This window comes from Curtobacterium sp. 1310, from assembly GCF_017834105.1.
In the GTDB taxonomy this organism is placed as follows: domain Bacteria; phylum Actinomycetota; class Actinomycetes; order Actinomycetales; family Microbacteriaceae; genus Curtobacterium.
Map to the genome: position 1 here is coordinate 113,268 of NZ_JAFICY010000007.1, position 56,757 is coordinate 170,024.

The following is a 56,757-nucleotide window of genomic DNA, read 5'->3' on the forward strand; positions in this document are numbered from 1 at the left end:
GCCAGGTCGTCGAGCGTCGCCCGCTCCTGCGACGCCAACGGGTTCCGCCGGGCGACGAAGACGTGCGGCTGCGCGACGAAGAGCGGTGTGAACACGACCCCGGCATCCCGCATCAGCTTGCCGAGGACCTGCCGGTTGAAGTCGTTGCGGTAGAGGATGCCGAGCTCGCTCCGCAGCGTCCGGACGTCCTCGATGATGTCCCACGTGCGGGTCTCGCGCAGCGAGAACTCGTACTGGTCGGCGTCGGCGCCCTCGACCATCCGCACGAAGGCCTCGACCGCGAACGAGTAGTGCTGGGCCGACACCCCGAGCAGCCGGCGCGACGCCTGGCGCCCGACGTACCGCTGCTCGAGCAACGACACCTGCTCGACGACCTGGCGGGCGTACCCGAGGAACTCGACGCCGTCGACGGTGAGCACGACCCCACGTGCGGACCGGGTGAAGAGCGGCCGGCCGATGCGAGCCTCCAGGTCCTTCATCGCAGCCGACATGGTCGGCTGCGAGACGTAGAGCAGGTCTGCGGCCGCGCTGATCGATCCTTCGGAGGCAACCTCGATGAAGTACCGCAGCTGCTGCAGGGTGATGTCGTTCGCAACGCGAGCCATAGGAACAGGCTATGCGACCGCATAGCGTCTCGGTATTACCTGATGACCCGCGCCTCCCGTCATGATCGGAGGACCCTTCCCACAGTGCCCGCGGGCGCTCGACGACCGGACTGCGGACCATGGCGAACGACATCACCTTCAGCATCAGCAGGACACGCTTCGACGAGGACTACTCGCCGGCCGAGAGCTCGCGCTTGACGACGAACTTCGCGAACCTGGCCCGCGGGGAGCACCGGCAGCAGAACCTCCGCGACGCGCTCGCGCTCATCGACGGGCGCTGCAACGACCTGGCCGGTGACCCGGACGCGGATCGCTACCGCGTCGAGCTCGACATCGTGTCGGTGACGATGCAGTTCGAGGACGGCGGACAGGTCGAGCGCTTCCCCTTGATCGAGGTGCTCGACGTCACGATCGTCGACCAGCACTCCGGCGAGCGCCACCAGGGCATCGTCGGCAACAACTTCTCGTCGTACCTCCGGGACCACGACTTCGCCGTCCGCCTGCCGTCGGCTCCCTCGCTCCCCGCGGACTTCGGGCTGCTGCACGGACAGCTCTTCCAGCACTTCCTGCGGTCGGACGCGTTCCGGTCGGAGTTCGACGCGGAGCCCGTCGTCTGCATCAGCGTCTCGACGAGCCAGACCTACCGGCAGACCGGGTTCGTCCACCCGGTCCTCGGTGCGGAGTACGCGCACGAGCACTCGTCGCTCACCGACGACTACTTCGGTCGCATGGGCATGCAGGTCCGGTACTGCATGCCGCCGGGGTCCAAGGCGCCGCTCGCCTTCTACTCGCGCGGCGACGTCCGCACCGACTACTCGAACCTCCAGTTGATCGGCACCATCGCCACCATGGAGACGTTCCAGAAGATCTACCGGCCGGAGATCTACAACGCGAACGAGGTCGCGCCGAGCACCTTCCGCCCGACACTCGAGCACGACGACTGGACGTCGACCGGCATCGCCTACGACCGCGAGGAACGCAGCCGCCTCGGCGTCACGCAGGGCCGGTGGACCGAGGAGCACCTCGTCACACCGCACCGCGACTTCCTCGACCGCTGGCTCGCTGAGCAGACCGCACACGCCGACCAGGCTCTTCCCGCCGCCCCCGCTGCCCTCACCCACTGACCGACTGGACCCCCACGCGCATGAGCACGCTCCTCCCCACCGCGATCGTCGGCAGCCTGCCGAAGCCCTCCTGGCTCGCCGAGCCCGAGCGACTCTGGTCCCCCTGGCTCCTGGACGGTGATGCCCTCGTCGAGGGCAAGCAGGACGCCCTCCGCTCCGCCGTCCACGAGCAGGAGCGCAACGGGATCGACATCGTCAGCGACGGCGAGCAGACCCGCCAGCACTTCGTCACGACGTTCATCGAGCACCTCGACGGCATCGACCAGGAGCGCAAGGAGACCGTGCGCATCCGCGACCGCTACGACGCCGCCGTGCCCACGGTCGTCGGCGCGGTGAGCCGCCCAGAGCCGGTGTTCGTCGAGGACGCGAGGTTCCTCCGCGCCCAGACCGACCGCCCGATCAAGTGGGCGCTCCCCGGCCCGATGACCATGATCGACACGCTCTCCGACCAGCACTACAAGAGCCGCGAGAAGTTGGCGTGGGAGTTCGCGACGATCCTCAACCAGGAGGCACTCGAGCTCCAGGAGGCCGGCGTCGACGTCATCCAGTTCGACGAGCCCGCGTTCACCGTCTTCCACGACGAGGTGCAGGACTGGGGCGTCGCCGCACTCGAGCGCGCCGCCGAGGGCCTGCGCGCCGAGACCGTCGTGCACATCTGCTACGGCTACGGCATCGAGGCGAACAACCGGTGGAAGGAGACCCTCGGCGCCGAGTGGCGGCAGTACGAGCAGTCCTTCCCGCTGCTGCAGCAGTCCTCGATCGACATCGTCTCCCTCGAGTGCATCCACTCCCACGTCCCGCTCGAACTCGTCGAGCTCATCCGCGGCAAGAAGATCATGCTCGGCGCGATCGACGTCGCCACCGAGCAGGTCGAGACGCCCGAGGAGGTCGCCGCGGTCCTCCGCCGCGCCCTCGACCACGTCGACGCCGACAAGCTCATCCCGAGCACGAACTGCGGCATGGCGCCGCTGGCGCGCGGGGCGGCCCTGCAGAAGCTCGGTGCGCTGTCCGCGGGTGCGGACATCGTCCGAGCCGAGCTCGCGAGCGTCGCGGTGCCGACAGCGCGGTAGCGGCGCGGCTCCAGACCGGTCTGGAGGCACGGCTCGGTCCCTCGACGAACGTGACGATCGACTGCTTCGCCTGCTCAGGGCTCTTCCCGCAGCGCTCGGGCCCGCCGCGCGACCACTGACACAAGCAGGTCAGGCTGGGAGCGTTGACTACGCCCATGATCACCAAGAGCACGATCCACGAGGTCGAGAACGCGCCCGTCAAGGACCGCGACGGCGCATCCGTCGGCAAGGTCGCGCAGGTGTTCCCCTCCGCCGAGGACGGCAGCGCCGCGTTCGTCAGCGTCGCGACCGGACTCCTCGGGGGTCACACCGTGCTCGTCCCGGTCGAGGACGCCACGTTCGACGGCACCGACCTGCACGTCGGCTACTCGAAGAGCGCGATCAAGGATGCACCCTCCCCGGGAGCCGGGAACACCGTGACCGACACCCAGGTGAATGCCGTCCGCAAGCACTTCGGGCTGTCCCCGGCGGGCAAGGCGACCGGCGACATGGGCGACCCGTACGAGAACCTCGACCAGGCCGGCACCGGTCCTGCGGGCGCTGACGACACCGAGGGCGCGGGAGCGACGCCGCCGGCATGAGCGGCACCAGGACGAGCGACGACCGCGACGTCTTCGCATCGGAGGTGCGTGGCACCTTCTTCCGCGCGGTGGATCCACGCTTCCGCGCATCCGTCATCGCAGGGTCACGGTCCGCAGGTCGGTACTCACCACCTGACGAGCCCACGCTGTACCTCAGCTCGTCCGTCGCGGGCGTGGAGGCAGCGCTCGTGGCGCATCCGGACACGCGCGCCACGGAGCCGGTGATCGTCGAGGTGGACGTGGTGGCGCCCCGGATCGTCGACCTTCGCGACGCGACCGCTCGTGCTGCGGCCGGGGTCGACCTCGAGGACGCGACCGCGCCGTGGCAGCAGGTCGTGGCCGACGGAGGCGTCCCGGCCTCGTGGCAGGTCCGAGACCGCCTGGTGGCACTCGGCGCCGACGGCCTCATCGACCCGTCGCGGAAGCGCCCGGGCCTCTGGCACCTCGTGTTGTTCCGCTGGAACACCGATGGTGCGCCGCAGGTCCACGTCCGGACAGGGACCGGCTGAGATCGTTGCCGGGTTCGACGACACGCAGGTGACACTGATACTTCGCCGTTCTCCGCCGGGGGCGCTAGCGTCGTCGGCATGGACAGTGCGGTGGTGTTCCCGATGGCCCTCGAGGTCGGGGCGGCGGCTCTGGTCACTTGGCTGACGTGGCGGGCTGCCAACGGATCCCTGCCACGGAACAGGCTCGCCGGCGTCCGGACGTCGGTCACGATGTCCAGCGAGGCGGCCTGGCGGATCGGCCATCGTGCAGCGCTGCGCCCGACGATCATCTCTGGCCTCCTCGTGACGGCGTGGTGCGCGATCAGCATCGGAGTTCCAGCACTCCGCACTCCTGCCGCCGTCCTCGTCGCCGCTGGTCTCCTCGTCGGCGGAGCGCTCCTGTCCGTCCCGGCCGCCCACCGCGCCGTACGCCGGTACCGTGAAGACGACCCGGGCGCCACCGTCGTGCAGGTCGCGGAGGCCGCCCCCCGTCGCGAACGGGACGGACACTGACGGCGCCGGTACGGTCAGACGATGCTGTGCACGTGGGTGTCCCATCCCGAGGTGACCGTCGACGCAACCGTCCGGATCCAGGACTGGGGCCTGTCGCAGGTCGGACGCGCCCGCGCCGCACGCATCGCGACGCTGTTCCCCCAGCCCCTCCGCATCGTCAGCAGCAGCGAGCGGAAGGCCCTGGACACCGCCGAGATCATCGCCGGACAGTCGGACTCGGAGTTCGAGATTGACGAGGACCTCGGCGAGATGGACCGCAGCGCGACCGGCTACCTCGACCCGAGCGAGTTCGAACCGACCGTCGACGCGTTCTTCGCCGAACCGCAGCGGTCCGTCCGTGGTTGGGAACGCGCGATCGACGCCCAGAGCCGTGTCGAGCGCGCGGTCCGACGCATCGCGGCCCAGACGCCCGAGCGGAGCATCGCGTTCGTCGCTCACGGCGGGGTCGGGGCGCTCCTGCTGGCGAGCCTCCGACGCGAGCCCATCAGCCGCGCCCTCGACCAGCCCGCGATGGGCAGCTCCTTCGCCTTCGACCCGCAGGACTGGACGGCGCTGTCGTCGTGGGAGCGCATCGGCTGAAACGGGAGGTGAGGGCAGGTCCGGCGGCGGCAGATCAGGTCGAGAGCAGTACGCTGCCGTCAGGGGAACGCGAGGGGGAACCGTGACCACTGATCTTCGAGAACGTTCGACGGCCGGGCAGCTCGAGTGGCCCGCGGCGACCTGGCCGAGGCTGCCGTAGATGGACGACCAGGACACGCGCGCGGGCCTCCGGTACGGCTCGTGGCCGGAGTCGGAGGTCGACGACCAGCGCACCATCGCCCAGGTCAACAGCAGCCGGAAGGCCTTCCGCACCACGGCCAGGACCGGCTTCATCATCGCGCCGGCGATGTTCCTCCTCCCGCTCGTCTACCCGCTGCTCGGCCTCGGGTGGCACTTCCTGCCGATCATCTGCATGACGGCGGCGTGGGCCGTGCTCGTCTCCGCGTGCTCGTTCGCCGCGATGACCACCACGGAGCCAGCAGGTCACCCCTGGGTGCACCAGGTGTGGGCGGTACCCGCGGCCGTCCTCGCGATGTTCCCCGGCGGCATCGCCGCCTTCGCGCTGTACGGGTCGGTCGTCGCAACGGTCTACCAGGCAACGAAGTGACGGGCGGGCGCCGCTGCACCCGCAGGACCCGCGCCTCCCGGCCCGGACCGGAGGCGCGCGAGCGCCGCTGCTCGTCGGACCGCGGCCCGTGTCGCGGCGGCCGTCGTGTTCGCCACGCAGCGCACCGGCCATCGAACCCCGCAGGCAGCGGCACCGACGGGGAGCGGGACCAGCCGATGTCCCCGGGCTGCTCCGTGCCGTCGTTGCCAGGCGTCCTGCTGAGGGCCTCCGGCGGAACGTCTCCGGCCGGGTCGCGTGTGGTGTCCGTCCTCGGATCGGCCGCGAGGTCCGTGCCGTGGGAGGGGCCCGGTCGACGACACCGTTCCTGACCATCGGCCTGCCGATCCGACGATCCGCACCGTTCTGCGTCGAGCAGGCGCATACTGCAGGGACCGGAGATCATGTTCGCGTCGTCGACGCTCGCCTTGTGGCTCTCCCACTCAGACAGGGGCCTCGCATGGCCACGTCCCGTATCCTCCGCCGCACCGCGTTCGCCCTGACCGGCATCGGCCTCGCCGCTTCGATGGCGATGATGTCGACCTCTGCGGCATCGGCCGCGACCGTGATCGACGGCCCGGTGAACCTCGGCACCGCGTCGACCTACGGTGTCCTCGGCGCGAGCGCCGTGACGAACACAGGCCCGTCAGTCGTCAACGGCGACCTGGGACTCTCTCCCGGCACCTCGATCACCGGCTTCGGCGGTGCGCCGAACGGAACCGTCAACGGCACCACGCACCAGACCGACGCCGCAGCCGCGCAGGCGCAGCGGGACACCACGACGGCGTACGACGTCGCTGCGTCACTGTCCCCGACGCAGACCGGCCTCACCGAGCTGAACGGCCTCTCCCTCTCACCCGGGGTGTACTCCGGCGGGGCGCTCCAGCTCGCGGACAACGGTGCGTTGACCCTCGCCGGCAGCGCGGACTCGGTGTGGGTGTTCCAGGCCGCATCGACGCTGACCATCGGATCCGCCAGCCGGATCACGATCACCGGTGGTGCGAGTTCGTGCAACGTGTTCTGGCAGGTCGGCAGCTCCGCCACCATCGGCACCGGTGCCCAGTTCCAGGGGACCGTGCTGGCGCAGCAGTCCGTGACCGCCACCACCGGCGCCACCGTCGTGGGACGCCTGCTCGCCCGCACCGGCGCTGTGACCCTCGACACGAACACCATCACTGCCTCGACCGGCTGCCCCGCCCCGGGGACTCCGACCGAGACGACCGCACCGGTCATCACCTCCGACGCACCCGCCGCCGCGACCGCCGGGACGCCGTACTCGTACACGGTGACCGCGACGGGTACGCCCACCCCGACCTACACGGCGACCGGACTGCCCGCCGGCCTGACGATCAACGGCACCAGCGGCGTCGTCTCCGGCACGCCGACCGCACCCGGCACGTCCACGGTGACGATCACCGCGTCGAACGGCACGCCGCCCGCTGACGTGCAGACCGTGACGATCACCGTGCGACCGGCTGCTTCGTCGACTCCCACGCCCACTGCGTCGCCGACCGCCCCCGCCAGCACCCCCGCTGGGACCCCGACAGGCGGAGCAACTACGGGCGGGAACACCCCGACCGCTCCCACCGGCACCCCCTCAGGGAGCCCGACCGGCGGAGCGGCACCGGGCGGGAACACCCCGACCGGTGAACTGGCCTTCACCGGGAGCGACCCGGCGCTGCCCCTCGGCATCGCCGGAGTGCTCCTGGCAGCCGGCACGGCGATCACGCTGATCGTCCGGCACCGTCGTCGCACGAGCCGCATCTGACACGCAGCCGCCCCGGACCGCCACCGGTGTGGTGGCCAGGTCCGCGGAACGGCCGCGGACCCTCCTGCCGCACCGGCGACGAGGTCGTCGACGTCGAGCGGACCGCCGGCATCTCCCCTCCCTGACAGGAAGCACCACCATGAAGACCGTCATCGTCCTCCTCACCCTCTGGCTGATCCTCGCCGTCGTCGGCTTCGCGCTGAAGGGCCTGCTCTGGCTCGCGATCATCGGCATCGTCCTGTTCGTCGGAACCGTGGTCTTCGGGGCGATCCGCCGCTCCGGGAACACGGCCCAGCGCACCGACTGATCGGGACGGACCAGTGCAGGATCCCCCACGGCAGCGAACCGCAGCCGTCGTCATCAACCCGGTCAAGACCGACCCCGCACGGCTGCGCACCCTCGTGGACGCCGAAGCGTCCCGCAACGGGTGGGCACCCACCCGATGGTTCGAGACCGCTGCGGACGACGACGGTCGCGCAGCCGCACGCGAAGCAGCCGAGTCGAAGCCGGACGTCGTCCTCGTCGCCGGCGGCGACGGGACCCTCCGTGTCGTCGCCGAGGAGCTCCGCGGCACCGGTGTCCCGGTCGCGCTCCTACCCAGCGGTACCGGGAACCTGTTCGCCCGCAACCTCGGTCTCACCCGCAACGATGTCGACAGTGCCGTCCACGACGCCTTCACCGGCGCCGACCGGCCGATCGACGTCGGGCTCGCCGAACTGACCGACGTCGATGGATCAACGACCACCCACGCGTTCCTCGTCATGGCCGGTGTCGGACTCGACGCGAGCATGGCGGCGGACACGAACGCGTGGGTCAAGAAGCGGTTCGGTTGGGTCGCGTACTCGGACCCGATCGCCAGGTCCATCGTCGGGAACCGTCAGATCCCCGTCCGCTACGACATCGACGGCGCCCCGACCAGGACGATGCACGCACACACCATCATCGTCGGCAACTGCGGCACCCTCACCGCCGGCGTGCTCCTCCTGCCGCGCGCCGAGCCCGACGACGGCATCCTCGACGCCGTCGCGTTCCGACCGAACGGCTGGTTCGGCTGGACGAAGATCGGCTCCACCCTCACGCTCAACCGCTTCTTCTCGCGCACCGGGTTCGGTCGGCTCCTCGCTCGGTTGCTGCCGCGTTCCCGGGTGCTCCCGACCACCCGAGCGCGACGACTCCGCCTCGCGTTCGACGAACCGGAACAGGTACAACTCGACGGGGACCCGTTCGGTCGGGTGGTCGCCGTGACGTTGAGCACCCACCCTCACGGGTTGACGCTCCGCGCCTGACCGGCACTCGTCCGCGGTGGTCACGCGCCGACCGTGCGAACGTCGTGCTCACACCACCACGGGGCAGTGCTCTCGGCCCTCCCCCGACATCCCTCGCCCAGCGGACGCGTCGAGGGTCCATGATGTGGCTGTGGCCACACACCCGCTCTGGCGGCCGTTCACCGCGGACGGCAACGCAGCCCGTCAATCGCAGCGCGTCGCGTTCCGACAGGTCGACCCTGGCAGCCTCCAGGACCACGACCCGCGTTGGATCGATGCGTTCGCGCGCGTACGGGACCTCGTCGCAGGTGCGCTCGGCGCCGATCACACCATCGCGCACGTCGGCTCGACTGCCGTTCCCGGGATGATCGCCAAGCCGGTCATCGACGCCGACCTGCTCGTGCCCGACCTCAGTGATGAACGCACCTGGCTCCCGGAGCTCGAGGCCGTCGGGTTCCGTCTGGTCTTCCGCGACGTGATCGCCGGTGACCCGCACCGGCAGCTCACCCTCGGCGATCCCAACACCAACCTGCACGTGTGGCAGCCGGGGGCAGCGGAGCCGCAACGGCATCGCCTGTTCGTGGAGTGGTTGCGATCCCACCCCGAGGACCGGCAGGTGTACGCGGACGCGAAGGCAGCGGCCGTGAACGCCGGCAACGGCCTGCGCTACAACGACGCGAAGGCCGCTGTCGTCCACGAGATCTACGAACGAGCCTTCGCATCGGATCCGCACCACGCCCACGACGCTCAGCCGCGGCCATGACCACCCGCAGCCGTCCGTCGCCCGTGTCGCGGTAGGTTTGGCCGATCGGCAAGCACTTGCCAACATGGCAAGTCTGTGCCAGGCTGGAACCCGAGAGGGGAACACCATGGACAACCAGAACAGCATCAGCCCGGCAGAGGCGCGGACGCTCCTCGACACCGCCGATCGCCTCAGTCGACGAGCGCACGAGTCCACCCGGTGGCCGTACGTGACGTTCATCCTCGCGCTCGGCATGGTGACCTCGTTCGGGACCCTCGGGATGGGTCTGACGACCGGCTCGGCCTTCGGCCTCACCTACGTCGGCACACTCGCCGCCTTCTTCGCGTTGATCGTGTTCTTCGCGGTGTCCATCCGCGGGCGAGCGGCCTTCGCGCGGAGCCGTCGATGGACGATCTACATCGCGAGCTGGTTCGTCACCTACGGGGCTGCGATCGCCGTCGTCGCCTGGGCGCACGGATCCGTCCTGTGGTCCGGGATCACTTCCGGAGCGATCCTGGCGGTCACGATGGCCTGCGCGTCGTACGAGGCACGACGATGACGTCGACGAACCAGGCACCGGTCCATCCCCGTCACCGGCTCGACGGACACTTGCTGAACCCGGTCCGCTTCTCGATCATGGCCGCACTCGACCGTGCCACCACGCTGGGGTTCCGCGAGGTCCGCGACGCCGTCGAGGTCACCGACTCGGCGCTGAGCAAGCAGGTCGCGCTCCTCGAGACGGCGGGGTACGTCGCCGTCGGGAAGGCCTTCACGGGGAAGACCCCCCGGACGTCGCTCACCGTCACACGCGAGGGTCGGACGGCGTGGCGTGCGCACCTCGCAGCGCTCCAGGAGATCGCCGACCCGTCCTGATCCCTGCGGTCGTCGCTCGCGCGGCACGGGACGAACTTCCTGGAGCGGCCGTCCGCTCCGCTACTGTCGGTGCGGACGACGGGGAGGCCAGAGTGCACCGAGAAGCGGTCGACACGTTGGGGAACGACGGGGTGTACTTCGACCCACTGTGGCGGATCGAGGTGCGCCTCACGGCGACCGAACAGCGTCTCCTCCGCACCTGGCCGGTGCGGCGTCTCGCCTTCATCGCCCACGCAGGAGCCGCGTCGATCACGACGGTGCAGACGTACTCTCGCCTCAAGCACTCGCTCGGGGTACTCGACGGACCGGCTGTGCGTCTCGTGCAGCACGGTCGGGAGCCGACACGAGCCACGGGCCCCCACCGGTAGGGCGTCCCGCAGATCCGCGCCGCCCAGACTCCCCGATCGTCGTCGCGGTCCCCGTCAGGACAGTCACCGGACGGGCTGCGGAGGAGGCTTCCGGTCAATCCGACGATGAACGGACGAAGAGGTAGTCGGGACGTGGCACATCGAGTGATCCGCTGTAGAAACCGAGTGCTCCGTTGGTCGGGTAGCCCTGGCGCACGAAGTGGTCATCGAAGTAGAACCGGATGCCGGGCGAGTCACCGTCGGCCACCGTCCATCGTCCGGAGAAGCTCGCCGAGTCCTCGCCGTTCGCACAACCCGGAGGGCTCGTCGCAGCGTTGCCGGTTCGGCACGCGAGGTCGATCGGGATGTTGCGCGCTGTGTACGTCCGGTCCGCCGACACGGTGAACTCCGTCACTCGGTCGCCGTCCGCACTCTCGAGCACCCAGGTGCCGGTGTAGTCCTCCGGCTCGGGCTGTGCCATGACGGTGCAACCGGTCAACAACAGCGTCAGCACCGCGATCGACGTCGCGATGCCCTCCGAGTGTCTCGTCACCACTTCACCTTCTCCTTCCACGTGAACCGCTCCGTCACCCGCGAGAACGGCCCGTGGTCTCCAGCGGCCCGGTTCAACGCGTCGTAGTCGAGCCCGGGGATCCGCAGGGCCGAGCCGAGCGTGGTCTCGTTCGTTGCCGTGTACTCGACCACGGCGGTCCCGTCGTCGCCCTTCGACACGACCCTCGCATCCACGTCGTACGTCCCGAGGGCAAGGAGAGTCCGGTCCCGTTCGGACGCCACCGGCCAGGTGACGACTGTGCGGATGTCTCGCAGGAGGTTCTGGTTCGTCAACGACGCGGGTCCCGCCTGGTAGCCGTACCCGGTCGCGACGCCTGTCTCCTTCAAGTCGTCGAGGATGTCCCTGCGCTGGTCACCCGGCAGCTCGTTCTTCACGACCTGCGTCATCTTGCTGTCCGATCCGTAGAGCAATGTCCGGGGTGACGTGCCAGTCGCCCACCCGAACAGCATCTCGCCCTGCCCACTCGTCAGGACGGTCCCGGCGTAGAAGTCCGCCGCCATGCCGACGGGGATGCCGACCATCGGGAGCGGACTGAGCGCGCCGAGGACGACGCCGGGACCTGGCCTGCGTGGGTCGAGGAGTGACATGCCGAGCAGCCATGACAATGCGTGTGAGGCGTGCAGGTCCCCGTCCATGGAGAAGGCACCGTTGTTCGACAAGTGGTACGAGATCCCGAGCAAGCCCTGCCGGCCAGCTGCGTACGCCGCGAGTTCAGCGTCCGTGATCGGTCGGAGTCCGGTCGGGTCGGTCTGGTTGACCGGATCGTTACCAGCGAAGGCGTACGGGTTGTCGGCCCAGGCCGCACCTGCCACCGGGGGCAGGGGATCTGGGGACAGGAACGACCGTGCCGACGGGTCGTACGCTCGCGCTCCGCTCAGTTCGAGCCCAGCGACCATGACGGTGCCGGTCTGGCTGACCTCGATGCCGTCGGGGAGGCTCGGTGACGTCGCGACGTCGGCCGAGGACCACGGGTCGTGCATCTGCGCAGAGCGCGCCTGGCGCCAGCCTGAAGTCGACCAGATCCCGTCGACACCGAGCATCCCCGGTACGGAGACGATCGGAACCTCACCGATCGACAGCAGGGTGGGCACGGGGGCCGTCGGGTCCCAGCAGAGCGTCGTTCCGTCGACCTCGGCGAGTTCACCGAGAGCGTTCACCCACAGGTCGAAGCGCTTCACGCCTGCCCCGTCTTCACGCACGACGGCGCGGAGCTGACCGAGCTCGTCCCACTCGTACGTCGTGGTGCCGTCGTCGGTTGCGGCGAGGACACGCCTGCCCGAGCCGTCGTACTCGAACCGGACGACCGCGGTCCCATCGCCGCGGCGTTCGGCCCGCAGGAGCGCTCCGGCAGGATCGTGCAGGTACGAGGTGTTCCCGGACGCGCTTCGCTCCTCGAGCATCCGGCCGGACCGGTCGTAGGTCCAGGTCGACGCAGTCGTCCCGGTCGCGGCCACCAACTGCGACGCCTCGTCGTACTCGTACGTCACGGTCTTGCCGTCCGGATCGCGCACGGACGTGACACGCCCTCGGCTGTCGCGCTCGAGCGTGGTCGCCCGCCCGCCTGACGTGTGGCCGACGACGAAGCCATCGCGGTACTGCCACGACTGACCCACGGCCCCGGCGACGACCTCGGTCAGTCGGCCGTCACCGTCGTGTCGGAACGAGGCGTCGGGGAAGCCGGGTCGCCTGATCCCGGTCAGGATGCCCGCACGACCGCGGTCGTACTCGGTCCTGACTCCGTCTGGCGTGGTCATCGCGCGCTGATTGCCAGCGGCGTCGTACTCCCATCGGGTCGTCGTGCTCCGCCCGGCACGACTCGTCGTGCGCCGGACCAACTCCTGCCGGGCGCCGTACTCCAGCCGGTGCACGGTCTGCTCACCGTCGGGGTGGGTCATGTCGGTGATCGTGACCGATCGGCCGGACTCGTTCCGCGCGACTGCCGCAACGAGTCGGCCGTCCTGACGAACCTCGGCCAGCCGCCCAGCTGGGTCGTGTCCCCAGGTGGTCGTGTGGCCATCGGGATCCCTGCGGGCTGTCGGCCGGCCGGCCGCATCCCGCGTCCACGCCACGGCGCGGCTCATCGAGTCGGTCGTGGATGAGACGTCACCGCACCCGGTCCAGGTGGTCAGCGTGCGCCCGCCAGAGGGGCTGATCTCCTGTGTCACCCGTCCGAGGACGTCTCGGTGGAAGGTCGTGGAGTGCCCGAGCGCGTCGTCGACCGCGACCGCCTGCCCGGCAAGGTCCCGGGTGATCGTCCGTCGACCGTTGGTCGGGTCGTCGACAGTGACCAGGCGTCCGGCAGGGTCGTGACCGTACCGCGTCGTCCCGACGCCGGGCACTCGTTCCGCAACCAGCCGTGAACAGGCGTCGTACTCGAACGTCGTGACGGCGCCCGAGGGCTCGATGCGTTCCACGATCCGCGAGTCCGCATCGTACCGGAGCATCGTCCGGCCACCATCTGAGTCGGTCCACGCCGAGAGCCGGCCGCAGACGTCGTACTCGATGGTCGCACGGTCACCGAGCGGCGAGGCCCCGGCGACGACGCGGCCCGCGAGGTCGAGGTCCAAGAACGGTACTGACGCACGACGGTCTGTCTGCTCGACGACGGAGCGGACACCGGTGGGATCGATCCGGGCCGTGGGGCGCCCGATGGCGTCGTACTCCCGGAGCCATCGCCCACCTTCCGGATCCGTGACCTCCTGCAGTCGCGAGAGCCCATCGTGGAGCATCGTCCAGCGGGTACCGTCTGGCTGGAGGAGTTCGTGCACGTTCCCCAGACGGTCGTACTGGATGTCGCTCGCCCGTCCGAGCGGATCCGTGGCGCGCGTGAGGCTTCCACTCGCCCCGTACTCGTAGGTCGTCTGCCCACCAACCGGATCGACGACCGAAGTGACACGACCACCAGCGTCGCGTTCGAGCTTCCACACGGACCCATCCGGGGCCTCACATGACGTCACGCGGCCCGCAGGATCACGCTCGAAGCGCGTTCGGTGTCCCATGGGTGTGGTGGTCGTGACGACGTGACCAGCGTCGTCCCGCGTGTACCGAGTCGTCGCGCCCAGCGCGTCCCTGACGGCAACGAGATCACCCGAACGGTCGTAGTCGTACGTCAGCACGACACCTGCCGGGTCCTCGACGCGGACGAGCAGGTCGTCCACCCATGCCAACGTGAAGCGGGCACCCTGTTCGTCGACGACGTGCGAGGGCGACGTCGCAGAAGAGTCGGCGTACTCGTACGAAACCCTTCGCCCATGGCGCTCGACGCGGTGCACGCGGTCGTGATCGTCGTGGGCCACGAGCGTGTCGGTCCCGTCCTCGGCCAGGGTCCGAGTGAGGCGTCCACGGTCGTCGTACGTGTGGACCGTGACTGACCCGTCACGCGCGGTCGAGGCAACCAGGTTCCCGTGCTCGTCGTGGCTCAACGATTGTCGTCGACCATCTGAGTCGGTGATCGAGACCACACGACCGTGCCGATCGGACGTCCATGTGTTCGAGCGCGTGCCGTCCTCGTCGGCGACGGACGTGACTCGTCCGGGGAGGTACGCGAACCGGATCGTGCGCCCCTGCGGCGTCGTCTGCAGGACCACCCGACCGTGCTCGTCGTAGGTGTTCGCACACTCGACGACGCCGTCCGCAGCGGTCACCCGCTCGATCCGACCGTCGACGTCCCACGAGTACGTCCGTGTTCCGCCGGGACCCGTCACCGTTCTGAGTGCACCGTCGTCGGCGTACTCGTACGTGACCGTCCGGCCGTCGGACGAGCGCGCCGAACGGACCAGCCCGTCGAGGTGCAGGAGGTCGATGAACCGTCCGCGTCGGTGCTGGAGCCGCACGAGCCTCTCGTCGCCGTCCCGCACGGCTCTGGTGGTCGCCGCGGTCCCGGTACCGGTCGCGATCCACAGCCCGCTGGTCGTGAACGACCACCAGGAGCCGGCATTGTCGCGGACGACGAGGAGTACCTCACGGTCGGCCGTCGAACCCGCCGAAGGGTCGGGTTCTGGTGCCAGCCACAAGTTCTCTCCGACGGCACGGACCGCTGTGTCGCCCCGGGTCGGGAACGTGCTCCGTCGTCCGTCGTCGTGGACCAACTCGACGTGGTCGGCGAGGACTTCGAGGCGCTGGTCGAGGACCGAGGACCAGCCGCGACCGAAGGACCCACCGACGACGTCGAACGAGTTGTACATCCGCGTGAGCTCGAAGCCCTCAGCGCCTCCGGCGAAGGAGAGGTCACGCTCCAGCTCGACGAAGTTGCCGGTCGCCGTGTTCACGGGGTCGGCTGCGAAGCCACTGGTGGGGACCGCGCCGAGCAACGAGGGCTTGCCGAAGGCGAGGTCGGTCCGCGTCCTGCCCACCCCTGCCGCCAGGAGCGCGGCCAGGAGCGAACTGTCGTTCAGCGAGACGACATCGCCGCTCGCCCCGGCTGCCTCGAAGGCGGCTGCGACCGTGTTCGCCCAGTCCACGTCGCCTTCGTTCGCGGCCGACCAGGCCCGGAAGCCCGCGAGGAGCGGCGACAGGTCGACGCGGCCGAAGTCGCACCGCTGGGTGAAGCCCGCCAGGGCAGCCGCTATCCGCCCCGGCAGCGCCTGCACGCTGCCGTTGAGGGAGCTGGTTCCGGAGGCGAACGATCGGAGATGGTCCGGTCGCGCAGACGAGACACTGCCCCCGGTACCCGGACCGGCGCCCGGCGGCGGCGTGCTCCTCGTGCGCGCCTTGTAGCTCGTACTCGGGAAGGCCGGAACGTCGACCCTGCCACTGCTCGGCGGGGGTTCCTCACCGAAGATCTGGTCCCAGGTGCTGTCGACGATGTCGGTCCGGCGAGCCATCACGCGATCCCGCCAGGCACGGGCCTCGCGACGACGGGTGTTCTCGGCGCGCGCGGCATCGCTCAGCGCACGGATGCCGCTCGCGACCTCGCCGAGCTTCGTGGTGAGCTCGCGCGCATCCTCCTGGGCGATCTCCGCGTTCGACCGGAACGTCTCTGCGAAACCGCCTGCGAAGTCGGTGCCGGCCAGCACGACGAGCGCCGCGCGCGACGGAGACTGAAGCTCCACCGTTGTCTTCGCCAGGTCGCACTGCCGTGCGAGGTCGTCGGCCGCGGCGAAGTCGTACGTCAGGTCCGGCAGCGCGTACGCGGTCAGGTCTGTCGGTCCAGTCACCGTTGTGTCCCCCCGTGGAATCCGGTGTTGTCTCAGTCGAACCTAACGCAGGCTTGTCGCCCGTGCCGCTGATCCTCGAGGGAACCGGCCCGATGAATCGGACCACCTGACTGCGGTGCTCGTACCGTGGCGAGGACCGGCTTCATCGTCGGGACGGTGATGGTCCCCCTCCCGCTCGCCAACGCCCTGCTCGACCGCGGGTGGGACTCCCTGCCGATCATCGCTATGACGGCCGCGTGGGCCGTGCTGGTGTCCGCGTCCTCGTTCGCGGCGGCGGCCACGAAGCCGGGTGGCCATCCCTGAGTGCACCAGCTGTGGCCCGTCCCCGTCGCGGTCATCGCGATGGTTCCCGGCGTCGCGATCACACTCCTGCTGGACGGGTGGCTCGCGTCGACGGCCCAGCACGCGACCAGGCGACGGGCGGATGCGGTCGCGCCTGCGGGATGCGCGCCTCCAGACCCGGACTGGAGGCGCGGTGGCGGTCCGTCCCGCCGCTCGCGTCGTCGCGCGTCACTCTGGTACCGGGCGACGATCAGTCCCAGGGACCGTCCGCGGTTCCGAGGTGCTCTGCACCCAGCGGTGTGATCGGCAGTGCCGCGAGGCTCGCGATCCCCACCTGCAGGAGCGCCGCTCGTGAGGTCCCGACGCGTCCGATCGTCCCCATCCCCTCGGTGACCGCGCAGAAGTAGGTGCCGAGCGCCTCGGCGTCGGCGTCGGCCTCGACCTCGCCGGCTGCCTGCGCGTCCACGATGCAGGCCGTGTAGCCAGCGCGGATGGTGTCGAAGGCCTCGGTCACGGTGGCGGCCACCTCGGGTCCCGAGCCGACAGCTCCACCACCGCGCGGAGCAGCAGTGACGGCGGACCCTGCGCCGCCCCGTGCTCGACCGCAGCGGAGACCAGCTGCGTCCGGATCCGCGCGATGGGGTGCTCGGCGCTCCGCAGGACGGATTGCACAATCTCGACGGCGTCGGCGGTGTCGCTGAGGAACGCGCGCATGAAGAGTTCCTTCTTGCCGCCGACTGTGTTGTACAGGCTCTGCCGACCGAGCCCCGTCGCTGCGAGTAGGTCGTCGAGCGACGTGCCGTCGAACCCGGACTCCGCGAACCTGCGCCGGGCGCGCTCGACCACGTCGGCCTCGTCGAACTTGCGCGGCCGGGGCATGCGGACTCCTCGGAAGTCGTTCTTGACCGACCAGTAAAGCACGGCGTGCCGTTCTGGACCAAGCAGTCAACAACAGGTCCAGGAGATCGTCATGACAGGGACACTGCAGGGCGAGACCGCACTCGTCACGGGCGGGACGTCGGGCATCGGACTCGCGGTCGTACGCCGCTTCGTCGCCGAAGGAGCCCACATCTTCGTCACCGGGCGGCGACGGGAGGCGCTCGACGCCGTGCGGGACGAGTTCGGCGACGCGGTCACGCCGATCCGGGCGGACGCTGCCCAGCCGACTGACATCGCGACGGTCTTCGCCGGCACTCCTAGCCCCGCTGATCACCGGTACGAGAATGTCCTCACGCATCGGCGCGACTCGAAGCGCGCCCGGCGGTGTCTTAGCCCTCCTTTTGGGCCTGGTGTCTCGCGACCCTCTCGCGGTTGCCGCAGCCGGTTGCAGTGCGCGGCTAGCGGTTGTGCTGCGGCGAAGCGTCCAGGTACACCCAGTCGCAGGCGTCGTGACTGCACTGGCGCGCACGGCCAAGATCCGAGGTCAGCAGCTCGTGTGCCTCAAGGGCGGCTGGTCGAGCCGCTTTCCCCCGAAGGACGATACACCGGCCTGAGAACTGAACGCCGTCGCTAATGATAAGTTGCAGAAAGCTGACTGAGAGGCATGAACATTCATCGGACACCGGCCTTCCGAACCCATTCGGCACTCAAACATCGAAGCCACCCCAGCGACGTCAGTGCCGTCAACTAAGATGAGTGGCGTGCCGAACACTCCGCCCGACTCACAGACCACCGCAAACTGGCTAGGCGCGCTGAACTTCGTGCAGCAACCAGGAACAGCCAAGTGGGTCAAAACGTACCCGGGTGGCTTTGCAATCACGGTCAATACAGCTGGCCCGGGCACCATCGACTACGGGGTAATTACGATCGGCCGCGCCACGACCACGAACCTCCTGTCCCAGGAGAATTTGGTTGTTCTTGAATGTGTGGACTTACTCATCGGCCAAATCGGCTACCCAGCGGATGCGCTTTCATTGGAGAAAGCGTTCCACCTGGGGCGTGGCGACGGCGGCTACCTTGACATTCTCGTACACAGGGGCGAGAAGGCCTACCTGATGGTCGAGGTCAAAACAGCCGGCGATGAGTACGATTCCGAATTGCGCAAGCTCAAAACGCGGCCCCAGAGCCAGTTGATGAGCTATCTACATCAGGACCGAGACGCCGAACAGGCTCTACTCTATTCCTCGCGGCTTATCGAATTGCCATCGGGCGCGTGCCGAATTGAGCGGACATATGCAGGTTTTCCAACAAGGGAGCTTATTGGAACAAACCTGCGTGCACTTTTCGGTTCATGGGACAAACAGACGTACACCTCAGGCCTGGAAGAAAGCTCCCCTTACTCATTGAGGGAAACCCGTATTAAAGTGGCAGACCTGCGCGACATGGAGCAACAAGATGGGTCACGCCTCTTCAACCAATTTGAGGAGATACTTCGTCGCCACGCAGTTTCAGACAAACCCAACGCATTCAACAAGCTCTTCAACCTTTTCATCTGCAAGGTCGCCGATGAATCGAAAAGGATACCGAGCCAAGACGTGGACTTCCAATGGATGTCCACTGAGACGGAAGCAACCGTCCTTGAACGCCTGAGTCAACTCTATGCGAAGGGAATGCGTCAGTACCTCAGCATTGAGGTCGACGATGGAACCGAGGCTCGACTCGAAGCCTCGCTTCAGTCATTGCCAGCTGACAAGCAACAGGCAATACGCGAGTTGTTCATCAGGTCGCGGCAGTTTCGTAACAACGAGTTTGCCTTTGTGGACGTATTTGACTCGCAATCATATCTCCAAAACGCTGAGATCGTCAGGGAGATCGTTCGATTGTTACAGAAGTTTCGACTCAGGTACTCCGAGAAGCACGGATTTCTTGGCTTGTTCTTTGAGAAGCTTTTGAATACCAGCATGAAGCAGGAGTCAGGACAATTCTTCACCCCACCGCCGATTGCTCAATTTATCAACGAATCACTGCCAATTGAGCGCATGATCGAGTCGAAGATTGCGGCGGGAGACACGAATTTCCTACCATATGCGATTGATTACGCCGCGGGTAGTGGACATTTTCTTACCGAGTATATGGCCCGCACAGACCGAGTCCTCAAGAATATACCCGATGAGAAGCTTCAGACCGAGGACCAGCTAGCGAAGCGAGGCGCATGGAATCGCTTCCAGTGGGCTGGCGAGTTCGTTTACGGTATCGAGCTCGATTATCGCCTGGCCAAAGCCGCAAAGGTCTCAACGTTCTTAAATGGAGATGGTCAAGCTCACATCATTCGCGGGAACGGCCTTGGACATTTCGAGACCGACCTCAACTATCGTGCCGACCGAGGTATACTCACAAGACAGGAGCAACGCGCATCGCTCTATCACCGAGATCTTGCCCGTTTTGATATCGTTATAGGTAACCCACCGTTCTCGGTAAGCGACTTCCTGACCGGCGTCGAAGCCGCTGAGGAGTCATTCGAACTTGCCTCGGGGCTCTCCGATCGCAGTGACAAGATCGAAGCACTTTTCGTCGAACGCACCAAACATCTTCTGAAAGATGGCGGGGTCGCCGGAATCATTCTACCGTCAAGTTTCCTCTCCAACTCAGGCGTTGAAGCTAGAGCGAGACGCCTCCTTATCGAACACTTCGAAGTTTTAGCGATTGTATCTTTGGGTGGATCGGTATTTATAGCAACGTCTACACCAACGTCTATTCTGTTCCTACGTCGCCGATCTAATGCCACAGTTGCGAACTTAAAGAGTGCAATCAGTGCGTTCATGTCGAGCGGTACTGACACAGTGATCATGGGGATCGCGGACGGGGCGAGTTCTTACGCGATCGACGTACACGGGCTAACTCTTGAACAGTACGTCGGCGCACTGAAAGACCCTATGAATAAGACTCAGCAGTTTGTTGAGGATCTCGAATGGGAGTTCACACATAGAAGCGGCCGCACGACCTCGCCCCGGGTCGAAGATCCTGCTGGTCGAACCATATACAGTGCGGCCTTTGTGAGTACTCTCCGAGCATCCGAGGCACAGCGCATGGAGGCCTATTTCCTGACTCGGCAAGCTCATGCTTTGCACGTGCAAGCACCAAGCGGCACAAGGGACGAGAGGAAATTTTTGGGTTATAAGTTTTCTGATCGCAAGCAGCACGAGGGTATCGCATTCCTCTCCCCAAACGGCCGCATCGAGACACCCCTATTCGATCCGGAAGACTCGGACAACGCCACGAAACTGAGCACCTTAATCAAGGCTCGTTTCGAGGACAAACACCACCCAATCCCGGCCACTCTCTCACAATATGCCCAAGATGTTGCTTGTTCAGACTTGGTGGGCATATCGGATCCCCTTTTCACGTGGTCCTTGAGCGGGCGCCCGTCGACCGATCGGCCTTTCAAAACGAGTGCCACTAGGATGGGCGCAGTTGCGACAATCGCTATCGGGGGCACTCCGAGCCGTGAGCGTCCTGACTACTTCGGCGGCGATCTGCCTTGGGTTGCAATCCGCGACATGAACGGCGGCACAGTTGAGGTGACCGAAGAGACGCTTAGCGAGATCGGAGTTCAGAGTTCCAATGCAAAGCTAGTTAAAGCCGGAACGCTCCTCCTATCTTTCAAGTTGACGATCGGGCGCACAGCAATCGCCGGACGCGACCTGTACACGAACGAGGCAATTGCCGCGGTGTCGCCTCGAGAGCAGCCCAACCCAAGTACGCCTTGGGTTGATACTGCTTTCCTGCACGAGCTTTTCCGCTTTTTCGCGGGCGAGATCTTAGCCCATGGAGACCTGGGCAGTAAAAAAATCGGCAAAAGTCTCAACATGGCCTATCTGCGCCGAGTACGGATTCCTCTGCTTCCGGAAGCCGACAGAGTTCGATTTGTCAAAGTGGCTCGGAGCGATACTGAAAGTCTCGCTGCACGTAAATTGTCTCTCGCGAAGTTCCTGTGGGAGTGAAATCGCTGTCAGCAACGAGCGCGGTCCTCCCTCAACGACTAGGTGAGGTAACGACAGTTGGATGGATCAAAGCCGCTATCGACGGGTAGTGCGCCTTGGTTCGCCCAAGGAACAAAAGTCCCGGTCCTCGTCCTCCGTCACGACGGCCTTGCCGATGACGTACGACGAGCCCGACCCCGAGAAGAAGTCGTGGTTCTCGTCCGCGTTCGGCGACAGCGCCGACAGGATCGCCGGGTTCACGTCCGTCGTCTCCTTGGGGAACATCGGCTCGTAGCCCAGGTTCATCAGCGCCTTGTTTGCGTTGTAGTGCAGGAACTTCTTGACGTCCTCGGTCAGCCCGACACCGTCGTAGAGGTCCTGCGTGTACTGCACCTCGTTCTCGTAGAGCTCGAAGAGCAAGTTGAACGTGTAGTCCTTGATCTCCTGCTTGCGCTCCTCGGAGGCGCCCTCAAGGCCCTTCTGGAACTTGTACCCGACGTAGTACCCGTGCACGGCCTCGTCGCGGATGATCAGGCGGATCAGGTCGGCGGTGTTGGTGAGCTTCGCCCGGCTGGACCAGTACATCGGCAGGTAGAAGCCGGAGTAGAACAGGAACGACTCGAGCAGCGTCGAGGCGACCTTGCGCTTCAGGGGGTCGTCACCGGTGTAGTAGTCGAGGACGATCTGGGCCTTCTTCTGCAGGTTCGGGTTCTCCGTGGACCAGCGGAAGGCGTCGTCGATCTCGGGCGTCGAGGCGAGCGTCGAGAAGATCGACGAGTAGCTCTTCGCGTGCACCGACTCCATGAACGCGACGTTCATACCAACGTCCGTGGGACCAGCCTCACTGTGCTGGGAGCGGTGCCGTTGCTGCGCAAGAGCTCGGACGGCGTCGTTACCGGTTCGGACGTGGGTCCAATAGCTCGGTCTTCACTAGGCGTGAAAGGCCGCGATAGCGGCCCTCGCGCGCATGTAGGTGGCCGACTCCGCACCGCTCGCCCGATGTCCGGATCAATACGATCGTCTTGGGTTCAACGGAAACTTTAGGGCTCCTGGGCTTCACTCCGAGGTAGCCTGCGGCGCCTCTGGAGCAGATGGCTAGTGGGCAGCCGTTCGGTCGGCTCCTCTGCTCTGAGAAGGTCGCCGCCACGGTGCGCTTCCTCGTATCCGACGAGCGCCCGAGGATGACGGGCAGTCGGATCCTTCGTCGACCGCGCTACCAGCTTCGGATGGCTTTGGCGACTCGTCCACTATCACACTACGGCTCCCCGAAGTTGGGTGAAGCCGGGTGGCGGCGAGCGGCTTGCTGACCGGCGCGAGCTGGCGGGCAGTGCAAGCAAAGGGCGCGCTTACACTGCCTGAGCTTTCCGCTACTTCTTGCGCCTCCCCGCTTACGAGAGCGCGCTCGCGGCCGCACTCCAAGCAGCCCTGCTGTAGCGCTCGTCGGTCATGATTCGTCTGGCGGTCGACGCCACGTTCGCACTGCTTTCCTTGCGGTTAGGCACGACGGAACCCCTCCGCATGGGGATGATGGGTACCCGCAGGTGAGCCGGACGAGCTTCCGGCTCACCCGCAGGTCTGGTGACATCAGCCCTTGGTCGGGCGGATGCGGATCGTGTAGCGAGTCGTCACACGGACAATGCGCTTAGGCACAATGTCTCCTCTCCCGACCCCACTGACCCTCTCCCCGACACGCCGGTCACGTTGACCCAGCGCACCGTCGCTCGTACGCTGGTGAAGTTCTCGCCAAGAACAGTCACCTTCGGGTGAGGGCCTTGCGGCCGCAGATTCTCTGCGGTTGCGGGGCCGTTTTTTATGCGGAAGGTACTTCAGCCTCGGCGAGACCGGTTGCCGTCCGCGGTGTTCAGTTGTGAAGCGGCGGGCGGACCTAGAAGTCCCAGTCCTCGTCCTCCGTCACGACGGCCTTGCCGATGACGTACGACGAGCCGGACCCCGAGAAGAAGTCGTGGTTCTCGTCCGCGTTGGGCGACAGCGCCGACAGGATCGCCGGGTTGACGTCCGTCGTCTCCTTGGGGAACATCGGCTCGTAGCCCAGGTTCATCAGCGCCTTGTTGGCGTTGTAGTGCAGGAACTTCTTGACGTCCTCGGTCAGCCCGACACCGTCGTAGAGGTCCTGCGTGTACTGCACCTCGTTCTCGTAGAGCTCGAAGAGCAGGTTGAACGTGTAGTCCTTGATCTCCTGCTTGCGCTCCTCGGAAGCGCCCTCGAGGCCCTTCTGGAACTTGTACCCGATGTAGTACCCGTGCACGGCCTCGTCGCGGATGATCAGGCGGATCAGGTCGGCGGTGTTGGTGAGCTTCGCCCGGCTGGACCAGTACATCGGCAGGTAGAAGCCGGAGTAGAACAGGAACGACTCGAGCAGCGTCGAGGCGACCTTGCGCTTCAGGGGGTCGTCACCCGTGTAGTAGTCGAGGACGATCTGGGCCTTCTTCTGCAGGTTCGGGTTCTCCGTGGACCAGCGGAAGGCGTCGTCGATCTCGGGCGTCGAGGCGAGCGTCGAGAAGATCGACGAGTAGCTCTTCGCGTGCACCGACTCCATGAACGCGATGTTCGTGTAGACGGCCTCTTCGTGCGGGGTGATCGCGTCGGGGATCAGGCTGATCGCGCCGACGGTGCCCTGGATCGTGTCGAGCAGCGTCAGGCCGGTGAAGACCCGCATGGTGAGCTGCTGCTCCTCCGGCGTGAGCGTGTTCCACGACTGCACGTCGTTCGACAGCGGCACCTTCTCGGGCAGCCAGAAGTTGTTGACCAGCCGGTTCCAGACCTCGACGTCCTTGTCGTCCTGGATGCGGTTCCAGTTGATGGCACTGACCGCGCTGATCAGCGGGATGGACTTGCCCGTGGCGTGGACCGGGTCGGTGAGGGTCATGGCTTTCTTCCGGGTGGTGGTGGACAGGACGATCGGACGGACTGGAGGCGCAGGGCGGGGCCCGCCCCGCGCCTCCAGGAAGAGAGCAGCAGCTCTACAGCATGCAGCTGACGCAGCCCTCGACCTCGGTGCCCTCGAGGGCGAGCTGGCGCAGACGGATGTAGTAGATCGTCTTGATGCCCTTGCGCCATGCGTAGATCTGGGCCTTGTTGATGTCGCGCGTGGTGGCGGTGTCCTTGAAGAACAGCGTCAGCGACAGGCCCTGGTCGACGTGCTGGGTGGCAGCCGCGTAGGTGTCGATGATCTTCTCGGCACCGATCTCGTACGCGTCCTGGTAGTAGTCCAGGTTGTCGTTCGTCATGAACGGCGCCGGGTAGTAGACGCGACCGAGCTTGCCTTCCTTGCGGATCTCGATCTTCGACGCGATCGGGTGGATCGACGACGTCGAGTGGTTGATGTACGAGATCGACCCGGTCGGCGGGACGGCCTGCAGGTTCTGGTTGTAGATGCCGTGCTCCTGGATGGACGCCTTCAGCGCCTTCCAGTCGTCCTGCGTCGGGATCGTGATGTTCGCGTCGTCGAACAGCGAGGCGACGCGCTGGGTCGCCGGCGTCCAGGCCTGGTCGGTGTACTTGTCGAAGAACTCGCCCGACGCGTACTTCGAGTCGCGGAAGCCGTCGAACGTCTCCCCCGTCTCGATCGCGATGTTGTTCGAGGCGCGCAGGGCGTGGAACAGCACCGTGTAGAAGTAGATGTTCGTGAAGTCGATGCCCTCTTCGGAGCCGTAGAACACGCGCTCACGAGCGAGGTAGCCGTGCAGGTTCATCTGGCCGAGGCCGATGGCGTGCGACTTGTCGTTGCCGTCCTCGACGGAGCGGACCGACGAGATGTGCGACATCTGCGAGACCGAGGTCAGGCCGCGGATCGCGGTCTCGATGGTCTTGCCGAAGTCCGGCGAGTCCATCGTCAGCGCGATGTTCAGCGAGCCGAGGTTGCAGGAGATGTCCTTGCCGATCTCCTTGTAGGACAGGTCCTCGTTGAAGGTCGTCGGGGTGTTGACCTGCAGGATCTCCGAGCACAGGTTGGACATGTTGATCCGACCCTTGATCGGGTTGGCCTTGTTCACCGTGTCCTCGAACACGATGTACGGGTAGCCCGACTCGAACTGGATCTCGGCGATGGTCGTGAAGAAGTCACGCGCCTTGATCTTCGTCTTCTTGATGCGCGAGTCGTCGACCATCGCGCGGTAGTTCTCGGAGATCGGGACGTCGCCGAAGGGCATCCCGTAGACCTTCTCGACGTCGTACGGCGAGAACAGGTACATGTCCTCGTTGTTCTTCGCGAGCTCGAACGTGATGTCCGGCACGACGACACCGAGCGAGAGCGTCTTGATGCGGATCTTCTCGTCCGCGTTCTCGCGCTTGGTGTCGAGGAACTTCATGATGTCGGGGTGGTGCGCCGACAGGTAGACGGCACCGGCACCCTGACGCGCGCCGAGCTGGTTCGCGTACGAGAAGGAGTCTTCCAGCAGCTTCATCACGGGGATGATGCCCGACGACTGGTTCTCGATCTGCTTGATCGGGGCGCCGGCCTCGCGGATGTTGGAGAGGAGCAGGGCCACGCCACCGCCGCGCTTCGAGAGCTGCAGCGACGAGTTGATCCCGCGCGAGATCGACTCCATGTTGTCCTCGATGCGGAGGAGGAAGCAGGAGACGAGCTCGCCGCGCTGGGCCTTCGCGGTGTTGAGGAACGTCGGGGTCGCGGGCTGGAAGCGGCCGGCGATGATCTCCTCGACGAGGTCGATCGCGAGCTGCTCGTTGCCCTGCGCCAGGCCGAGGGCGGTCATCACGACGCGGTCCTCGAAACGCTCGAGGTAGCGCTTGCCGTCGAACGTCTTGAGCGTGTAGCTCGTGTAGTACTTGAACGCACCGAGGAACGTCTGGAACCGGAACTTCTTCGAGTACGCCAGGTCGTTGAGCTGCTGGATGAAGTCGAGCGAGTACTGCTCGATCGTCGCGGCTTCGTAGTACTCGTTCTCGACCAGGTAGTCGAGCCGCTCCTTCAGGTTGTGGAAGAAGACGGTGTTCTGGTTGACGTGCTGCAGGAAGAACTGCTTGGCGGCCTCACGATCCTTGTCGAACTGGATGTTCCCGTCCGCGTCGTAGAGGTTGAGCATCGCGTTGAGGGAGTGGTAGTCCATCCCCGTCTGCGGCGACGTCAGATCGACGTCTGCAACTGCTGCGTCCAAAATGCATCCAATCCTGAGTTGACCGCCTGCACGTCGTCAGGCGTTCCGAAGAGTTCGAAGCGGTACAAGAGCGGGACGCCGCACTTCTCGGCGATGACGTCCCCGGCGAGGCCGTAGGCCGCGCCGAAGTTCGTGTTCCCTCCGACGATCACACCGCGGATGAGCGAGCGGTTGCGTTCGTCGTTGAGGAACTTGATGACCTGCTTGGGGACCGCGCCCTGGCCGTTGCCGCCACCGTAGGTGGGCAGCACGAGCACGTACGGCTCGTCCGCGTGGAGGAACGGGTCGCTCGGGAGGAGCGGGATGCGGTCCGCGTCACGGCCGAGCTTCTCGACGAAGCGGGCCGTGTAGCCGGACACGCTCGAGAAGTAGACGAGGCGACTCATGTGCGCGCTCCTTGTGAGAGGTGCGGACAGCAGATCAGGGGTGGCCCGTCGGAGGTGCTGCGCGCCTCCGGGCCGGCGGAGCTGCGGGCCCCGGTGACGGGACCCGCACGGCTCACGCGAGTTCGGCGCTGAGCGTCGCGATCTTGTCGGGACGGAAGCCCGACCAGTGGTCGTCGTCGGTCACGACGACGGGGGCCTGCATGTAGCCGAGGCTCTTGACGTGCTCGAGCGCTGCTTCGTCGGCGGAGACGTCGAGCACCTCGTACTGGATGCCCTTGTTGTCGAGCGCGCGGTACGTCGCGGTGCACTGGACGCAGGACGGCTTGGTGTAGACGGTGACGGCCATGATCTCCCCTGGTTCTTGCTGGTGTCGTGCTTGCTGTGGAGGTGGTGCTGATGCCACGTGTGCAGGTGGTGCAGGTAGCTGCGCAGACGTGTCCGGGAAGGGGCCGCTGCGATGTCTCCACACTACATCTAGTGGCTGACTGCCGCACCGACCACTAGAGGAAGTGTTACAGCCGTGTAGTTCTCCACAAGCCCTTCCACAGTGTGCACAGCTCGGGGAGGCCCGCGGTTCCGCCAGTCTGCGGCCGACCACCGACACTTCCCCACACTCGTGGAGAGCCTCGATCCACAGGTGTGGAATCGACGCGTCGGCGTGTCGCGGCAGCCCGTGCCGAGCACCGTGGGCACCCGGTCTGTCCACAGCACCCCCGGACGGGTGACGGCACGTTCCGTCCGGTCGGTACGCTCGTCCCGTGAGCGCCTACGGACCCCTGCTGAAGACCCCCGGAGTCGGTCGCGTCATCGCAGCACAGCTCACCGCGCGCTTCCCGTTCGGCATGCTCTCGCTCGCCTACCTGCTGCACGTCGAGCACGTGTTCCACTCCTACGGCGCCGCGGGGCTCGTCCTCGCGACGACGAGCATCGGCCAGGCGATCGCCGGCCCGCTCACGAGCCGGTGGATGGGCAGCTGGGGCATGCGGCCGGTGCTGGTCCTGACGAGCGCCGTCGCCCTGGCGAGCATGGTCGTGATCGCGTTCGTCACGATGCCGCTCTGGGGGTACGTCGTCGTCGGGTTCCTCGGCGGTCTGGCGGTCCCGCCCGTGCAGCCCGCGGTGCGCACCATCTACCCGAAGATGGTGACCTCGTCGCAGCTCACCCCGCTGTTCTCGCTCGACGCCAGTGCGCAGGAGCTCATCTGGGTCGCCGGCCCGGTCATCACCACGTTCGTCGCGACGCAGGTCGGCACGGTGCAGGCGATCGTCGTCGCCATGGTGTTCCTGGTCGTGGGCGGCGTGTGGTTCATCGCCTCCCCCGAGCTCGGTCGCGTCCGCATCCCCCGGTCGAAGCGCGCGTTCGGTGTCGTGCTGAAGCGGCCGTCGGTGATCGTCGCGACGCTGACCGGCCTGCTGCTCATCGGCGCGTGCTCGGCGGTCGAGGCGAGCGTCACCAGCGTCTTCGGAGAGGGCAGTCCGAACGCCGGCATCGTCCTCGCGGTGTTCGCGGTCGGGTCGCTCGCCGGCGGCCTCGCGCTCGGACACCGACCGATCTCGAAGAACACGCTCTGGGCGCGCATGTCGATCGTCTTCGTCGGGCTCGCGCTCGCGGTCGGCGGCACCGACTTCTGGTGGCTCTGCCTGGCCCTCGTCATCGCCGGTGCCGGCATCGCACCGGCACTCGCGGTCATGTTCGGCTCGGTGTCCGCGACGGTCAAGTTCTCCGACACGGCCGAGGCCTACGGCTGGATGGGCACCGGCCAGCTCATCGGTGCCGCCGGCGGGTCCGCCGTCGCGGGCTTCCTCATCGACGCGAACGGCCCGACCGGCGGCATGACCGTCGGAGCGGTGATGGCGGCGGCGGGGGTCGTCCTGCCGCTCGTGACGAAGCGGTGGTTGCCCGACCTGCGCGGCCGCGACGCGAGCCCCCTCCCCGACACCGAGCCGGTCACGCTGCCGAGCTGACGGCCGGGAGGCACGACGTACCCCCGCCCCGATGGGCAGGATGGGTGCATGGTCACCTCCTTCCCCCTCCGCGACGGCCGGTCGATCCCCGCGATCGGGTTCGGCGTCTACAAGGTCGACGACGCCGAGGCGGAGACCGCCGTCCGCCTGGCGCTCGACGCCGGGTACCGCCACGTCGACACGGCCGAGATGTACGGCAACGAAGCCGGCGTCGGGAAGGCGATCCGTGCCTCCCGGCTGGACCGCGACGACGTCTTCGTGACCACCAAGGTGTGGAACGACCACCAGGGGCGCGACGCGACCCTGCGGGCGTTCGACGCGAGCCTCGAGCGGCTCGGACTCGACGCCGTCGACCTGTACCTCATCCACTGGCCGGCGGCGGCGAACGGCCGGTACGTCGAGACGTGGCGGACGCTCGTCGAGCTGCGCGAGCAGGGTCGGGCGCGGAGCGTGGGCGTCTCGAACTTCCAGGTGCCGCACCTGCAGCGGGTGGTCGACGAGACGGGCGAGGTGCCGGCCGTCAACCAGGTCGAGCGCCACCCGTGGCTGCCGCAGCGCGAGCTGATCGAGTTCCACGAGGAGCACGGCATCCGGACCGAGGCGTGGTCGCCGCTCGGACGTGGGCGGCTCGTCGACGACCCGGTGCTCACGCGGATCGCGGACGCGCACGGGGTGAGCGTGGCGCAGGTGCTCGTGCGGTGGAACGTGCAGCAGGGGGTCGTCGTGCTGCCGAAGTCGGTGACGCCGTCGCGCATCCGGGCGAACATCGACGTCGACGGGTTCGAGCTGACCGACGAGGACCTGACCGCGATCGCCGGTCTCGAGAACGGACAGCGGACCGGGTCGCACCCGGACTCGGTGTCCTGACGCCGTCGCCATCGCCGTCGCCGTCGCCGTCGCCGGGGATCTAGAGCGTGTCTCCTGAATGGTGGGTCCAGGCGATGACGGCGTTGAGCACGACGGCTGAGCGGTGGACGATCGCGAGGTCGTCGTACCTCGTCGCCAGGGCTCGCCATCGCTTGAGGCGACAGAAGCCACGCTCGACGACGTTCCGGTTCCTGTAGTCGATGCGGTCGCAGGTCACGGGTCTCCCGCCGCGGGAACCACGCCGTTTCCGGCGTCCTTGCTGGCCGCGAGGCTCGGGGATCACGGACTCGATACCGCGGTCGCGCAGGTGTTGCCGGATCGCTTTGGATGAGTACGCCTTGTCACCGCGGAGCCGGTCCGGTCGGGTCCGCGGCCTGCCCACCGGACGGGCCACTTCGAGCGCTGCCAGCAGCGGCAGCAGCCTCGGTGAGTCGCCGGCTTGTCCGGGCGTGATCAGGGTGACCAGGGGCAGCCCGTGGCCGTCGACGAGCTGGTGGACCTTCGTGGACAGGCCGCCGCGGGAGCGGCCGCATCCGTGATCAGGCGGCTCGAGCGTCCGCAACCGGACGGCCACGTTTGCCTGTCGGACTCGGCATGAACGACTGGATCGAAGACCACTGAGCATCGGAGAGCAGCTGGAATCATGTCACCACTACAGCGCGCCAGCGCTCTACCTGATCTTCAGCAGACACGCCCTAGTGCGTTGCAGCGGGAGTACTGGCGTGGGCTTCTTCCGATGTGGGGTCTTCGCTCTGCGCTCGCTTGCCGGAATTCCGGGTCAGGAGACCGGCGATCGTCGCGGCGAGGAAGAGCGCGGCGGACACCAGGAAAGCGGTCTGGTAGGCGGCAAGCGTCGTCGCACCTGTCGGTGTTCCCGAACCCTCTGTGAGGAGAGCAGTGGCGTAGACGGTGTTCAGCAGCGCGACGCCGAGAGCTCCGCCCAGCTGCTGCGTCGTGTTGATCGTGGCGCTGGCGACTCCGGAGTCAGCGTCCGTGACGCCGTTCAGCGCGGCGTTGTTGATCGCAACGTACGTCACACCGAGTCCGAGGCCCATCAGGATCTGGGAGGGCAGCACAACGGTGATCCAGGATGACGGGCCGATCGTGGTCAGCCACGCCATGCCTGCGGTAGCGAGGATGAGGCCGCCGACGATGAGGGGCTTGGCTCCGATGCGGGGCAAGAGGGATGAGGACAGCGTGGCACTCGCGACGATGCCGATGCTGAAGGGGAGGAACGCAAAGCCGGTCTGCAGCGGTGTGAAGCCGAGGGAGAGCTGCAGGTAGTAGGTGAGGAACAGGAACATACCGAACACCGCCGCGTTGGCAAGGAAGCCGGCAGAGAGCGCGCTGGCGCGGGTGCGGTTCGTCAGGATCCGTAGTGGGAGCATCGGGTTCTTCACCTTCGCCTGCACGAACACGAAGGCTGCGAGAAGCACGACGGCGCCGATGAGCGAGGCGATCGTGACGGCGCTGGTCCAGCCCGCGCCGGGTTCGGCGGCGTAGGTGAACCCGACGACGAGGAGAGCGGATCCGGCGGTGACGAGCACCGCGCCGAGAACGTCCAGGCGGCGCGAGTTCCCGGCGTGGCTCTCCCGAACGGCCCACATCGCCGTGATCACGGCGACGAGGGAGATCGGCACGTTGATGAACAGCGTCCAGCGCCAGTTGACGAATTCGGTCAGGACCCCGCCGAGGAGCAGACCGACTGCACCGCCAGCCCCCTGAACGGCCCCGTACGCGGCAAACGCCCGTGCTCGCTCACGCGGGTTGGTGAACGTGACGTTCAGCAAGGACAAGGCTGCGGGTGCGAGGGCTGCGGCGAACACACCCTGGGCGGCGCGAGCGGCGAACAGCATCTCTGGCGTTGAAGAGAGACCACCGATGGCGGACACGATCGCGAAGCCGATGAGCGAGATGACCAGGGTCTTCTTGCGCCCGACGATGTCCGCGATCCGACCGCCGAGCATCAGGAGCCCGCCGAAGGTGATGGCGTAGGCGGTCACGGCCCAGACGCGGTCAGCGTCCGAGATCCCGAGTTCCTGCTGCGCCTCCGGCAAGACGATGTTGATGATGGAGGCGTCGAGCACGACCATGAGGCTGGCCAGTGTGATCGCGACGAGGGCGAACCACTTCCGTGGGTTCTCCGGTGCGGACGGCGGCGGGGCGGTGACGGGTGAATCTGACACGTGGTGGTCCACTACTTTCGGGCAGGCCAAGGAGGCCCGAGGTGACGGGGAGGGTGGGGCAAGCACGAAGCACGAACCGGCTTCGGTTGGTCGGTCAAGGACGCTGGGCGATGATGACGTTGTCAGCGACGTCGGCGCGCTGCCCGTCAGGGCCGGACGCCTCACGCCACGCGGTCTCCTGCCGCACGATGCGCAGGTCTTCACCGAGGCCCAGCCGGGTCACCGCCTCGTTCGCGGTGGGGAACTCCTGGTCGTGGGCACCCCAGGACCATGGTGCCGATGACGCGTGGTCGATGACGACGAGGTACCCGCCCGGGGACAGGACTTCGGATGTGCGACCGATGATCGCGTTCCGGTCGATGTCCACTGGCGTGTGGAAGTAACAGGCGTACACCAGGTCGAACGGGCCGGCGGGGATGTCTCGAGCAAGATCCTTCCGGAAGGCACTCAGGCGCGGGCCCAACTCACTGCGCTGCGCTGCGTCGGTGACGCGTGCAATGGCGGTCGCGGAGACGTCTACCGCAGTGACGTGCCAGCCGTTGGAGGCGAGCCAGAGCGCATCCCCACCGTGTCCGCATCCGAGGTCCAGAGCACGAGCCGGGACAGGAGCCAGGTCATCCAGGACTGCAGCGAGGACTGCGTTCGGCCGGGTCCCCCAAGACGGGTCCATGCCCTGGTAGTGGGATTCCCAGAACCGCTCGCTCGGCGTGGTGTCCTCGCTCATCGCGTCTCCGCCTTCGCGCTGCCGCGGAGTGCGAGGCGGACGTCGTCGAGGACGAGAGCGTGGTTCACCGCGCCTGCGGCGAGGGCCGCGGTGCCGATGGAGACAGGGACGTTGGCCATCGCGTTGACCACGTTCCCGGCCGCCCACACCCCGTCGACGCTCGTCCTCCCGCTGGGGTCGACGGTGGCGAAGGACCCCCAGGGGTGTTCAGTGCGCTCGACCTCCAGCTGTCGCAGTGCCGCGTCCTGTGGGATCAGACGCGGTGCGGTGAAGATCGCGTCGAGCTCGATGGTCCGTCCATCGTCGAACTCCACGCCGGACAGCTGGTCACCTCGGGACAGCACACGCGTGACTCGCCCATCCTCGATCTGGATGCCGCGGGCGTCGAACGCCGCCTGGTCCTCACCGGTCGGCGCATCCGTGTCGTGTGCGAGGTAGATGATCTGGTCGGACCACTGTCGCAACAGTTGCGCTTGGAAGATGCTGCCGGGGCCGGTAGCCAGGATCCCGATCCGTCGGTCGCGCACTTCGTACCCGTCGCAGTACGGGCACGCCGCGACACCGCTGCCCCAACGCTCGGCGAGGCCATCGACGTCAGGCAGTTCATCGCTGGCACCCGTCGCCACGAGGAGCGCCCGCGCCAGCACGGTCCGGGAGTCATCGGTCTCCACCGCGAACCCGTCGCCCTCGTGACGGGTCGTCACAGCCGGAGTGTCCCAGATGGCACCGCCGTGGGCTTCGACTTCGGCCCGACCTACCGCGAGAAGCTCCAGCGGAGGTTTCCCGTCATGACCGAGGACACCGTGCATGTGGGCGGCGAACCTGTTCCGGGGTGCCCCCGCATCGAGCACAAGCACCTTGCGGCGCGCACGTCCGAGCATCAGCGCTGCGCTGAGGCCAGCACTACCGCCACCGAGTACCACGACATCCCACTCGAATCTGCTCACGTGATGACCCTGCAACACGGTGACCAGAACCTCAAACTGATTTGCGAGAATCGCAAAGGCGGGAGAGGCTGTACGGTATGGGACACGACGACCTCGATGCGGTGATGGACGGGCTCGGCGCGCGGCTGAGGGAGCAGCGGACGAGACGGGGCCTCCGGCTCGCCGACGTGAGCGAGATCACGGGAGTCTCGATCAGCATCCTGTCCAGGCTCGAATCAGGGGTCCGCGCTCCGAGCCTCGACGTGCTGCTGAAGATCGCCCGCGTCTTCCAGGTTCCTCTCGACGAGCTCGTCGGCGCGCCCGCATCCGGTGATCCACGTGTGCACCCCAAACCGGTCCGTCGCCACGGGATGATCTACCTTCCCCTCACCACGAGGCCGATCGGGGTTCAGGCCTTCAAGGTGATCCTGCCGGGTCGTGAGCCGGACGCGCGGATCTGCCAGAAGACCCATGTCGGCTACGAGTGGGTGTTCGTTCTCACTGGGACGCTGCACCTGCAGATCGGCTCGACACTCACGGTGCTCGATGCTGGAGAGGTGGCCGAGTTCGACACGGCAGCGCCGCACGGCATGGCCAGCGGCACGACGAACCCGGTCGAGGTCCTGACCCTCTTCAGCGCACAGGGCGAGCAGCTGCACATCCGCGACGCCTGACCGTCGAGACTGCTCGCCAGGGTTGACGGTCGAACACAGAGAACCCGCGGTGTGGCGCCTTGCCGACCGCGTCACCTACGAGCGCGGGGCAGGGTTCCCAGGAGCGCCGAAGTTGATGAGCTCAGGAGGGCGTCCCAGAGACAGAGATGCCGCACCGCAATCTCCGGTTGGTCGGCCTACGCGGTGTGACCTGCAACGCGGAGTGGGCACAGGGCAGAGCTGCTCTGTGCGGACACCCTCCGTGCGGCGTGTGCCGTCGGGGCCGGCGTTGTGCTCCACGAGTCGAGCCAACCGCCGTTTCGTCACCTGTCAACGTATGTTGACGTGCCGTATCGGGCCGCGCCTCCGCGTCCCCTGACAAGAGCTCCTTCCGGTCAGCGAACTTCGTTGAAGCGAGGTCTGCTGGCCGAACCCGCGTTCACGACGCCACACGCGGCAGCCCCGAGTGGGCGAAAGTCGGACCCGTCACCCGACGACATCAACGCCGTTGTGCAACGGCGATCGTCGCTGCACCCGCACCCGAGCGGACGGCCAGTCGACGCCGCCGGCGCTACAGACAGGATCGGTCCGACCTACCAAGACTTCTTCACCAACGGAGATGCCAGTGGTACGCGCGTCCGTTCGGCTGGGGTCCAGAGAAATCGCACCGGACTGATCTGCCGACGACTCGGTTTGAACATGCGCTTGACTCCCGGCTCGGCGGGCGGGCCCCGTTCCCGAGTGACCAGGGCCTGCGTGCCTACTGCTTCGGCGTCCTGCCGGTCATCTGCCGACGGCAAAGTGTTCCTGCACCGCGGCCGCCGGCAGCGTGTCTTCATATACGGCGACGTTGTCGAGGTTGCCCTTGAAGTGGAATGTCGTGTGGTTGCCGGGCCAGCCGTTGAGGTTGTCGAAGCCGATCCGCCACCACCCGGTGCTGACCTCTGCTCTGGCGTTCGAGCTCGCGGCGACCTGTTCGCCGTCGACGTACAGCCGCATGCCCGACGCGTCCATGGTCGCGGTGGCGAGGTGCCAGACGCCGTCGTTCAGGCCGGCTGCGGAGCTGATCGCGATGTTGGTGCCGTTGTAGGCGCCGAAGTGCACGGCGCCCTCGTCGGAGAGGTAGAGCTGTCGGTCGTACTTGGTGGACTGGTCCGAGCGGAGGTTGCCGAAGCCGAGGAGCATCCCGCCGGTCGTCGTCGTGGTCCGGAACCACGTTTCGATCGCGAAGATCTGCGGTGCATCGACCGCCGCGTCCGTGATCACCTGCCCCCGCACCCCGCCCGTCAGCAGGGACGGACTGTCCCCGGCTCGGCAGGTGCCCGGGGCGAGCGAGACTCCCGAGGTGAGGGTGCCGTGGCGACCGTTCCCGGATCCGTCGGCCGCGGAGGTGCCGGGGGCGTCGTCGAACCGGTAGGTCAGGTACGTGTGTGCGAACGGCGCTCGCTGCAGACACGGGAACGTCGCGGTGGCGAGCCGGGTACCCGTGTTCGCCGCGGTGGCCGTGAACGCTGCGCGAGCGGCATCGTCCACCACGATCACCACGGCGAGGACGGCGGCGAGTGCACCGACGAAGACCACGCTCCGGGCACGTTCCGCGCGGACGGACCGCCGTCGTCGCCGACCGTGCCCGACCGCACGGGTCGCCTCGGGTCCGCCTGGGCTGCCCAGGCGGGACGAGAGCACGAGGGCGCCCCCGAGTCCGAGCGTCGCCGCGGCGAGCCTGCCGACGTCGTGCTCGCGGACCCACAGTGCAGGGAGACCGACCAGCGGGACCCGGAGCACACCGACCCCGCGGACGTCCTCCGGCTCCACCGTCCGGGCATCGGGCGTGGGGTTCGCGTCACCGCGGAGTTGCAGGGAACCCGACGGCGTCCGCGCGACGAGTCGGTGCAGCAGCAGCGCTTCCGGGTGGTCGGGGTCCTCGACCAGCAGCACCTGCCCGATCGTCACCTCCCGATCGTGGACCGGCATCGCGACGACCACGTCACCTGGGAGGATCTTCGGCGCCATGGATCCCGACACCACCGTCGTGGGGGTCCACGCCCATGACGCAGGCAGCGCTGCCCAGAGCAGGAGGCTCACGGTGACCACGAGGACCGTGCGGCCGAGCAGTGCCGCAGCGAACACCACCCAGGTCGAGGCGGAGGCGTGCCCGGATCGTGTCACCGCGACAGCCGAGGGCTGTTCGCGTCGTCCGTCCGGACGCAGGGTGACGTCGGCCACGGCCGGGCTCAGGAACTCTGCGCTTCCCAGGTGAGACCGATGCGCGCGGTCCCGTTCTGGGCAGAGTTCGGCGTCGCGGCGTCGAGCGCGACCGTCACCTGGTACGTGCGCGACTCGGAGGAACCGCCGGCGGTGCGCCAGGTGCCGATGCCGTTCGAGAACCTCGTGGCGGTCGATCCGAGGTCGGCGAGGGAGCCCGACCAGACCGCGGCGGGCGAGAGCGGGGTGAAGCCGCTGCACTTGCCGAAGGACCCGCCGGTGCCCTCGGTGACGGTGACGTGCAAGGAGCTCGACAGTGCGTTGGTGGTCGCCGGGTCCGTGCCGTACAGCTTCACCGTCGAGGGGAGTGAGCCGGTCGACGTGACGACGATGCACGATGTCCGCGTGTCACCGGGCTGCAGCCCGGAGGCCGTGAAGAGCGCGGTGTCGGAATCGTCGTCACTGAGCGAGACGGACCCGGCAGACCAGGTGTTCGGGGCGTTGCTCGTCGTGGCCGAGAAGGCGGCGTAGGACGCCTGGGCGATGACGAGGCCGGAGGCCAGGACAGCCGTCGGGACGACGGCGAGGGCGATGGTGCGGCGTGCTCGAGACGTGAGGTGCACGGGGTTCCTTCGGGGAGGGCGCCACACCGTCGTCGGTGGACGCGAGCATGTGCAGGACGAGGGAGCGCGGATCGACTCCCGGTGCGGGGCGCGGCGGGGCCGTGCTGTCGGTCCCCGCCGCGCCCGGAGATGGTCAGACGCGGCCGAGCATCGCCTCGTTGAGGATGGTGCCGCCGAGCATCCAGCCGCCGTCGGCGACCTCGTCGAGGATGACGAGCGTCGTGGGTCGGGCTCGCTCGCCGTAGACGTCGACGATGGCGTCGGTGACGGCGTCCTGCAGCTTCTTCTTCGACTCCGGGGTCAGGGTGTCAGCGGGGACCTTGATGTTGGCGAAGGGCATGGTGTTCCTCTCGGTGGGGTGTCCCGGACGTTCCGGGGGTCAGAGCGCGGCGTTCGGGGACAGGAGGTCCTCGATGCCGACGCGGTGGTAGAACTCGGATCGGATGCGGTCGGCGACCGCCGAGACGACCTCGCTGCCGTCACGGGAGGGGTCGACGTGGGTCCGGAACGGGCGGGCGCCGTCGGCCAGGCCGACCACGCGCACGATCTCGTCGGCGACGTCCTGCACGTCGGCGTCGGCCGGCACGATCGCGGCGAGGCGGTCGGTCAGGTCGCGCCGGAGCGCCCCGTACTCCGTGTCGTGTTCGTCGACGCGGGCGGTGTCCGTCGGGACGGCGGCGTTCGTGAAGTGGTTCGTGCCCGAGGTGAAGGCGCCCGGGACCACGATCGTGGTGTCGATGCCGAAGCGGATCAGTTCCGCCGCGTAGCTCTCGGCCAGGGCGTCCATGCCGGCCTTCGCCGCGAAGTACGGCGCCAGGAACGGCGGGTGGCCGCCGCGGGTGGCCGAGCTGCCGACCCAGACGACGAGTCCGGACCGGCGCGCCCGCAGGTGTGGCAGGACGGCACGTGCGACGCGCTGGGCGCCGACGACGTTGACGTCGTACAGGGCGGCGAACTGTTCCGGCGTGAACGCCTCGGCCGGACCGTAGGCCATGTGGCCGGCGTTCTGCACCAGCACGTCGATGCGCCCGTGCGCACGGATCACGGTGCTGACCGCCTCGTCGACGGACTGCTCCGACTGCACGTCGAGCTCGACCGCGCCGAGCTGCAGGCCCTCGCGCACGGCGAGGTCGTCGAGCGCGGCACGGGCGGGCGCGTTCCGGCCGTCGACCGCACGCATCCCGGCGACGACGACGTGCCCCGCCCGCGCGAGCGACTCCGCCGTCAGCCGGCCGAAGCCGCTCGACGCGCCCGTGACGAGGACGACCCGCGGCGTCGGCATCAGACCATCCCGCCGTTGGCGCGGATGGTCTGGCCGTTGACCCAGTGCCCGTCGGGCCCGGCGAGGAACGCGACGACACCGGCGATGTCCTCCGGCATGCCGAGCCGTTCGAGGGGCGGGACCTTCGCCAGGGTGTCGATCTGGTCCTGCGTCTTGCCGTCGAGGAACAGCTCGGTCGCCGTCGGCCCCGGGGCCACCACGTTCGCCGTGACGTCCCGGCCGCGGAGCTCCTTCGCGAGGATCATCGTCATGCCCTCGACCGCGCTCTTGCTCGCGACGTAGGCGCCGTAGGTCGGGAACTGCGTCCCCACGACCGACGTCGACATGCCGACGAACGCCCCGCCGGCCCGGAGACGACGGGCAGCCTGCTGCGCGACGACGAAGGTGCCGCGGATGTTCGTCCGGTGCAGTGCGTCGAGGACGTCGAGGTCCTGGTCGGCGATCGTCGACAGCGCAAGGCGGCCGGCGGAGTGCACGACGACGTCGACGCCGCCGTGTTCGGCCTCGACCCGGTCGAACATCGCGGCCACGGCGTGCTCGTCCGCGACGTCGGCCTGCACGGCGACGCCACGGCCGCCCGTCCGCTCGATCTCGGCGACGGTGTCCTCGGCGGCGGCCGTCCCGCTGGCGTGGTTGACGACGACCGTGAAGCCGTCCGCGGCGAGCCGGATCGAGACGGCGCGGCCGATGCCGCGAGAGCCGCCGGTGACCAGGGCGACGCGGCGAGGAGTGGTGCTCATCGTCTGTCCTTTCAGTGATACGCGCAGAGCATTTCGGCGCTACGGCAGAACGTAGCACGGTTACGATCATCGATACAACCTGCGCTACGATCACTGCATGGCCCGATCTGACGAAGCGCTCCGCAGCGCCCTGCTCCGCGCAGCGGAGGACCAGCTGGTCACTGCCCCCGACGGGGACGTCGCCACCCGAGCGGTCTGCGAAGCGGCCGGCGTGACCCAGCCCGTGCTCTACCGGATCTTCGGCGACAAGCGCGGGCTCCTCGACGCCCTCGCCGAGACGGGCCTGCAGCGGTACACCGCTCGGAAGGCCGAGCTCGAGGTGTCCGACGACCCGGCAGCGGACCTGCGCCACGGATGGGACGACCACCTCGCGTTCGCTCGGGAACACGCCGCCCTCTACCGGCTGATGTTCGCCCCACGGCCGTGGGCGAGCAGTTCCGCGCGGGACGGCCTGACCGCGCTGCTCGAACGGACGCTGACCCGGTGCGCGGCCGCGGGCCTGCTCCGCGTCGACGTCCCCGTCGCAGCGACCATGCTGCTCGCCGCCAACGTCGGACTCGCACTCCACCAGATGACCACGACGGCTCCGGACACTGCCGACGACGACGCACTCCGGGACGCGGTCCTCGACGCCGTCCTCATCGAGGCGTCCGCCCGCGACCAGGACGACCTCGACGCGGCTGCTCGTCGCCAGCTCCGCGCCCGGCTCGACGACGACGGGTCGGACGCGTTGCTCCCCGAGGAGACCGCACTCATGCGGATCTGGCTCGACCGACTCGACCACGAGGCCGACCACGAGGCCGACCACGGCCACGAAACCGACCACCACCAGGACCACGAAGGCACCCGATGATCTCCACGTTCCTCGCCGAACACGCACCCCTCGTCCCCATCGGGTTCTGGGTCGCCCTCGCCGTCGCCACGGGGGTCGCCTGGCTGCTCCACCGTCTGCGGCTCCGCGGCGTCCTGCTCGGCCTCTCCGGCCTGTCGTTCGTCGCCGCCCTCGTGCTCACCCTGCTCCCCGACGGTGCCCGCTCTGGCGGCGTCACCTGCACCGTGCAGTTCTCGGTCCCGTTCCAGGGCATCGACACCCTCGCCAACATCGCGCTGCTGCTGCCGCTCGCGCTCTTCCTCAGCGTGGCGACGAGCCGGCCACTCACCGTCCTCGCCGGCACCGTCGCCCTCTCCGTCGCCATCGAGGTCGTGCAGGCCCTCGCACCGGCCCTCGGCCGGCGATGCGACACCAACGACTGGTTCATGAACACCGTCGGAGCACTGCTGGGCGCGGTCATTGCTCTGACCATCCATGCGATCGACCGGCGGCGGCGCGCCGCTTTCGTCCTGGACTGAACCGCTGCCGGATCACGACAGGCGCTGACCGGTCGATGTCCGTCCTCGATCAGGGTGCGATGTGCGCGTGCTCACCTGCCGCAGCAAGAATGGTGAGCGCCCCGACAGGCCTGCCGTCAGCTGCACCGATCGTGTGCGGGATCATCGTCGGCCGAGTCCCTGCCACTTGCGGAACCCGGCGACGCGCGACGCGTCGGGGCGCTGACCGAGGATCAACAACACGTTGCCCAGGCTGTAGGCGTGGAACGCGGACGCGCGCGCGAGGAACGCCGTCCACCGTTCCGCGTCGCGCAAGCTCTCAACCTGCGTCGCGATCGACTCGTGGAGTGCGGCGGCCTGCGCCTTCTTCTCCTCGATGGTGCGGCGGGGCGTCGAGGTCTTCCCGGCCGGACGGAGGGCCGCGGTCTTGGTGGTGCGTGTCGTGGTGATCATGGTTCCTGCTCCTGGGTCGATCGGGGACGATGGGCGGAGCGGGAGGGATCTAGATCGTGTCTCCTGAATGGTGGGTCCAGGCGATGACGGCGTTGAGCACGACGGCTGAGCGGTAGACGATCGCGAGGTCGTCGTACCTCGTCGCCAGGGCTCGCCATCGCTTGAGGCGACAGAAGCCACGCTCGACGACGTTCCGGTTCCTGTAGTCGATGCGGTCGCAGGTCACGGGTCTCCCGCCGCGGGAACCACGCCGTTTCCGGCGTCCTTGCTGGCCGCGAGGCTCGGGGATCACGGACTCGATACCGCGGTCGCGCAGGTGTTGCCGGATCGCTTTGGATGAGTACGCCTTGTCACCGCGGAGCCGGTCCGGTCGGGTCCGCGGCCTGCCCACCGGACGGGCCACTTCGAGCGCTGCCAGCAGCGGCAGCAGCCTCGGTGAGTCGCCGGCTTGTCCGGGCGTGATCAGGGTGACCAGGGGCAGCCCGTGGCCGTCGACGAGCTGGTGGACCTTCGTGGACAGGCCGCCGCGGGAGCGGCCGCATCCGTGATCAGGCGGCTCGAGTCCCGGATCCGTGTGATTCGATGGTTCCCCCTGTGGTGCGGGCGATGTTCGTGGCGTGCTGATGCGCGCGAGCGATCGTGGAGTCCACTGACAACGACCGATCCACCGCCCCAGCCTGGTCCGCGGACGCTGTCACCGCGGCGAGGACCCTGTCCCACGTGCCGTCGCCTGCCATCCGGCGATGCCACTTCCACACCGTCTGCCACGGCCCGAACACCTCGGGCAGGTCACGCCACGCGATCCCGGTCCGATACCGGTCCACGATCCCCTCGACCATGCTCCGAGCGTCCGCAAACGGACGGCCACGTTTGCCTGTCGGACCCGGCATGAACGACTGGATCGAAGACCACTGAGCATCGGAGAGCAGCTGGAATCATCTCACCACTACAGCGCGCCAGCGCTCTACCTGATCTTCAGGAGACACGCCCTAGCCCCGGCGGTCCTCCTCGGACTGCCACGGCAGGTTCAGGTCGCCCGGCTCGGGCTCGACGTCGCCCGCGTCGTCCGCACCGCCGGTGCCGGGTGCCGCCACCACGCGGGACGGGTCGATGCCGTCCTGCTCGAGGTCCTCGCGGCTGCGCTGCTGCGTCTGGGACGCGACCGTCTCCCGTTCGCTCGACGGGCTGTAGGACGTGTCGGCGGCACGCTGCTCGCGGTCGCTCACGCCGTCGACGTCGTCGCTGTGCGCCGCGTCGCGGAGTTCGTCGTTGCGGGCGCGGTCGTCGGACTCGTCGGGGCCGGGCACGTTCGGGATGCTGTCGCTCATGCCCCGCACAGTAGGCCGCGGCTCCTGGTACCGGTTCGGTCACGACGGCCGTGATCCGGTTCCCGCTCGGGTACCGTCGTCCCGACGAAGGGGGCCGGACGATGGGTCGGACGAGGGCACGGGGCGCGGCAGCCGTCGCACTGGTGGGCGTGAGCACGCTGCTGTTGGCGGGCTGCTCGCTGTTCGGCGACGACGCCCCGCTGCCGGCGCCGACCGGCCACGCTGCGCCGAGCGCCTCCGCGACGCCGGGGCCCGTCGGCGGGTCGGGCGACACCGCACAGCCCGTCGCGGCGCCGCAGGCGGTCCCGGCGGACACGGTCGTCGCGGAGACCGACGCGGTGTCGAAGACCGGCGACACGTCGATCCACGTCCGGGTCGTCGCGAACGACCACGGCACGTTCGACGCGCAGCTGTCGGACTACCGCACCACGCAGCCGCAGCCGATGTCCGTGCAGTTCCGGCGCACGGCGCAGTACGGCGACGGTGGTGACACCGAAGCGGTCGCCACGACGCAGTGGGACGCCGACGCCCAGCCGCCCGCGACGGTCAGCCTGAGCGACGGCGGCCCCTACCCGGACTGGCTGCACACGGTCGTCCTCGTCCCGCAGTCCGACGGCGACGACAGTGCCCGCCCGTGGGTCTACAAGGTGCTCGCGATCGGGAAGCTCTCCTGGTCGATCCCCAACCCCGACCCGGACCTGCACGTCACGCTCGGCGCGGCCCGACCGGGTGCGTACGGTTACGCGTTCGACGCCGCCGACGAGACCCTCCGCGGGACGACCGGCACCCCGGTCAGCTACAAGGTCAACGAGGGCGACGACCAGTCCACCATCGCGAAGCGCTTCGGCATCACCGTGGACCAGCTGCGGTGGCTCAACCCGACGATGCAGACCCGTGGCAACAACTGGGTGCTCGCCGGCTCCTGGATCAACCTGGACCCGGCCTCGCGCTGACACGGAGCCCGGTGCGGGTCCGTTACGCTCGTCCAGCACCCCGCACCACCCAGGAGGCCACATCGTGACCATCGTCGCCGCCGCAGACGGCTCCGCCCTCGGCAATCCCGGACCGGCCGGCTGGGCCTGGTACGTCGATGACGACCGCTGGGCAGCTGGCGGGTGGCCGCGTGCGACGAACAACATCGGTGAGCTGACCGCCGTGCTGCAACTGCTCCGCGCCACGAAGGACACCGGCGAACCGCTGCACATCCTCTGCGACAGCCAGTACGCGATCAAGGCGTGCACGGAGTGGCTGGCCGGGTGGAAGCGCAAGGGCTGGCGCAAGGCCGACGGCAAGCCCGTGCTGAACGTCGAGATCATCAAGGAGCTCGACGCCGAGCTGCAGGGCCGCAAGGTCACCTTCGAGTGGGTCCGCGGGCACGTCGGCCACGAGATGAACGAGGCCGCGGACGTCCGTGCCCGCGGCGCTGCGACCGCCTTCCAGAACCACACCGAGGTACCGTCCGGTCCGGGTTGGCCGGACACCGTCGTCCCGCCCGCTCCGGAGCCGGCGCAGGTCGAACCGCCTGCCACCCTGTTCTGACGAGCCGCACGCCCTGTCGGGCTGCACGACGACGGGCCGCACGACGACGGGCCCGGGCGATGTCCTCGCCCGGGCCCGTCGTCGTCCGCTCGGAACGCGCGCTCAGTAGGTGCCGTCGCGACGGTCCTGCCGGGTGATCTGCTCCCCCGACGCCGGGTCGACGCCCGACCGGGTGGTGGTCGTGGTCCGACGCCCGCCGAACCCGACCGCCAGGCTGATGATGAGCAGCACGACGCCGGCGGCCATCAGGATGTAGCCGATCAGGCGCAGGTCGATGCCGGCGATCTGGTAGTCGACCGCGAAGGCGACGATCGCTCCGATGACGATCAGTGCGATGCTCGATCCGATGCGCATGACGGGTCCTTCCGTGGTGCCCCGTCCCGGGTGTCCGGGGCTGGCGTCGAAGGTACCCGGACCGCGGCGGCGAGGTTCCGTGCGGCGGCCGAGCGAGGCCGCCCTCAGTCGACGTCGACCTCGGCCCAGCCGTCGAACCGGCCGATCTCGGTGACGCGCACCACGGCTTCGCCGGTCTCGTCGGACGCGTCCAGGTCGATCGTCGCCGAGAACCCGAAGTCCTTGTCGCCCTCGGGGTCGGCGAAGATCTGCCGTGCCCGCCAGGTCCGACCCGGCCCGTGCTCGTCGAGCACCAGGTACGCCATCGACCGGGCGTCCCCGTCGGTCCCGATCGCGTCGTGCTCCTCGTAGTACTCCTCGAGCACGGCGTCCCACTCCTCCTGCCCGAACCCTGCGGCCCCGTCGAGCGCGGCGAGCCCGGCAACGTCGTCGGCCGCCGCGAGCAGCACCCGCTGGAACAGGGCGTTCCGCACGAGCACGCGGAACGCTCGCGGGTTGCCGGTGAGCCGGGCGGGCTGCGGCGGCGCGATCTCGTCGTGTTCCGCGGCGGCCTCCGCGACGGAGCCGTTGACCAGCGCCTCCCACTCGTCGACGAGCGAGGAGTCGGTCTGCCGCACGACCTCGCCGAGCCACTCGATCAGGTCGTCGAGCTCGGGCGTGCGCTGTTCCTCGGAGATGGTCTGGCGCATGGTGCGGTAGGCGTCGGACAGGTACCGGAGCACGAGTCCCTCGGAGCGGGTCAGCTGGTAGAACCGCACGAAGTCGCCGAAGGTCATCGCCCGCTCGTACACGTCGCGCACCACGGCCTTGGGCGACAGCGTGAAGTCGAGCACCCACGGCTGTTCGGCCGCGTAGGCCTCGTACGCGGCGGTCAGCAGTTCGTTGAGCGGCTTGGGCCAGGTGACCTCCTCGAGCAGCTCCATCCGCTCCTCGTACTCGATGCCCTCGCGCTTCATCCGGGCGACCTCCTCGCCGCGCTCCTTGAACTGCTGCTGCGCGAGGACGGCGCGCGGGTCGTCGAGGGTCGCCTCGACGACCGACACCATGTCGAGCGCGTACGTCGGGGACTCGGGGTCGAGCAGTTCGAAGGCGGCGAGTGCGAACGGCGACAGCGGCTGGTTGAGCGCGAAGTTCACGGGCAGGTCGACGGTCATGCGGTAGCGCCCGTCGACCTTCTCGATCACGCGGGCGTTGATCAGCGTGCGGGCGATCGACAGCGCGCGTCGGGCAATCGCGAGCTGCCGGGAGCGCGGCTCGTGGTTCTCGAACACGAGCGAGCGGACGTCGGCGAAGGCGTCACCCCCGCGGGCGACGACGGCGAGCACCATCGCGTGCGTGATCCGCATCCGGGACACCATCGGCTCGGGCTCGGCGGCGATGAGCCGGTCGAACGACGCCGGCCCCCACGAGACGAACCCCTCCGGCGCCTTCTTCTTCTTGACCTTGTTCTTCTTCTTCGGGTCGTCCCCGGCCTTGGCGACGGCCCGGGCGTTCTCGATCTCGTGCTCCGGCGCCTCGGCCACGACGTCGCCCTCGGTGTCGTAGCCGGCTCGTCCGGCTCGTCCGGCGATCTGGTGGAACTCGCGGGCGGACAGCTGCCGCATCCGGGAGCCGTCGAACTTCGTCAGCCCGGTGAGCAGCACGGAGCGGATCGGCACGTTGATCCCGACCCCCAGGGTGTCGGTGCCGCAGATCACCGGCAGCAGGCCGCGCTGGGCGAGCTGCTCGACGAGCCGGCGGTACTTCGGCAGCATGCCGGCGTGGTGCACGCCGATGCCGGCCCGGATGAGTCGTGACAGCGTCTGCCCGAACCCGGCGCTGAACCGGAACCCGGCGATCGCGGCGGCAATCTCGTCCCGGCGTTCACGCGACGCCACCTTCACGGACATGAGCGCCTGCGCACGCTCGAGCGCCGCGGCCTGGGCGAAGTGCACGATGTAGACCGGCGCCTTGCCCTCCTCGAGCAGGCGTTCGACCGTCTCCTGCACGGGCGTCAGCACGTACTCGTACGACAACAGCACGGGTCGCGAGACGCCGGTGACCCGTGCGGTCGGGCGCCCGGTCCGGCGCGACAGGTCGTCGGCGATGGTCGTGACGTCGCCGAGCGTCGCCGACATGAGCAGGAACTGCACGCGCTCGAGCACGAGCAGCGGCACCTGCCACGCCCAGCCGCGGTCGGGGTCGCCGTAGAAGTGGAACTCGTCCATCACCACGACGTCGACCTCGGCGTCCGGGCCCTGGCGGAGCGCGGTGTTCGCGAGGATCTCGGCCGTGCAGCAGATGATCGGGGCGTCCGCGTTGACGCTCGAGTCACCGGTCACCATGCCGACGTTCTGCGCGCCGAACAGGTCCACGAGCTGGAAGAACTTCTCGGAGACGAGGGCCTTGATCGGCGCCGTGTAGTAGCTGCGCTTGCCCTCGGCGAGCGCGGCGAAGTGCGCCCCGGCCGCGACGAGGGACTTGCCGGTACCGGTCGGCGTGCTGAGGACGACGTTCGCGCCGGAGACGAGCTCGATGAGCGCTTCGTCCTGCGCCGGGTAGAGCGGTCGTCCGCCCGCCTCGGCCCAGTCGGCGAACGCCTGGTAGACCGCGTCGGGGTCGACGGCGCCGTCGACCGCCGCCGGCAGGGCGGCGAGGAGCGGCGGGGTGGTGGTGACGTCGGTCATGCGCCCATCCTCCCAGGTGGGCGGTGACCGGCAGACGAGCCGGCGGCGGACGGGAGGCACGGGGCCGCTCCGTCACGCATCCGGCGTCCGCACGCACCGACCGCAGGTCGCAGGCCGGAGACGAGCCGCGCCTCCCGTCCGGCGCCCTGTCGGGAATCGATGCGCGCGCATAGACTCAGACCGTGCGCGAACTCGGCTTCCTCTCCTTCGTCCCCAACCACGGCGGCACCGCCGGTGCTGCTGCCGCCCTGGAGGACGGTCTCCGCTTGTTCGAGACGGCCGAGTCGCTCGGGTACGGCACCGGCTGGGTCCGGGGCCGCCACTTCGAGCCCTTCCTGACCAGCCCGATGACGTTCTTCGCGGCGGCCGCCCAGCGCACGAGCACCATCGGTTTCGGCACCGCCGTCCTCGGCATGCGGTACGAGGATCCGATCCGTCTCGCCGAGGACGCCAGCACCGTCGACCTGCTCAGCGACGGCCGGGTGCAGCTCGGCATCAGCACCGGGATCGCCGGGTACGGCCCGATCCTCGACCCGGTGTTCGGCGGGTCGGAGCGCAGCTTCCGCGACGAGGCCGAGGTGCGTGCGGCGCGGCTGCTCGAGGTCCTGCAGGGCGAGCCGCTCGGCACTGCAGGGAAGGGCTACGAGAGCATCCCCGCCGGTGCCGACCTGACCCTCCAGCCGCTGTCGCCCGGCCTGCGCGACCGCGTCTGGTGGGGCGGCGGCAGCACGGGCACCGCGGTCCGCACGGCCGAGAAGGGCCTGCTGCTGCACTGCTCGACGCTCAACACCGAGGACACGGGCGCCCCGTTCGCCCAGGCACAGGCGGACCAGCTCACCGCGTACCGCGACCGCTTCGCCGAGCTGCAGGCCGCCGGCGAGCACCCCGGCCGCACGCCGAAGGTGGCGGTCGGTCGGATCGTCGTCCCGCTGCTCGACGACCACGACCGCCGGGTGCACGAGGAGTTCCTCACCGGGTACGCGAGCGGGATGGACGACGAGGGGCGCCCCCTGAGCGGTCCGCCGTTCCGGTTCAGCAGGATCGTGTCGGGCGGTGTGGACGAGATCGTCGACGCCCTGGCAGCCGACCCCGCGGTCCAGGCGACCGACGAGCTGGTGATCACCCTGCCGGCGAACGGCGACGCCGCGGCGCACGAACGCATCCTGCGGGTCGTCGCCGAGGAGATCGCCCCGCGGCTGCCCTGAGCACGACCGCTGACGACAGGCACCCGGCCGGGGCTCGAGTCGGGGTGGTGAGGTCCGACGAGCCCCGGGCCGGATGACCATCTCGTCCCTGATCCGTACGGGATGGTGGCATCACTCTTTCACTTTCTGAAGGATTTGTCATCATCACTTCCCCGGGAACGGGCACATGGCCAGTTGCGCACGACAACCCCTGGTCAGAAGCGGAAAGGTACGCTCTCGTACCTTTGCCCACAGGACGACGAATGCGCCCCCGCGCGGACGCGGGGACGCATTCTGGACGCACCGGGATCGACGGGGTTCCACGGCCGGATCAGGAGGCCGCTTCGCTCACACGACGATCCCTCGGTGGTGCGCGCGCCGACGGTAACCAGCCGACTGGCGCGGATTCATGCTACTGAACGCATCCACGACCGTGCGGAAATCGGCTCACTCCAGTTCGAGGGCCGCGGAACCGGCCAGGTCCGCGACCGAGGCACCGACGTGGAGCTCGAACGTCCCGGGCTCGTAGCGCCAGGCGCCGTCCCAGTGTGCGAACGCCCGGGCCGGAACCTCGATCGACACCTCGGTGGACTCCCCTGCCCCGAGCCGGACGGGCGCGAAGCCGACGAGCCAGCGAACGGGACGGTCGACCGACGACTCCGTCCGCGAGGCGTAGACCTGCACGACGTGCTTCCCGGCACGGTCGCCCGTGTTCGCCACGGTCGCGGTGACGATCGCGGCGTCACCCTCCGTCACGGTCGGCGACGCGGCCACGCCGTCGATCGTCCAGGTGGTGTAGCCCAGGCCGTGGCCGAAGGGGTAGGCGGGTTCGGTGCCGGCGCGCAGCCAGGCACGGTAGCCCACGTGCACGCCCTCGTCGTAGGCGACCTTGCCGTCGACCGGCGTGACGTCCTGCACCGGGACGTCGGCGAGGGTCGCCGGCCAGGTGGTGGGCAGGCGCCCGCCGGGCTCCGCGGCACCGGTCAGGATGTCGGCGAGCGCGTTGCCGTACTCCTGTCCGCCGAACCAGGTCAGGAGCACCGCGGCGACGTCGTTCCGCCAGGGCATCTCGACCGGCGAACCGGAGTTCACCACGACGACCGTGTTCGGGTTCACGGCGGCGACGGCACGGACCAGCTCGTCCTGGTGGCCCGGCAGCGCGAGCGACGAGCGGTCGTAGCCCTCGGACTCGACCTTGCTGTTCGTCCCGACGACGACGATCGCCACGTCGGCGTCGCGGGCCGTCGCGACCGCGGCCTCGACGAGTGCGGCGGGGTCGGCGTCGCTCGGCTCGGTACCGAACTGGTAGGCGAGCACACCGCCCAGCGCCTCGTCCTGCACGATGTCGTGCTCGATCCGGATCGCGAGCTGCTGCCCGGCCTCGACCGACACCGGCACCGAGCGCGCCGGCGGGTTGAGGAACGCCGCACCGAGCTGGTCCCCCTCGACCGGCACGGTCTCGTCGAGCAGGAGCTCGCCGTCGACCCACATGCGCGAGCGACCGGCGGCACCGATGCCGATCCGCACGGTCCCCGTCGTCTCGGCGGTGTACGTCGTGGTGACGTCGAGTCGGTCGGACTCCCGGATCGGGGCGTCGCCGCCGAACCAGAACAGCGCGGTGGCACGGCGGTCCTCGACGAACAGCTCCTCGCCGCCCTTGACGAACGCCACCCGTGCACCGGGCTCCCCCGTGGCCGGGTTCGTGATGCTGGACAGCGGGAACTCCGCGATGCCCTCCTGCACCACGGCGCCGATGGCGTGGTCGACCGTCGCGCCGGGGAAGGCCGCTCGGATGCCCTCGATGGGCGTGACGACGTGCTCCGGCACCACCGTCGCCGAACCGCCGCCCTGCGTGCGGGCCTGGTCGGCGTTGTGCCCGAGGAGCGCGATCCGCGACACCGCGGACGCATCGAGCGGCAGGATCCCGGTGTTGCGGACGAGGACGGTGCCCTCGGCCTCGGCCGTCCGCACGAACGCGACGCCGTCCTCGACGTGCACCGGCTGCGCGGCCACGGGCTCGAAGCCCTCGAGCGCGCCGACGCGGGCGGCGAGCGTCAGGATGCGGCGGACCTTGCGGTCGACGGCCTCCATCGGGACCTCGCCCGACTCGACCGCCTGCAGCAGGGGCCCCTCGCTCCACCAGGGGTTCGGCCCGGGCATCGCGACGTCCTGCGACGCCTTCGCCGACTCCACCGAGCGGACGCCGGTCCAGTCGGACACGACGATGCCGTCGAAGCCCCACTCCGAGTTGAGCGGTGTCTCGAGCAGGTCGTTCTCGGACGCGGTGACGCCGTTGATCGCGTTGTAGGACGACATGACCGCCCAGGCGTGCGCCTCGGTCACGGCCTTCTCGAACGCGAGCAGGTACAGCTCACGGAGCGCACGGTCCGACACCTCCGTCGACGCGGTGAACCGGTCGGTCTCGTAGTCGTTCGCGATGTAGTGCTTCGGGGTCGCGGCGACGCCGTTCTCCTGCACGCCGTCGACGTAGGACGCGGCGAGGTCGCCGGTCAGCAGCGGGTCCTCGCTGAACGCCTCGAAGTGGCGACCACCGAGGGGCGAGCGGTGCAGGTTGATCGTCGGGCCGAGGACGACGTCGACGCCCTTCCGGCGGGCCTCGACCGCCGCGGCGGCACCGTAGCGCTTCGCGATCGCGCGGTCCCAGCTCGCCGACAGGGCGGTGGCGGACGGCAGGTTGAGCGACGGGTCGCGCTCGTCCCAGACCTCGCCGCGGACGCCGGACGGACCGTCGGACATCAGGATGCGGCGCAGCCCGATCTTCTCGACCGGCCAGGTCGTCCAGAAGTCGCGCCCGGTCAGCAGCTGGACCTTCTCCGCGGTCGTCAGCTGTCCGACGAGCGCGGCGATGCGCTCGTCCAGCGGCGACGCGGCGGTCGGCCGGGAGGCGCGGGTGGTGTCGTCCACGGTGGTCACGATGGTCCGTCCCTTCGTTGTGCGACGCAGGCGACGGGGCATGACCTCCGCGCGCCATCGTCGGCGGCTGCGGGCAGCGTAGCACCCAAAACCTATCGGAAGTAGGTTTGTTGGGTCTCGAACCCGCTGTACGCTCGCGCCATGGCACGACGGGGTTCGTACGCGAAGGGGATCGCGAAGCGCGAGGAGATCCTCACGGTCGCGCTCGACCTCGTCGCGCAGCAGGGGTTCCGGCGCACGAGCATCAAGGACATCGCCGACGCGGTCGGGCTCACCCAGGCCGGGCTGCTGCACTACTTCGACTCGAAGGACGACCTCTGGGTGGAGATCCTCCGTCGCCGCGACGAGGTCGACCTGGCGCACGACTGGGGCACCGCGGCCGAGGACCCCGGTGCGTTCCTCGCGGCGATTGTCCGGCACAACACCGAGGTCCCGGGCCTCGTGCAGATGTTCGTCAACCTGTCGGCGGCCGCCGCGACCGACGACGAGCACCCCGCGCACGAGTACTTCCGCGAGCGCTACGAGCGCAGCCGGAGCGACTTCGCCCGGGACTTCCGCACCATGCAGCAGGACGGCCGGCTCCGCTCCGACGTGGACACCGAGCAGCTGGCGAGCGTGCTCCTGGCGATCTCCGACGGCATGCAGATCCAGTGGCTGTACGACCCGTCGCGGGACATGGCCGACCACGTCGAGCTCGTCGCACGGCTCGCGGTCGCGCAGTCCGTCACGCCCGCCCCGGCCTGACGCCGGCACCCCGGCCCGCCGCGCTCCCGCCGCGCTCGACCGCTCCGGCCCCGGGCCGCGTCGGCCGCATCGCCTGCGTCGCCTGCACCGCCTGCGCCGCCCGGACAGGTACCGCCAGTGCCTGGTCCCCGCTCGGGCGCGCACGGCAGGATGGGGTCCGGCCGACCAGGCCGTCCGACGACGATGTGGAGTGACGCGATGACGCGTGTTGTGGTGACCGGAGGCAGCGGGAAGCTCGGACGGGCGGTCGTCCGCGACCTCGACGAGCACGGGTACGACGTGGTCCTGCTCGACCGGGTGCCCTCCCCCGACAAGCCGGAGCGGGTGCCCTTCGTCCGCATCGACCTGAGCGACTACGGCCAGGTGCTCGGGGCGCTCACGGGCATCGACGACCGCTACGACCGCGTCGACGCCGTGGTGCACCTCGCCGCCGTACCGGCCCCCGGACAGGTGCCCGACGTCGCTCTCATCACGAACAACGTGACCGCGTCGATCAACGTCTTCCACGCCGCCCGTGTCGCCCGGATCAAGAACGTCGTGTGGGCGTCGAGCGAGACCCTGCTCGGCATCCCGATGGGCGAGCACCACCCGCCGTACCTGCCCGTCGACGAGGAGTTCGCGGTCCGCCCGCAGTCCTCGTACTCGCTCGGCAAGGCGGTCGAGGAGGAGATGGCCCGCCACTTCACCCGCTGGGACCCGGAGCTCAAGATGATCGGGCTGCGCTTCTCGAACGTCATGGACGAGACCGACTACCCGTCGTTCCCGTGGGACGCCTCCCCCGAGGCGAAGACCTTCAACCTGTGGTCGTACATCGACTCGCGCGACGGGGCGCAGGCCGTGCGGCGGTCGCTCGAGGCCGAGCTCACCGGGTTCGAGGCGTTCGTCATCGCGAGCCCCGACACCGTGATGGACACCCCGACGATCGAGCTCGTGGAGCGCTTCGTGCCGGACATCGAGCGCCGTGCGGACATCGACGGCACGAGCTCCCTGCTCTCGAGCGAGAAGGCCCGCGAGCTCCTCGGCTACGCCCCCGAGCACACCTGGCGGAACCACCGCTCGCGCTGACCGGAGGGAGGCGCGGGGCGGCCTCAGGACGTCGGCGCGAGCAGCAGGCCGTCCAGCACCAGGTCGCGCACGCGCGGCAGCAGGTCTGCCGCGAGCGCGTCCTCGTCGACGCCGGTGATCTGCGCGATGGCCCCGACGATCGCCGCGACCGACAACTCCCCGTCGCAGGCACCCACGAACGCGGCGAGCGCCGTGTCCGCGTCCACCCGACGGCCGAACCCACCGCCCTGCACGAGCGTGATCACGGTCGGGTCGTCGTTCCCGGGCCAGTAGTGCCGCTCCTCGGTCACGTCACCGGCGACCCGCAGGTGTGCGGCGGCGAGCGCCTCGTCGTCGTGCACCTCGAGCCACCCGGTGGCGTCGAGCACCCGTGCGACCGTCGCGCCGAGCCCCACGGGGTTGGAACCGAGCGCCTCGGGGACCCGCTCGGCGCGGCGGAGGCGAGCCGTACCTCCCGGCCGACCGATCTCCGTTGCCGACGCCGACGCACGCCGGACGACCACGTACCCGAAACCGACCCCGGTGACCCGCCGGGTCGCGAAGTCGTCGAGCCAGGCGTCCACGAGCCGGTCGAACCCGTCCGTGCCGGGCTTCGTGCCGCCGTCGCGGATCCAGGTCTCGGCGTAGGCGGGCGGGTCCTCGCGCTCCCGCTCGACGACCCACAGGTCGAGGTCCTCGGCGTCCGCGAACCACGAGCGCACCCGGTCGAGCCCGTCGACGCCCCAGCGGTACTCCCAGTTGCCGAGCAGCTGCGCGGTCCCGCCGGGTGCGAGGTGGTCGGCGAGCCCGCGGAGCACGGTCTCGACGAGCGCGTCGCCGACCATGCCGCCGTCGCGGTACTCGTAGGACGGCACGTCGTCGCGACGCGGGGTGATGACGAACGGCGGGTTCGACACGATCCGGTCGAACCGCTCGCCCGCCACCGGCTCGTACAGCGACCCGAGCCGGAACTCGATGCCGTCGATGCCGTTGAGCGCCGCGTTGAACCGGGCGATGTCGAGCGCACGGCGGGAGATGTCCGTGGCGACGACCTCGTCGGCGAAGCGACGGGCGTGCATGGCCTGGATCCCGCACCCGGTCCCGAGGTCGAGCACCCGACGGACCGGCACCGGGACCTGGAGCCCGGAGAGCGTGGTGGTCGCGCCGCCGATGCCGAGCACGTGCTCCTCGCCCAGTGCGGTGCCGAGCGCGAGCTCCCCGAGGTCGGAGACGATCCACCAGCTGCCGGCGCCGAGGTCGTCGACGAAGGCGTAGGGCCGCAGGTCGACGGTCGGGTGGACCAGGAGGTGGTCGGCGTCGGGAGCACCGGCGTCGTCCGTGTCGCCATCGATCCGGAGCAGACCGGCCGCGAGCACCGCGTCGAGCCCGGCCGTCGGGAACGCCCGCTCGGCATCGCTCCGGTCGACCGGCAGGCCGAGCACGAACAGCGTCGCGAGCGTGGTCAGCGGCGTGGAGTCCCGCGCGGCGAGCGCCCGCAGCGCGGCGACCCGGGAACCGCGGTGCAGCGATGCGGCGGCCTCGGTGCCCCAGAGTGCGTCGATGCGGTCGACGGTGAAGCCCGCGGCGTCGAGGTCGGCGGCGAGCGCCGTCGTCACCGCGGGGACGGTCGTGATCGTCGGGAGCTCGTGGGCGATCGGACCGCGGGGCCGGCCGGTCACGCGGGGACCTCCTCGCGCATGACGGTCGCGGGGACCTGCCACGCGGCCACCAGGTCGAGGAGCCCGGGGAAGCGCTGCTGCACGTCCTCGACCCGGACCCGGCTCGACCGCGTCAGTCCCTCCTGGTGCTGCTCGAGCAGGCCGGCCTCGCGCAGGACGCGGAAGTGGTGCGTCAGCGTCGACTTCGGTCGGTCGACCCCGACCCACCCGCAGCTGCGGACGCCGCCGGCGGCGTCGACCAGGTAGCGGTGCAGGATCGTCAGCCGGATCGGGTCGCTCAGTGCGTCGAGCACGACGGGCAGGTCCATCTCGGCGACGGTCGGCTGCGGCAGGCGTTCTGGGGCGACGACGGAGTCCACGGGCGCGGCGGGCATGCGACGACGGTAGCACCGCGCTGGCAGTAGTACGACTTGCGTCGTACTGGTGCACTGCTGTACGAATGCTGTCGTACAGCAGTCGATCCGGCCGGAAGGTGCCACCATGCAGTCAGCACGCGGAGTCGCGGGGTTCTGGATCCTCGCCGCCATGCTCTTCGTGGCGATGGCCTCGTCCTCGGTCCCGTCGCCGATCTACCCCGTCTACGCCGCCGAGTGGGACCTCACGCCGCTCATGCTCACGGGGGTGTTCGCGATCTACGTCGCCGGACTCCTCGTCACCATGCTCGTCGCCGGTCGGCTGTCCGACCACGTCGGCCGGAAGCCCGTGCTCGTCGCCGGCGGACTGCTGCTCGTCGTGTCGCTCGTGCTGTTCACCGGCGCCGACGGGTTCACGGCCCTCGTGGTCGACCGGATCGTGCAGGGCGTCGCGGTCGGGCTGCTCATCGGCGCCCTCGGTGCAGCGCTCATCGACAACTCGCTCGAGCGCTTCCCCTCGCTCGCGGGCGTGCTGAACGGTGCCGTCCCACCCTTCGCCCTGGCGACCGGCGCGGTGTCGAGCGGCGCCCTCGTGGAGTGGGGCCCGGCACCGGAGCAGCTCGTCTACGTGCTCTTCGGTGCGCTCCTGCTGCTGCTCGTCGCCGCCCTGGTCGTCGTGCCCGAGCGGGTCACGCGCCGACCGGGTGCACTCCGCTCCCTCCGCCCGACCGTGTCCGTCCCGCGGGCGTCGCGGGCGCTCTTCCGCGGCGTCGCCGGGGCGCTCGTCGCCAGCTGGGCACTGGGCGGGCTGTTCCTGTCGCTCGTGCCGTCGGCCCTCGGCGCGGTGTTCGGCATCCACGACCACTTCGCAGCCGGGGCTCTCATCGCCGTCGTCACCGGCGTCGGCGGACTCACCGGTCTCGCCATCCAGCGCCTCGACACACGTCGGAGCCTGTTCCTCGGGCTCGTCGCGCTCATCGTCGGCCCGGTCGTCACCGTGGCGTTCGAGTTCGCGCACTCGCTGCCCGGGCTCGTCGTCGGCAGCGCGATCGCGGGCGTCGGCTTCGGCGCGGGCTTCCAGGCACCCCTGCGGATGCTGCTCGCCACCGCGGCGCCGACGCACCGCGCCGGACTCCTGTCGTCGGTCTACATCGTCAGCTACCTGGCGTTCGGCGTACCCGCCGTCGTCGCGGGACTCGTCGAACCGGCGTTCGGCTTCGTGCCGGTGCTCGCCGGCTACGGCGCCTTCATCGTCCTCGCCGCGGCGATCGCCCTCGTGCTGCAGCTCGCGTCACGCAGCGCGGCCGGGGTCGAGGAGCGCGCCGCCGAGGCAGTCGAGCGCACCGCGACCGGTTCCGTCCGGACCGTCGCCGAGTAGCGCTGCGCGAGGGCTAGTGCCCGGCCCGCGCCCGGTTCGGTCGCTGTGCGCGGACCCCGGTGCTGCGGTGTGCGTCGGCGTGCGCCGCGTCGACGTCGGCCTTGCCGCGGTCGGCCGCCCTCCGCAGCCACTGCGGTCCGTGCGCCTTCGCCCAGTCCCAGAAGCGGTGGAGCTGCGCGCGCAGCCACGTGATGATGCGGTGGAAGAAGTGGAACTCGCTCGCCAGGATCGTCAGGCCGATGAAGACCACGAGCCACCCCGGACCGGGCAGCGGCACGAGGATGAGCCCGATCACCACGACGAGTCCGCCGACGATCCCGACGAGCACCTTGTAGAACAGGTGCCACCCCGGCCGCGCGTGGATCCAGGCGCGCATCCGACGGAACCACCGGAAGCGGTGGTGCCGGTCGTCGGCGTCGGTCTCGGGAGCCGTGGTGTCGGCACGCACGACCGCGTCGGGTCGCTCGTGGGTGTCGTCCATGGCGGCAACCTAGGGCGCGCGGCTGGGAAACGGCGGCGCGACCGGTCCACGCCGCGTGAGCGGTGGGACGGGCGGACACCGCGCCTCCCGGCCGTCACGGGCCTCGGCCCACCGGCGCCCTCGTTCCGTCGAGACGCCGCGGTCTCGTCGAGACGGCGTCGGATGCAACGGCGTTCTGCGCGCCCCGCGGCGTCCCGCGCAGACGGGGC

General features: G+C 68.8%; 54 protein-coding genes and 2 pseudogenes (1 of these 56 cut by a window edge). 27 read left to right on the forward strand and 29 right to left on the reverse strand.

Annotated elements, in window-relative coordinates; all coding sequences use genetic code 11:
• On the reverse strand, window positions 1–605 hold the 5' portion of the coding sequence (locus JOD95_RS15170) for a LysR family transcriptional regulator (protein ID WP_066656220.1). 343 nt of this gene lie to the left of the window's left edge; 605 of the gene's 948 nt are visible here — the first part of the coding sequence; the start codon lies at window positions 603–605; its stop codon lies off the left edge, out of view.
• 119 nt (window positions 606–724) lie between these two features.
• On the opposite strand from JOD95_RS15170, the gene JOD95_RS15175 reads away from it, so the two are divergent.
• The 13 genes from JOD95_RS15175 (at window position 725) to JOD95_RS15235 (ending at window position 10,173) form a co-directional block, all read left to right on the forward strand.
• Window positions 725–1,729 carry a putative oxygenase MesX gene (locus tag JOD95_RS15175; RefSeq protein ID WP_209685877.1) on the forward strand — a complete coding sequence of 335 codons (1,005 nt, stop codon included), beginning with the start codon at window positions 725–727 and terminating at the stop codon, window positions 1,727–1,729.
• 20 nt (window positions 1,730–1,749) lie between these two features.
• Window positions 1,750–2,799, forward strand: coding sequence for a methionine synthase (locus tag JOD95_RS15180; RefSeq protein ID WP_209685879.1), 1,050 nt, complete (start codon window positions 1,750–1,752; stop codon window positions 2,797–2,799).
• Between the two features lie 155 nt (window positions 2,800–2,954).
• A complete protein-coding gene (locus JOD95_RS15185; RefSeq protein ID WP_209685881.1) occupies window positions 2,955–3,380 on the forward strand; it encodes a PRC-barrel domain-containing protein in 426 nt (141 codons plus the stop codon).
• Window positions 3,377–3,889, forward strand: a complete 513-nt coding sequence (locus JOD95_RS15190; protein WP_209685883.1) for an RES family NAD+ phosphorylase — start codon at window positions 3,377–3,379, stop codon at window positions 3,887–3,889. Before JOD95_RS15185 ends, JOD95_RS15190 begins: the two co-directional genes overlap by 4 nt.
• 78 nt (window positions 3,890–3,967) lie before the next feature.
• Entirely contained in the window at window positions 3,968–4,381 is a 414-nt protein-coding gene (locus JOD95_RS15195) for an SdpI family protein (protein ID WP_209685885.1), read from the forward strand.
• Window positions 4,382–4,432: 51 nt separating this feature from the next.
• A complete protein-coding gene (locus tag JOD95_RS15200) occupies window positions 4,433–4,960 on the forward strand; it encodes a histidine phosphatase family protein (protein WP_209685887.1) in 528 nt (175 codons plus the stop codon).
• A 160-nt stretch (window positions 4,961–5,120) separates the two neighbouring features.
• Window positions 5,121–5,528: a hypothetical protein gene (locus tag JOD95_RS15205; protein ID WP_209685889.1), complete on the forward strand. Its 408-nt coding sequence runs from the start codon at window positions 5,121–5,123 to the stop codon at window positions 5,526–5,528.
• 457 nt (window positions 5,529–5,985) lie between these two features.
• Window positions 5,986–7,293 (forward strand): ice-binding family protein, encoded by a 1,308-nt coding sequence (locus tag JOD95_RS15210; protein ID WP_209685891.1) that lies wholly within the window; start codon window positions 5,986–5,988, stop codon window positions 7,291–7,293.
• A gap of 139 nt (window positions 7,294–7,432) precedes the next feature.
• The gene (locus tag JOD95_RS15215; protein ID WP_200884112.1) at window positions 7,433–7,600 is read left to right on the forward strand and encodes a hypothetical protein; all 168 of its coding nucleotides are present in this window, start codon (window positions 7,433–7,435) and stop codon (window positions 7,598–7,600) included.
• Window positions 7,601–7,613: 13 nt separating this feature from the next.
• Window positions 7,614–8,579, forward strand: a complete 966-nt coding sequence (locus tag JOD95_RS17025; protein WP_209685893.1) for a diacylglycerol kinase family protein — start codon at window positions 7,614–7,616, stop codon at window positions 8,577–8,579.
• Window positions 8,580–8,709: 130 nt separating this feature from the next.
• Window positions 8,710–9,321 carry a GrpB family protein gene (locus JOD95_RS16535; RefSeq protein WP_307810466.1) on the forward strand — a complete coding sequence of 204 codons (612 nt, stop codon included), beginning with the start codon at window positions 8,710–8,712 and terminating at the stop codon, window positions 9,319–9,321.
• A 106-nt stretch (window positions 9,322–9,427) separates the two neighbouring features.
• The gene (locus JOD95_RS15230) at window positions 9,428–9,859 is read left to right on the forward strand and encodes a chemotaxis protein CheY (RefSeq protein ID WP_066656281.1); all 432 of its coding nucleotides are present in this window, start codon (window positions 9,428–9,430) and stop codon (window positions 9,857–9,859) included.
• Window positions 9,856–10,173: a transcriptional regulator gene (locus JOD95_RS15235; RefSeq protein WP_066656282.1), complete on the forward strand. Its 318-nt coding sequence runs from the start codon at window positions 9,856–9,858 to the stop codon at window positions 10,171–10,173. Before JOD95_RS15230 ends, JOD95_RS15235 begins: the two co-directional genes overlap by 4 nt.
• 462 nt (window positions 10,174–10,635) lie before the next feature.
• On the opposite strand, the gene JOD95_RS15240 is transcribed toward JOD95_RS15235, so the two are convergent.
• Together JOD95_RS15240 and JOD95_RS15245 are read right to left on the reverse strand one after the other, a co-directional pair.
• Complete coding sequence (locus JOD95_RS15240) at window positions 10,636–11,073, reverse strand: hypothetical protein (RefSeq protein WP_209685897.1); 438 nt, start codon at window positions 11,071–11,073, stop codon at window positions 10,636–10,638.
• The gene (locus tag JOD95_RS15245; protein ID WP_209685899.1) at window positions 11,070–16,250 is read right to left on the reverse strand and encodes a DUF6531 domain-containing protein; all 5,181 of its coding nucleotides are present in this window, start codon (window positions 16,248–16,250) and stop codon (window positions 11,070–11,072) included. Before JOD95_RS15245 ends, JOD95_RS15240 begins: the two co-directional genes overlap by 4 nt.
• Before the next feature lie 126 nt (window positions 16,251–16,376).
• Between JOD95_RS15245 and JOD95_RS15250 the strand changes: the two genes are divergently transcribed.
• A complete protein-coding gene (locus JOD95_RS15250) occupies window positions 16,377–16,553 on the forward strand; it encodes a hypothetical protein (RefSeq protein WP_209685901.1) in 177 nt (58 codons plus the stop codon).
• Window positions 16,554–16,782: 229 nt separating this feature from the next.
• On the opposite strand, the gene JOD95_RS15255 is transcribed toward JOD95_RS15250, so the two are convergent.
• Window positions 16,783–17,058 (reverse strand): TetR family transcriptional regulator C-terminal domain-containing protein, encoded by a 276-nt coding sequence (locus JOD95_RS15255; RefSeq protein WP_209685903.1) that lies wholly within the window; start codon window positions 17,056–17,058, stop codon window positions 16,783–16,785.
• Window positions 17,043–17,411: a TetR/AcrR family transcriptional regulator gene (locus tag JOD95_RS15260; protein WP_209685904.1), complete on the reverse strand. Its 369-nt coding sequence runs from the start codon at window positions 17,409–17,411 to the stop codon at window positions 17,043–17,045. The genes JOD95_RS15255 and JOD95_RS15260 overlap by 16 nt, the downstream gene beginning before the upstream one ends.
• A gap of 91 nt (window positions 17,412–17,502) precedes the next feature.
• On the opposite strand from JOD95_RS15260, the pseudogene JOD95_RS17070 reads away from it, so the two are divergent.
• Window positions 17,503–17,709: pseudogene (locus JOD95_RS17070) on the forward strand (SDR family NAD(P)-dependent oxidoreductase); the annotation flags it as partial.
• Window positions 17,710–17,869: 160 nt separating this feature from the next.
• Here the strand turns inward: JOD95_RS17070 and JOD95_RS17075 are convergent.
• Window positions 17,870–18,118: a CGNR zinc finger domain-containing protein gene (locus JOD95_RS17075; protein WP_374191735.1), complete on the reverse strand. Its 249-nt coding sequence runs from the start codon at window positions 18,116–18,118 to the stop codon at window positions 17,870–17,872.
• A gap of 54 nt (window positions 18,119–18,172) precedes the next feature.
• On the opposite strand from JOD95_RS17075, the gene JOD95_RS16540 reads away from it, so the two are divergent.
• Window positions 18,173–21,412, forward strand: coding sequence for an N-6 DNA methylase (locus JOD95_RS16540; protein ID WP_209685908.1), 3,240 nt, complete (start codon window positions 18,173–18,175; stop codon window positions 21,410–21,412).
• Window positions 21,413–21,487: 75 nt separating this feature from the next.
• On the opposite strand, the pseudogene JOD95_RS15275 reads toward JOD95_RS16540, so the two are convergent.
• From JOD95_RS15275 to nrdH, 5 genes and pseudogenes are all read right to left on the reverse strand, one after another.
• A pseudogene (locus JOD95_RS15275) lies at window positions 21,488–22,210 on the reverse strand (ribonucleotide-diphosphate reductase subunit beta); the annotation flags it as partial.
• A gap of 1,066 nt (window positions 22,211–23,276) precedes the next feature.
• Entirely contained in the window at window positions 23,277–24,278 is a 1,002-nt protein-coding gene (nrdF, locus tag JOD95_RS15280) for a class 1b ribonucleoside-diphosphate reductase subunit beta (RefSeq protein WP_058725585.1), read from the reverse strand.
• 94 nt (window positions 24,279–24,372) lie between these two features.
• Entirely contained in the window at window positions 24,373–26,478 is a 2,106-nt protein-coding gene (gene nrdE / locus JOD95_RS15285; protein WP_209685910.1) for a class 1b ribonucleoside-diphosphate reductase subunit alpha, read from the reverse strand.
• 17 nt (window positions 26,479–26,495) lie between these two features.
• Window positions 26,496–26,912, reverse strand: a complete 417-nt coding sequence (nrdI, locus tag JOD95_RS15290; protein ID WP_209685912.1) for a class Ib ribonucleoside-diphosphate reductase assembly flavoprotein NrdI — start codon at window positions 26,910–26,912, stop codon at window positions 26,496–26,498.
• Between the two features lie 112 nt (window positions 26,913–27,024).
• Entirely contained in the window at window positions 27,025–27,258 is a 234-nt protein-coding gene (nrdH, locus tag JOD95_RS15295) for a glutaredoxin-like protein NrdH (protein WP_058727719.1), read from the reverse strand.
• A 412-nt stretch (window positions 27,259–27,670) separates the two neighbouring features.
• On the opposite strand from nrdH, the gene JOD95_RS15300 reads away from it, so the two are divergent.
• Together JOD95_RS15300 and JOD95_RS15305 are read left to right on the forward strand one after the other, a co-directional pair.
• On the forward strand, window positions 27,671–28,876 hold the full coding sequence (locus JOD95_RS15300) for an MFS transporter (protein WP_066656297.1): 1,206 nt from the start codon (window positions 27,671–27,673) through the stop codon (window positions 28,874–28,876).
• Window positions 28,877–28,924: 48 nt separating this feature from the next.
• Complete coding sequence (locus tag JOD95_RS15305; protein ID WP_066656298.1) at window positions 28,925–29,743, forward strand: aldo/keto reductase; 819 nt, start codon at window positions 28,925–28,927, stop codon at window positions 29,741–29,743.
• A gap of 40 nt (window positions 29,744–29,783) precedes the next feature.
• Here the strand turns inward: JOD95_RS15305 and JOD95_RS15310 are convergent, their stop codons facing one another.
• The 4 genes from JOD95_RS15310 to JOD95_RS15325 form a co-directional block, all read right to left on the reverse strand.
• Entirely contained in the window at window positions 29,784–30,368 is a 585-nt protein-coding gene (locus JOD95_RS15310; protein ID WP_280916132.1) for an IS5 family transposase, read from the reverse strand.
• Between the two features lie 70 nt (window positions 30,369–30,438).
• Window positions 30,439–31,929 (reverse strand): MFS transporter, encoded by a 1,491-nt coding sequence (locus JOD95_RS15315; protein ID WP_209685914.1) that lies wholly within the window; start codon window positions 31,927–31,929, stop codon window positions 30,439–30,441.
• Between the two features lie 94 nt (window positions 31,930–32,023).
• The gene (locus JOD95_RS15320) at window positions 32,024–32,653 is read right to left on the reverse strand and encodes a bifunctional 2-polyprenyl-6-hydroxyphenol methylase/3-demethylubiquinol 3-O-methyltransferase UbiG (RefSeq protein ID WP_209685916.1); all 630 of its coding nucleotides are present in this window, start codon (window positions 32,651–32,653) and stop codon (window positions 32,024–32,026) included.
• Window positions 32,650–33,600, reverse strand: a complete 951-nt coding sequence (locus JOD95_RS15325) for an NAD(P)/FAD-dependent oxidoreductase (RefSeq protein WP_200884113.1) — start codon at window positions 33,598–33,600, stop codon at window positions 32,650–32,652. The genes JOD95_RS15320 and JOD95_RS15325 overlap by 4 nt, the downstream gene beginning before the upstream one ends.
• A 77-nt stretch (window positions 33,601–33,677) precedes the next feature.
• Between JOD95_RS15325 and JOD95_RS15330 the strand changes: the two genes are divergently transcribed.
• Window positions 33,678–34,253: a helix-turn-helix domain-containing protein gene (locus tag JOD95_RS15330; protein ID WP_066656309.1), complete on the forward strand. Its 576-nt coding sequence runs from the start codon at window positions 33,678–33,680 to the stop codon at window positions 34,251–34,253.
• A 762-nt stretch (window positions 34,254–35,015) separates the two neighbouring features.
• Here the strand turns inward: JOD95_RS15330 and JOD95_RS15335 are convergent.
• From JOD95_RS15335 to JOD95_RS15355, 5 genes are all read right to left on the reverse strand, one after another.
• Window positions 35,016–36,401, reverse strand: coding sequence for a LamG-like jellyroll fold domain-containing protein (locus JOD95_RS15335; protein ID WP_209685918.1), 1,386 nt, complete (start codon window positions 36,399–36,401; stop codon window positions 35,016–35,018).
• A 65-nt stretch (window positions 36,402–36,466) separates the two neighbouring features.
• Window positions 36,467–37,060 carry a hypothetical protein gene (locus JOD95_RS15340; RefSeq protein WP_066656325.1) on the reverse strand — a complete coding sequence of 198 codons (594 nt, stop codon included), beginning with the start codon at window positions 37,058–37,060 and terminating at the stop codon, window positions 36,467–36,469.
• Window positions 37,061–37,193: 133 nt separating this feature from the next.
• Complete coding sequence (locus tag JOD95_RS15345; protein ID WP_066656327.1) at window positions 37,194–37,400, reverse strand: tautomerase family protein; 207 nt, start codon at window positions 37,398–37,400, stop codon at window positions 37,194–37,196.
• A gap of 39 nt (window positions 37,401–37,439) precedes the next feature.
• Window positions 37,440–38,342 carry an SDR family oxidoreductase gene (locus JOD95_RS15350; protein ID WP_066656329.1) on the reverse strand — a complete coding sequence of 301 codons (903 nt, stop codon included), beginning with the start codon at window positions 38,340–38,342 and terminating at the stop codon, window positions 37,440–37,442.
• Window positions 38,342–39,082, reverse strand: a complete 741-nt coding sequence (locus JOD95_RS15355) for an SDR family oxidoreductase (protein WP_066656331.1) — start codon at window positions 39,080–39,082, stop codon at window positions 38,342–38,344. Before JOD95_RS15355 ends, JOD95_RS15350 begins: the two co-directional genes overlap by 1 nt.
• Window positions 39,083–39,179: 97 nt before the next feature.
• On the opposite strand from JOD95_RS15355, the gene JOD95_RS15360 reads away from it, so the two are divergent.
• Both JOD95_RS15360 and JOD95_RS15365 read left to right on the forward strand, forming a co-directional pair.
• Window positions 39,180–39,935 carry a TetR/AcrR family transcriptional regulator gene (locus JOD95_RS15360; RefSeq protein ID WP_209685920.1) on the forward strand — a complete coding sequence of 252 codons (756 nt, stop codon included), beginning with the start codon at window positions 39,180–39,182 and terminating at the stop codon, window positions 39,933–39,935.
• Window positions 39,932–40,432, forward strand: coding sequence for a VanZ family protein (locus JOD95_RS15365; protein WP_209685922.1), 501 nt, complete (start codon window positions 39,932–39,934; stop codon window positions 40,430–40,432). The genes JOD95_RS15360 and JOD95_RS15365 overlap by 4 nt, the downstream gene beginning before the upstream one ends.
• Before the next feature lie 141 nt (window positions 40,433–40,573).
• Here JOD95_RS15365 and JOD95_RS15370 read toward each other — a convergent pair whose 3' ends face one another.
• The 3 genes from JOD95_RS15370 to JOD95_RS15380 all read right to left on the reverse strand — a co-directional run bounded on the left by JOD95_RS15370 (window position 40,574) and on the right by JOD95_RS15380 (window position 42,192).
• On the reverse strand, window positions 40,574–40,864 hold the full coding sequence (locus tag JOD95_RS15370) for an ArdC-like ssDNA-binding domain-containing protein (RefSeq protein ID WP_209685924.1): 291 nt from the start codon (window positions 40,862–40,864) through the stop codon (window positions 40,574–40,576).
• A 49-nt stretch (window positions 40,865–40,913) separates the two neighbouring features.
• A protein-coding gene (locus JOD95_RS15375; RefSeq protein ID WP_245172482.1) for an IS5 family transposase occupies window positions 40,914–41,754 on the reverse strand; the annotation gives its coding sequence in 2 pieces (ribosomal slippage) (window positions 40,914–41,450 and window positions 41,452–41,754; 840 coding nt in all).
• Window positions 41,755–41,853: 99 nt separating this feature from the next.
• A complete protein-coding gene (locus JOD95_RS15380) occupies window positions 41,854–42,192 on the reverse strand; it encodes a hypothetical protein (RefSeq protein ID WP_066656341.1) in 339 nt (112 codons plus the stop codon).
• A gap of 101 nt (window positions 42,193–42,293) precedes the next feature.
• Between JOD95_RS15380 and JOD95_RS15385 the strand changes: the two genes are divergently transcribed.
• Window positions 42,294–43,145 carry a LysM domain-containing protein gene (locus JOD95_RS15385; RefSeq protein WP_209685926.1) on the forward strand — a complete coding sequence of 284 codons (852 nt, stop codon included), beginning with the start codon at window positions 42,294–42,296 and terminating at the stop codon, window positions 43,143–43,145.
• Window positions 43,146–43,209: 64 nt separating this feature from the next.
• A complete protein-coding gene (locus tag JOD95_RS15390; RefSeq protein WP_209685928.1) occupies window positions 43,210–43,731 on the forward strand; it encodes a ribonuclease H in 522 nt (173 codons plus the stop codon).
• 102 nt (window positions 43,732–43,833) lie between these two features.
• On the opposite strand, the gene JOD95_RS15395 is transcribed toward JOD95_RS15390, so the two are convergent.
• Together JOD95_RS15395 and JOD95_RS15400 are read right to left on the reverse strand one after the other, a co-directional pair.
• On the reverse strand, window positions 43,834–44,085 hold the full coding sequence (locus JOD95_RS15395) for a DUF6458 family protein (protein WP_066656348.1): 252 nt from the start codon (window positions 44,083–44,085) through the stop codon (window positions 43,834–43,836).
• 104 nt (window positions 44,086–44,189) lie between these two features.
• Complete coding sequence (locus JOD95_RS15400; RefSeq protein WP_209685930.1) at window positions 44,190–46,751, reverse strand: RNA helicase; 2,562 nt, start codon at window positions 46,749–46,751, stop codon at window positions 44,190–44,192.
• 182 nt (window positions 46,752–46,933) lie between these two features.
• Between JOD95_RS15400 and JOD95_RS15405 the strand changes: the two genes are divergently transcribed.
• Window positions 46,934–47,956: an LLM class flavin-dependent oxidoreductase gene (locus tag JOD95_RS15405; RefSeq protein WP_209685932.1), complete on the forward strand. Its 1,023-nt coding sequence runs from the start codon at window positions 46,934–46,936 to the stop codon at window positions 47,954–47,956.
• A 426-nt stretch (window positions 47,957–48,382) separates the two neighbouring features.
• Here the strand turns inward: JOD95_RS15405 and JOD95_RS15410 are convergent, their stop codons facing one another.
• Window positions 48,383–50,869 (reverse strand): glycoside hydrolase family 3 C-terminal domain-containing protein, encoded by a 2,487-nt coding sequence (locus JOD95_RS15410; RefSeq protein WP_307810465.1) that lies wholly within the window; start codon window positions 50,867–50,869, stop codon window positions 48,383–48,385.
• 141 nt (window positions 50,870–51,010) lie between these two features.
• On the opposite strand from JOD95_RS15410, the gene JOD95_RS15415 reads away from it, so the two are divergent.
• Window positions 51,011–51,613, forward strand: a complete 603-nt coding sequence (locus tag JOD95_RS15415; protein ID WP_209685936.1) for a TetR/AcrR family transcriptional regulator — start codon at window positions 51,011–51,013, stop codon at window positions 51,611–51,613.
• Window positions 51,614–51,811: 198 nt separating this feature from the next.
• Window positions 51,812–52,678 carry an NAD(P)-dependent oxidoreductase gene (locus JOD95_RS15420; RefSeq protein ID WP_066658693.1) on the forward strand — a complete coding sequence of 289 codons (867 nt, stop codon included), beginning with the start codon at window positions 51,812–51,814 and terminating at the stop codon, window positions 52,676–52,678.
• A gap of 23 nt (window positions 52,679–52,701) precedes the next feature.
• On the opposite strand, the gene JOD95_RS15425 is transcribed toward JOD95_RS15420, so the two are convergent.
• Both JOD95_RS15425 and JOD95_RS15430 read right to left on the reverse strand, forming a co-directional pair.
• Window positions 52,702–54,336 (reverse strand): methyltransferase, encoded by a 1,635-nt coding sequence (locus tag JOD95_RS15425; protein WP_374191736.1) that lies wholly within the window; start codon window positions 54,334–54,336, stop codon window positions 52,702–52,704.
• The gene (locus JOD95_RS15430; RefSeq protein ID WP_066656359.1) at window positions 54,333–54,710 is read right to left on the reverse strand and encodes a helix-turn-helix transcriptional regulator; all 378 of its coding nucleotides are present in this window, start codon (window positions 54,708–54,710) and stop codon (window positions 54,333–54,335) included. The genes JOD95_RS15425 and JOD95_RS15430 overlap by 4 nt, the downstream gene beginning before the upstream one ends.
• Window positions 54,711–54,816: 106 nt before the next feature.
• Here JOD95_RS15430 and JOD95_RS15435 point away from each other — a divergent pair, with 106 nt between their 5' ends.
• Window positions 54,817–56,067 carry an MFS transporter gene (locus JOD95_RS15435; RefSeq protein ID WP_209685938.1) on the forward strand — a complete coding sequence of 417 codons (1,251 nt, stop codon included), beginning with the start codon at window positions 54,817–54,819 and terminating at the stop codon, window positions 56,065–56,067.
• A 13-nt stretch (window positions 56,068–56,080) separates the two neighbouring features.
• On the opposite strand, the gene JOD95_RS15440 is transcribed toward JOD95_RS15435, so the two are convergent.
• On the reverse strand, window positions 56,081–56,548 hold the full coding sequence (locus tag JOD95_RS15440; RefSeq protein WP_235426374.1) for a TIGR02611 family protein: 468 nt from the start codon (window positions 56,546–56,548) through the stop codon (window positions 56,081–56,083).
• Window positions 56,549–56,757 lie beyond the last annotated feature (209 nt).

Coding starts and splice junctions, on each gene's coding strand:
- JOD95_RS15175 (WP_209685877.1), top strand. CDS start 725: ATGGCGAACGACATCACCTTCAGCATCAGCAGGACACGCTTCGACGAG.
- JOD95_RS15180 (WP_209685879.1), top strand. CDS start 1,750: ATGAGCACGCTCCTCCCCACCGCGATCGTCGGCAGCCTGCCGAAGCCC.
- JOD95_RS15185 (WP_209685881.1), top strand. CDS start 2,955: ATGATCACCAAGAGCACGATCCACGAGGTCGAGAACGCGCCCGTCAAG.
- JOD95_RS15190 (WP_209685883.1), top strand. CDS start 3,377: ATGAGCGGCACCAGGACGAGCGACGACCGCGACGTCTTCGCATCGGAG.
- JOD95_RS15195 (WP_209685885.1), top strand. CDS start 3,968: ATGGACAGTGCGGTGGTGTTCCCGATGGCCCTCGAGGTCGGGGCGGCG.
- JOD95_RS15205 (WP_209685889.1), top strand. CDS start 5,121: ATGGACGACCAGGACACGCGCGCGGGCCTCCGGTACGGCTCGTGGCCG.
- JOD95_RS15210 (WP_209685891.1), top strand. CDS start 5,986: ATGGCCACGTCCCGTATCCTCCGCCGCACCGCGTTCGCCCTGACCGGC.
- JOD95_RS15215 (WP_200884112.1), top strand. CDS start 7,433: ATGAAGACCGTCATCGTCCTCCTCACCCTCTGGCTGATCCTCGCCGTC.
- JOD95_RS15230 (WP_066656281.1), top strand. CDS start 9,428: ATGGACAACCAGAACAGCATCAGCCCGGCAGAGGCGCGGACGCTCCTC.
- JOD95_RS15235 (WP_066656282.1), top strand. CDS start 9,856: ATGACGTCGACGAACCAGGCACCGGTCCATCCCCGTCACCGGCTCGAC.
- JOD95_RS15260 (WP_209685904.1), bottom strand. CDS start 17,411: ATGCCCCGGCCGCGCAAGTTCGACGAGGCCGACGTGGTCGAGCGCGCC.
- nrdF (WP_058725585.1), bottom strand. CDS start 24,278: ATGACCCTCACCGACCCGGTCCACGCCACGGGCAAGTCCATCCCGCTG.
- nrdE (WP_209685910.1), bottom strand. CDS start 26,478: ATGGACTACCACTCCCTCAACGCGATGCTCAACCTCTACGACGCGGAC.
- nrdI (WP_209685912.1), bottom strand. CDS start 26,912: ATGAGTCGCCTCGTCTACTTCTCGAGCGTGTCCGGCTACACGGCCCGC.
- nrdH (WP_058727719.1), bottom strand. CDS start 27,258: ATGGCCGTCACCGTCTACACCAAGCCGTCCTGCGTCCAGTGCACCGCG.
- JOD95_RS15305 (WP_066656298.1), top strand. CDS start 28,925: ATGGTCACCTCCTTCCCCCTCCGCGACGGCCGGTCGATCCCCGCGATC.
- JOD95_RS15310 (WP_280916132.1), bottom strand. CDS start 30,368: ATGCTCAGTGGTCTTCGATCCAGTCGTTCATGCCGAGTCCGACAGGCA.
- JOD95_RS15320 (WP_209685916.1), bottom strand. CDS start 32,653: ATGAGCGAGGACACCACGCCGAGCGAGCGGTTCTGGGAATCCCACTAC.
- JOD95_RS15330 (WP_066656309.1), top strand. CDS start 33,678: ATGGGACACGACGACCTCGATGCGGTGATGGACGGGCTCGGCGCGCGG.
- JOD95_RS15345 (WP_066656327.1), bottom strand. CDS start 37,400: ATGCCCTTCGCCAACATCAAGGTCCCCGCTGACACCCTGACCCCGGAG.
- JOD95_RS15350 (WP_066656329.1), bottom strand. CDS start 38,342: ATGCCGACGCCGCGGGTCGTCCTCGTCACGGGCGCGTCGAGCGGCTTC.
- JOD95_RS15355 (WP_066656331.1), bottom strand. CDS start 39,082: ATGAGCACCACTCCTCGCCGCGTCGCCCTGGTCACCGGCGGCTCTCGC.
- JOD95_RS15360 (WP_209685920.1), top strand. CDS start 39,180: ATGGCCCGATCTGACGAAGCGCTCCGCAGCGCCCTGCTCCGCGCAGCG.
- JOD95_RS15365 (WP_209685922.1), top strand. CDS start 39,932: ATGATCTCCACGTTCCTCGCCGAACACGCACCCCTCGTCCCCATCGGG.
- JOD95_RS15370 (WP_209685924.1), bottom strand. CDS start 40,864: ATGATCACCACGACACGCACCACCAAGACCGCGGCCCTCCGTCCGGCC.
- JOD95_RS15380 (WP_066656341.1), bottom strand. CDS start 42,192: ATGAGCGACAGCATCCCGAACGTGCCCGGCCCCGACGAGTCCGACGAC.
- JOD95_RS15385 (WP_209685926.1), top strand. CDS start 42,294: ATGGGTCGGACGAGGGCACGGGGCGCGGCAGCCGTCGCACTGGTGGGC.
- JOD95_RS15395 (WP_066656348.1), bottom strand. CDS start 44,085: ATGCGCATCGGATCGAGCATCGCACTGATCGTCATCGGAGCGATCGTC.
- JOD95_RS15400 (WP_209685930.1), bottom strand. CDS start 46,751: ATGACCGACGTCACCACCACCCCGCCGCTCCTCGCCGCCCTGCCGGCG.
- JOD95_RS15415 (WP_209685936.1), top strand. CDS start 51,011: ATGGCACGACGGGGTTCGTACGCGAAGGGGATCGCGAAGCGCGAGGAG.
- JOD95_RS15420 (WP_066658693.1), top strand. CDS start 51,812: ATGACGCGTGTTGTGGTGACCGGAGGCAGCGGGAAGCTCGGACGGGCG.
- JOD95_RS15430 (WP_066656359.1), bottom strand. CDS start 54,710: ATGCCCGCCGCGCCCGTGGACTCCGTCGTCGCCCCAGAACGCCTGCCG.
- JOD95_RS15435 (WP_209685938.1), top strand. CDS start 54,817: ATGCAGTCAGCACGCGGAGTCGCGGGGTTCTGGATCCTCGCCGCCATG.
- JOD95_RS15440 (WP_235426374.1), bottom strand. CDS start 56,548: ATGGACGACACCCACGAGCGACCCGACGCGGTCGTGCGTGCCGACACC.